Origin of the sequence: Paenibacillus solani, from assembly GCF_001277345.1 — a bacterium.
In the GTDB taxonomy this organism is placed as follows: domain Bacteria; phylum Bacillota; class Bacilli; order Paenibacillales; family Paenibacillaceae; genus Paenibacillus_AQ; species Paenibacillus_AQ solani.
Genome location: NZ_LIUT01000001.1, coordinates 2,954,242 through 3,003,348, shown reverse-complemented (window position 1 = coordinate 3,003,348; position 49,107 = coordinate 2,954,242). Strand labels below are relative to the sequence as shown.

Annotated in this window: 53 protein-coding genes and 1 pseudogene; 42 read left to right on the top strand and 12 right to left on the bottom strand. The window is 49.6% G+C overall.

Translation table 11 applies throughout. The annotated features are described in order from the left end of the window. Nucleotides 1-285 precede the first annotated feature (285 nt). From AM231_RS13585 to AM231_RS13555, 7 genes are all read left to right on the top strand, one after another. Nucleotides 286-909, top strand: a complete 624-nt coding sequence (locus tag AM231_RS13585) for a TraX family protein (protein ID WP_054403649.1) — start codon at nt 286-288, stop codon at nt 907-909. Between the two features lie 50 nt (nt 910-959). Beyond that, on the top strand, nt 960-1,391 hold the full coding sequence (locus AM231_RS13580) for a hypothetical protein (protein WP_054402998.1): 432 nt from the start codon (nt 960-962) through the stop codon (nt 1,389-1,391). A 69-nt stretch (nt 1,392-1,460) separates the two neighbouring features. After that, the gene (locus AM231_RS13575) at nt 1,461-2,036 is read left to right on the top strand and encodes a macro domain-containing protein (RefSeq protein WP_053492576.1); all 576 of its coding nucleotides are present in this window, start codon (nt 1,461-1,463) and stop codon (nt 2,034-2,036) included. 93 nt (nt 2,037-2,129) lie between these two features. Then, nucleotides 2,130-2,846, top strand: coding sequence for a ribose-5-phosphate isomerase RpiA (gene rpiA, locus AM231_RS13570; RefSeq protein ID WP_054402997.1), 717 nt, complete (start codon nt 2,130-2,132; stop codon nt 2,844-2,846). A gap of 49 nt (nt 2,847-2,895) precedes the next feature. Continuing rightward, the gene (locus tag AM231_RS13565; protein WP_054402996.1) at nt 2,896-3,345 is read left to right on the top strand and encodes a MarR family winged helix-turn-helix transcriptional regulator; all 450 of its coding nucleotides are present in this window, start codon (nt 2,896-2,898) and stop codon (nt 3,343-3,345) included. Between the two features lie 29 nt (nt 3,346-3,374). Then, nucleotides 3,375-3,806, top strand: coding sequence for a GNAT family N-acetyltransferase (locus AM231_RS13560; RefSeq protein ID WP_054402995.1), 432 nt, complete (start codon nt 3,375-3,377; stop codon nt 3,804-3,806). Between the two features lie 126 nt (nt 3,807-3,932). Then, nucleotides 3,933-4,568: a GDSL-type esterase/lipase family protein gene (locus tag AM231_RS13555; protein ID WP_054402994.1), complete on the top strand. Its 636-nt coding sequence runs from the start codon at nt 3,933-3,935 to the stop codon at nt 4,566-4,568. Nucleotides 4,569-4,642: 74 nt separating this feature from the next. On the opposite strand, the gene AM231_RS13550 is transcribed toward AM231_RS13555, so the two are convergent. Continuing rightward, the gene (locus AM231_RS13550) at nt 4,643-5,320 is read right to left on the bottom strand and encodes a tetratricopeptide repeat protein (protein ID WP_054402993.1); all 678 of its coding nucleotides are present in this window, start codon (nt 5,318-5,320) and stop codon (nt 4,643-4,645) included. A gap of 142 nt (nt 5,321-5,462) precedes the next feature. Here AM231_RS13550 and AM231_RS13545 point away from each other — a divergent pair, with 142 nt between their 5' ends. Together AM231_RS13545 and AM231_RS28170 are read left to right on the top strand one after the other, a co-directional pair. After that, on the top strand, nt 5,463-5,717 hold the full coding sequence (locus AM231_RS13545; RefSeq protein ID WP_054402992.1) for a helix-turn-helix domain-containing protein: 255 nt from the start codon (nt 5,463-5,465) through the stop codon (nt 5,715-5,717). A 213-nt stretch (nt 5,718-5,930) separates the two neighbouring features. Further along, nucleotides 5,931-6,038, top strand: a complete 108-nt coding sequence (locus tag AM231_RS28170; protein ID WP_082341629.1) for a sporulation protein YjcZ — start codon at nt 5,931-5,933, stop codon at nt 6,036-6,038. A 129-nt stretch (nt 6,039-6,167) separates the two neighbouring features. On the opposite strand, the gene AM231_RS29960 is transcribed toward AM231_RS28170, so the two are convergent. Continuing rightward, nucleotides 6,168-7,244 (bottom strand): copper amine oxidase N-terminal domain-containing protein, encoded by a 1,077-nt coding sequence (locus AM231_RS29960; protein ID WP_242615142.1) that lies wholly within the window; start codon nt 7,242-7,244, stop codon nt 6,168-6,170. 1 nt (nt 7,245) lies between these two features. Next, on the bottom strand, nt 7,246-8,142 hold the full coding sequence (locus AM231_RS29955) for an RCC1 domain-containing protein (RefSeq protein ID WP_242615141.1): 897 nt from the start codon (nt 8,140-8,142) through the stop codon (nt 7,246-7,248). Nucleotides 8,143-8,693: 551 nt separating this feature from the next. Here AM231_RS29955 and rsmD point away from each other — a divergent pair. Both rsmD and coaD read left to right on the top strand, forming a co-directional pair. Next, a complete protein-coding gene (rsmD, locus tag AM231_RS13535; RefSeq protein ID WP_054402991.1) occupies nt 8,694-9,296 on the top strand; it encodes a 16S rRNA (guanine(966)-N(2))-methyltransferase RsmD in 603 nt (200 codons plus the stop codon). Then, on the top strand, nt 9,289-9,804 hold the full coding sequence (gene coaD / locus AM231_RS13530) for a pantetheine-phosphate adenylyltransferase (RefSeq protein ID WP_054402990.1): 516 nt from the start codon (nt 9,289-9,291) through the stop codon (nt 9,802-9,804). Before rsmD ends, coaD begins: the two co-directional genes overlap by 8 nt. On the opposite strand, the gene AM231_RS13525 is transcribed toward coaD, so the two are convergent. After that, nucleotides 9,782-11,011 (bottom strand): nucleoside recognition domain-containing protein, encoded by a 1,230-nt coding sequence (locus AM231_RS13525; RefSeq protein WP_054402989.1) that lies wholly within the window; start codon nt 11,009-11,011, stop codon nt 9,782-9,784. The two genes, coaD and AM231_RS13525, sit on opposite strands and share 23 nt — an antisense overlap. A gap of 113 nt (nt 11,012-11,124) precedes the next feature. Between AM231_RS13525 and AM231_RS13520 the strand changes: the two genes are divergently transcribed. Continuing rightward, nucleotides 11,125-12,165 carry a SepM family pheromone-processing serine protease gene (locus AM231_RS13520; protein WP_054402988.1) on the top strand — a complete coding sequence of 347 codons (1,041 nt, stop codon included), beginning with the start codon at nt 11,125-11,127 and terminating at the stop codon, nt 12,163-12,165. Here the strand turns inward: AM231_RS13520 and AM231_RS13515 are convergent. Beyond that, nucleotides 12,155-13,390 (bottom strand): nucleotidyltransferase, encoded by a 1,236-nt coding sequence (locus AM231_RS13515; protein ID WP_054403648.1) that lies wholly within the window; start codon nt 13,388-13,390, stop codon nt 12,155-12,157. The two genes, AM231_RS13520 and AM231_RS13515, sit on opposite strands and share 11 nt — an antisense overlap. Before the next feature lie 199 nt (nt 13,391-13,589). Between AM231_RS13515 and AM231_RS13510 the strand changes: the two genes are divergently transcribed. The 12 genes from AM231_RS13510 (at nt 13,590) to ftsY (ending at nt 26,120) form a co-directional block, all read left to right on the top strand. After that, nucleotides 13,590-14,099, top strand: coding sequence for a YceD family protein (locus AM231_RS13510; protein WP_054402987.1), 510 nt, complete (start codon nt 13,590-13,592; stop codon nt 14,097-14,099). 52 nt (nt 14,100-14,151) lie between these two features. Next, nucleotides 14,152-14,325, top strand: a complete 174-nt coding sequence (gene rpmF / locus AM231_RS13505) for a 50S ribosomal protein L32 (RefSeq protein WP_006211382.1) — start codon at nt 14,152-14,154, stop codon at nt 14,323-14,325. A gap of 188 nt (nt 14,326-14,513) precedes the next feature. Then, complete coding sequence (gene fapR, locus AM231_RS13500) at nt 14,514-15,080, top strand: transcription factor FapR (protein WP_054403647.1); 567 nt, start codon at nt 14,514-14,516, stop codon at nt 15,078-15,080. 24 nt (nt 15,081-15,104) lie between these two features. After that, nucleotides 15,105-16,091 (top strand): phosphate acyltransferase PlsX, encoded by a 987-nt coding sequence (gene plsX, locus AM231_RS13495; RefSeq protein WP_054402986.1) that lies wholly within the window; start codon nt 15,105-15,107, stop codon nt 16,089-16,091. Between the two features lie 8 nt (nt 16,092-16,099). Further along, nucleotides 16,100-17,089 carry a beta-ketoacyl-ACP synthase III gene (locus AM231_RS13490; RefSeq protein ID WP_053492590.1) on the top strand — a complete coding sequence of 330 codons (990 nt, stop codon included), beginning with the start codon at nt 16,100-16,102 and terminating at the stop codon, nt 17,087-17,089. Between the two features lie 45 nt (nt 17,090-17,134). Further along, nucleotides 17,135-18,067, top strand: coding sequence for an ACP S-malonyltransferase (gene fabD / locus AM231_RS13485; RefSeq protein ID WP_054402985.1), 933 nt, complete (start codon nt 17,135-17,137; stop codon nt 18,065-18,067). Between the two features lie 45 nt (nt 18,068-18,112). Continuing rightward, nucleotides 18,113-18,862, top strand: coding sequence for a 3-oxoacyl-[acyl-carrier-protein] reductase (fabG, locus tag AM231_RS13480; protein ID WP_053492592.1), 750 nt, complete (start codon nt 18,113-18,115; stop codon nt 18,860-18,862). 111 nt (nt 18,863-18,973) lie between these two features. Then, on the top strand, nt 18,974-19,207 hold the full coding sequence (gene acpP / locus AM231_RS13475) for an acyl carrier protein (protein WP_006211375.1): 234 nt from the start codon (nt 18,974-18,976) through the stop codon (nt 19,205-19,207). Between the two features lie 163 nt (nt 19,208-19,370). Next, nucleotides 19,371-20,609 (top strand): beta-ketoacyl-ACP synthase II, encoded by a 1,239-nt coding sequence (gene fabF / locus AM231_RS13470; RefSeq protein WP_053492593.1) that lies wholly within the window; start codon nt 19,371-19,373, stop codon nt 20,607-20,609. Nucleotides 20,610-20,621: 12 nt separating this feature from the next. After that, nucleotides 20,622-21,320 (top strand): ribonuclease III, encoded by a 699-nt coding sequence (gene rnc / locus AM231_RS13465; RefSeq protein ID WP_053492594.1) that lies wholly within the window; start codon nt 20,622-20,624, stop codon nt 21,318-21,320. 204 nt (nt 21,321-21,524) lie between these two features. Then, nucleotides 21,525-25,094, top strand: coding sequence for a chromosome segregation protein SMC (gene smc, locus AM231_RS13460; protein WP_054402984.1), 3,570 nt, complete (start codon nt 21,525-21,527; stop codon nt 25,092-25,094). 27 nt (nt 25,095-25,121) lie between these two features. Continuing rightward, complete coding sequence (gene ftsY / locus AM231_RS13455; RefSeq protein WP_053492596.1) at nt 25,122-26,120, top strand: signal recognition particle-docking protein FtsY; 999 nt, start codon at nt 25,122-25,124, stop codon at nt 26,118-26,120. Between the two features lie 96 nt (nt 26,121-26,216). On the opposite strand, the gene AM231_RS13450 is transcribed toward ftsY, so the two are convergent. From AM231_RS13450 to AM231_RS13430, 5 genes are read right to left on the bottom strand one after another with little or no spacing between them, the layout of a single operon-like run. Further along, on the bottom strand, nt 26,217-26,420 hold the full coding sequence (locus tag AM231_RS13450) for a hypothetical protein (protein WP_054402983.1): 204 nt from the start codon (nt 26,418-26,420) through the stop codon (nt 26,217-26,219). Nucleotides 26,421-26,478: 58 nt separating this feature from the next. Next, nucleotides 26,479-26,739: a hypothetical protein gene (locus tag AM231_RS13445; RefSeq protein WP_242615140.1), complete on the bottom strand. Its 261-nt coding sequence runs from the start codon at nt 26,737-26,739 to the stop codon at nt 26,479-26,481. 8 nt (nt 26,740-26,747) lie between these two features. Next, nucleotides 26,748-27,827 (bottom strand): polysaccharide pyruvyl transferase family protein, encoded by a 1,080-nt coding sequence (locus AM231_RS13440; protein ID WP_082341626.1) that lies wholly within the window; start codon nt 27,825-27,827, stop codon nt 26,748-26,750. A gap of 37 nt (nt 27,828-27,864) precedes the next feature. Beyond that, nucleotides 27,865-29,037 carry a glycosyltransferase family 2 protein gene (locus AM231_RS13435; protein ID WP_054402981.1) on the bottom strand — a complete coding sequence of 391 codons (1,173 nt, stop codon included), beginning with the start codon at nt 29,035-29,037 and terminating at the stop codon, nt 27,865-27,867. Continuing rightward, complete coding sequence (locus AM231_RS13430) at nt 29,034-30,062, bottom strand: glycosyltransferase (protein WP_054402980.1); 1,029 nt, start codon at nt 30,060-30,062, stop codon at nt 29,034-29,036. The genes AM231_RS13435 and AM231_RS13430 overlap by 4 nt, the downstream gene beginning before the upstream one ends. Nucleotides 30,063-30,265: 203 nt before the next feature. On the opposite strand from AM231_RS13430, the gene wecB reads away from it, so the two are divergent. The 18 genes and pseudogenes from wecB to AM231_RS13350 all read left to right on the top strand — a co-directional run bounded on the left by wecB (nt 30,266) and on the right by AM231_RS13350 (nt 46,639). Beyond that, nucleotides 30,266-31,381, top strand: a complete 1,116-nt coding sequence (gene wecB / locus AM231_RS13425) for a non-hydrolyzing UDP-N-acetylglucosamine 2-epimerase (protein WP_082341625.1) — start codon at nt 30,266-30,268, stop codon at nt 31,379-31,381. Nucleotides 31,382-31,792: 411 nt separating this feature from the next. Then, nucleotides 31,793-32,440, top strand: coding sequence for a PAQR family membrane homeostasis protein TrhA (gene trhA, locus AM231_RS13420; protein WP_053492602.1), 648 nt, complete (start codon nt 31,793-31,795; stop codon nt 32,438-32,440). 138 nt (nt 32,441-32,578) lie between these two features. Beyond that, nucleotides 32,579-32,935 (top strand): putative DNA-binding protein, encoded by a 357-nt coding sequence (locus tag AM231_RS13415; RefSeq protein WP_054402979.1) that lies wholly within the window; start codon nt 32,579-32,581, stop codon nt 32,933-32,935. A gap of 21 nt (nt 32,936-32,956) precedes the next feature. Next, nucleotides 32,957-34,339, top strand: coding sequence for a signal recognition particle protein (gene ffh / locus AM231_RS13410; RefSeq protein ID WP_053492604.1), 1,383 nt, complete (start codon nt 32,957-32,959; stop codon nt 34,337-34,339). 48 nt (nt 34,340-34,387) lie between these two features. Next, nucleotides 34,388-34,660 (top strand): 30S ribosomal protein S16, encoded by a 273-nt coding sequence (rpsP, locus tag AM231_RS13405; protein WP_006211361.1) that lies wholly within the window; start codon nt 34,388-34,390, stop codon nt 34,658-34,660. 22 nt (nt 34,661-34,682) lie between these two features. Beyond that, nucleotides 34,683-34,913 carry a KH domain-containing protein gene (locus AM231_RS13400; protein ID WP_053492605.1) on the top strand — a complete coding sequence of 77 codons (231 nt, stop codon included), beginning with the start codon at nt 34,683-34,685 and terminating at the stop codon, nt 34,911-34,913. 110 nt (nt 34,914-35,023) lie between these two features. Then, complete coding sequence (gene rimM, locus AM231_RS13395) at nt 35,024-35,545, top strand: ribosome maturation factor RimM (protein WP_054402978.1); 522 nt, start codon at nt 35,024-35,026, stop codon at nt 35,543-35,545. Nucleotides 35,546-35,548: 3 nt separating this feature from the next. Continuing rightward, nucleotides 35,549-36,376 (top strand): tRNA (guanosine(37)-N1)-methyltransferase TrmD, encoded by an 828-nt coding sequence (gene trmD, locus AM231_RS13390; RefSeq protein ID WP_054402977.1) that lies wholly within the window; start codon nt 35,549-35,551, stop codon nt 36,374-36,376. Nucleotides 36,377-36,578: 202 nt separating this feature from the next. Further along, a pseudogene (locus AM231_RS30605) lies at nt 36,579-36,956 on the top strand (collagen-like repeat preface domain-containing protein); the annotation flags it as partial. Nucleotides 36,957-37,001: 45 nt separating this feature from the next. After that, entirely contained in the window at nt 37,002-40,487 is a 3,486-nt protein-coding gene (locus AM231_RS13385; RefSeq protein WP_242615202.1) for a collagen-like protein, read from the top strand. Between the two features lie 112 nt (nt 40,488-40,599). Continuing rightward, complete coding sequence (locus AM231_RS29080) at nt 40,600-40,743, top strand: hypothetical protein (RefSeq protein WP_165593400.1); 144 nt, start codon at nt 40,600-40,602, stop codon at nt 40,741-40,743. Between the two features lie 239 nt (nt 40,744-40,982). Continuing rightward, entirely contained in the window at nt 40,983-41,327 is a 345-nt protein-coding gene (gene rplS / locus AM231_RS13380) for a 50S ribosomal protein L19 (protein ID WP_036642425.1), read from the top strand. 101 nt (nt 41,328-41,428) lie between these two features. Then, the gene (gene lepB, locus AM231_RS13375) at nt 41,429-42,046 is read left to right on the top strand and encodes a signal peptidase I (RefSeq protein WP_053492609.1); all 618 of its coding nucleotides are present in this window, start codon (nt 41,429-41,431) and stop codon (nt 42,044-42,046) included. A 52-nt stretch (nt 42,047-42,098) separates the two neighbouring features. Beyond that, a complete protein-coding gene (ylqF, locus tag AM231_RS13370; RefSeq protein WP_053492610.1) occupies nt 42,099-42,965 on the top strand; it encodes a ribosome biogenesis GTPase YlqF in 867 nt (288 codons plus the stop codon). A 279-nt stretch (nt 42,966-43,244) separates the two neighbouring features. Beyond that, nucleotides 43,245-43,862, top strand: coding sequence for a ribonuclease HII (locus tag AM231_RS13365; protein ID WP_082341619.1), 618 nt, complete (start codon nt 43,245-43,247; stop codon nt 43,860-43,862). A gap of 81 nt (nt 43,863-43,943) precedes the next feature. After that, nucleotides 43,944-45,947 (top strand): hypothetical protein, encoded by a 2,004-nt coding sequence (locus tag AM231_RS13360; RefSeq protein ID WP_054402975.1) that lies wholly within the window; start codon nt 43,944-43,946, stop codon nt 45,945-45,947. After that, entirely contained in the window at nt 45,944-46,255 is a 312-nt protein-coding gene (locus AM231_RS13355) for an EscU/YscU/HrcU family type III secretion system export apparatus switch protein (protein WP_053492613.1), read from the top strand. Before AM231_RS13360 ends, AM231_RS13355 begins: the two co-directional genes overlap by 4 nt. Beyond that, nucleotides 46,256-46,639: a YraN family protein gene (locus tag AM231_RS13350; RefSeq protein WP_054402974.1), complete on the top strand. Its 384-nt coding sequence runs from the start codon at nt 46,256-46,258 to the stop codon at nt 46,637-46,639. Between the two features lie 135 nt (nt 46,640-46,774). On the opposite strand, the gene AM231_RS13345 is transcribed toward AM231_RS13350, so the two are convergent. After that, on the bottom strand, nt 46,775-47,203 hold the full coding sequence (locus AM231_RS13345) for an N-acetyltransferase (RefSeq protein WP_242615139.1): 429 nt from the start codon (nt 47,201-47,203) through the stop codon (nt 46,775-46,777). A 33-nt stretch (nt 47,204-47,236) separates the two neighbouring features. Next, nucleotides 47,237-48,853, bottom strand: coding sequence for a YifB family Mg chelatase-like AAA ATPase (locus AM231_RS13340; protein WP_054403644.1), 1,617 nt, complete (start codon nt 48,851-48,853; stop codon nt 47,237-47,239). Nucleotides 48,854-49,107 lie beyond the last annotated feature (254 nt).

Below are 49,107 nucleotides of genomic sequence, written 5' to 3'. Positions count from 1 at the left end.
GTCTTGATAACCCGAGGGGATATGGAATACTGATGATTTTGTTTTTAAGTCTGTCTACTTGACAGGGGGCACTTCAAGGAAGGATCGGGTGGTCGATTCGTTGTTATATGGACTACAAGTTTGCTACTTCTATTAATCGTTATTCCATAAGTGCATAGATACGAGAGCGGAGAGCATACTTCCCGCCGTTATCTGTGCTTGCAAGTCCCTAACTTGCGACCCATAATAGAAATGGTGATTGGAATACATAATGAATGAACGCCCAAGTGCGAGGAGGTGGTTATCATACAATGGATCGCCATGCTGACGATGCTGATAGATCATGTGGGGCTTGTATTTTTTCCGCATCAGGAGACTTGGCGAATCATCGGCCGCATTTCCTTTCCAATCTACGCTTATGCGCTGGTCCAGGGACATCACTATACCTCATCGAGAACCAGGTATATCATTCGTCTGGCCATAATTGGGGCGATATCCCAAATTCCTTATCAGCTTGCGCTGCATATTAACGGGTTTAATGTAGTGGTCACCCTGGTCGCGGGAGCATTGGTTTTGTACATACTGGAACGTTCAGACTCCCGGCTGTTATCCTGGATGGTGGTCGTTGCAGCGTGTGCCTTGATGAGTGAATTTCCATTTGATTACGGTGCTTACGGCTTGCTGCTAATCTTGATATTCCGCTACGCTAAAGCAAGTTGGCTCATTGTGCTTCATATCATTCTCAATCTGGTGTTCTGGTTCCTGAATAACTGGGAACTGCAGATATGGAGTGTGATTCCGACAGCTGTGATTGCGTATGGTCCTCAGGTATGGAGTAAATTGGAATCCGTTCGGGTAAGCCGCTGGATCTGGCGTTCATTCTATCCTCTTCATTTAGCGATCATTGCTATACTGCGTGTGCTTATGTAGGGAAAGGAACATCAAGTGAATGCCCTGATTAATTACGAGGAGAGACATATATGTTAAATATCGCTATTGCCGTCAGTGTCATTTTGTTTGTGGCGGCAGGTTACATCGCATTCATGAACTCCAGAATCATCGCGAATCAAAAGCGGGAAGCATACATTCCTCTTCCTGCTTCGGAATATACCGTTTATATGACACCTCAATTCTCCGAAGAGGACAAGAGGTCGCTAATACCCATTGGTGTCATGGAGTTTCGTGACCGGCAGGAGCCGATGAAAGTTTATCTATGCCGTGTCAAGAATGCTTCCGAAGATTTGAAGCTGGAGCAGGCCGGCAATGTGTTCTTGCTCCATTTGAAGAAGGCAAGGGATAACGGCACGTTGATGTTCTATCGTACAGTGGAGGAAGCGCTTCTAGGCCCTGAGGAGCGGAGCTTAACGGACCGGCTCTCAGCTGCAGCGAAGAAAAAACCCGGAGCAGAATAGATAAACAGGGTCAACCCGCCCACTTTCGGGGTAATGAAGAAATAAAAGACCGAAAGGAGATTTTCCGAAATGAAAACTTATACAATCGGAAGGACATCGGTCTCCGTCTTTTTAGGCGATATTACGACATGGACGGGCGACATTATCGTCAATGCTGCAAATTCGGGACTGCTGGGTGGAAAGGGCGTTGATGGCGCGATTCACAGCGCAGGAGGACCGGAGATCATGGAACAATGTATGGAAATTCGCAAGGAGCAAGGGGGATGCCCCCCAGGCAACGCCGTGATTACCGGGGCGGGCCAGCTGCCAGCTAAGCATATCATTCACACCGTAGGTCCCATCTGGGAGGGCGGCGGACGACGTGAAGAGCATACGCTGGCAGAATGCTACCGGAACAGTCTCCTGCTTGCAATGAAGGTGGGGGCAAGAAGCATCGCCTTTCCTAATATAAGCACAGGAATCTATGAGTATCCTAAAGGCCCCGCTTGTGATGTTGCTCTAAAAGCAGTTACGAATCTGCTGGAGGAAGATCTGCCGGACAATCGTCTGGAACGAATTGAATTTATATGTTTTACTCCTGAGAATGAAGAGCTCTATGTTCAGTGGCTTGAGCAATTTACACAGGAGAAGGAAGCTCATATATAATTAGATTCAGGGGCGCCGCTTTGCGCCCTTGTTGTTTGCAGTCAGTTATTTACATATAGCATCTGATTCAGCATAACGAAGGAGCGGGTCCCTATGGTGAGTGAATACAATATGAAGAAAATAGCTGCCGAGCATGCAACCAAGTATGTACAGGCTGGAATGAAGATCGGGCTGGGCACGGGCTCTACCGCTTATTATGCTATTCTCAAAATCGGCGAGATGGTTAGAGACGGTCTCTCGATCCAGGCTGTGGCTACCTCTGAGGCTTCAGAGAAGCTTGCTGTAGAACAAGGAATCCCACTGATTCCTCTGCGGGAAGTTGATCGTTTGGATCTCACGATTGACGGCGCTGATGAGCTGGATGACCAGCTGCGACTGATCAAGGGAGGAGGGGGAGCGCTCCTCCGCGAGAAAATAACGGCCTTCCATAGTGAACGGCTTGTAATAGTGGCAGATGATACGAAAACGGTAACGCAACTTGGAGCGTTTCCACTGCCGGTGGAAATTGTCCCTTTTGCTTATGAATGGACCATTCAGTCCCTGACCCAGCTTGGCTGCACAGTGCAGATCCGGCATAAGCCGGATAAAGGGTTCTATGTGACCGATAACGGGAATTATATTGCTGATTGCAAGTTTCAGCAAATCCCCCAACCTGAGGAATTGAGCTCTCGTATAGGCAGCTTGCCTGGCGTGGTGGAGCATGGTTTATTTATCGGCATGGCGGACCAGGCGATCATTGGCTGCCAGGATGGAACGGTACGGATTTTGCATTCCGGAAACTCAGTGGCAAAGAATCCATTTGACAGTTGATCCGGCGTTCATTAACCTTAATGTCATGATATCTTTCGGAGGGTGAAGTATGTCGGATATTCAAGAACATGAGGATTACCCATTACATTTGCTGGTTGTCCTTGCCAGAGCTTATAACGCTGTAATGACACATTCAAATCGAAGCATTAACAGTCACGGCTTGAATTCTACTGAGTTTGGCGTGTTGGATGTACTGTACCATAAGGGACCGCAGCCGCTTCAGAAAATAGGAGAGAAGGTGCTGATCTCAAGCGGCAATATTACTTACGTGGTGGACAAGCTTCAGAAGAAAAACCTGCTGGTTCGCAGGGCTTCCGCTGAAGACCGCCGTGTTATTTACGCTGAGCTTACAGCCGAGGGGAATGAACTCTTCGAAGCTATATTTCCAGCCCATCAGCAACGGATGGTGGAGGTACTTAACGGCTTGTCGGATGATGAGAAAGCCCAGGCGGCGAAACTGCTGCGTAAGCTGGGGATCAGTGCAGAAAAAATGTTGTAAACTTATACGAGTTCAGATTGGAGATTGTTATGTTAAAAGATATAACCAAGCAGTCGTTGCAACCCGAAGTAAAGGAACTCCTAAGCTATTCGGTTTTTCCAGATCCGGAAGCGGTGGACCGCGCGGCATCATTCTATCAGACGGGTAACGGCCGGTTGTTCGGATACGAAGAGGATGGGCTTTTGCTGGGGATCATAGGCTTCGATGTTGTTCGAAATGAGCTTATTATCAGGCATTTAGCAGTTCTTCCCGAGAACAGAGGGCTGGGTTATGGACGAGGCCTGATTTTGGAGCTGCTGCTTGAGGTTGAGCCTAAACCCGATGCAATCATCGCCGAAATCGACGAAGAAGCCGTAGACTTCTACCGCAGTATCGGCTTTGAGGTATACAGCATGGGTGAACAATATCCAGGAATTGAACGTTTCCGCTGCGTTTACGAGGTTGAGAAAGCCGGAGATTAAATAACCAGTTGAAGTATGTTAACCGTCTGTGAATGGAATTCATGATGCCATTCAAGACAATATCCCGTTTCACCATTCCAGCACGATTCATATAATGTTGTCATAATGAGTGGGGCGGGGGTGAATATGTTGGTGTACCATTATACCGCTGTCGGCGATTCCTTGACTTTCGGGCTCGGAACGATGCCCGGCAGTGGTTTTGTTCCGTTATACCGCCGGATGGCTGAAGAGAAGCTGCAGCAGTTCGTCGCCCATGAGAATTTGGGGGTTAATGGGCTAACATCGGAGGAGTTATCCGATCGGGTGGTTCGTTTGCCTGCGTATCGCTTTCATTTACAACAGGCCCATATCATTACGATGTCGATCGGAGGCAACGACTTAATCCGCGCCGTAAAGCTTGCCGAAGGCCGTCCGAGCCGGGACGTGCTGGATGCTGCATTGTATCGCTGTCAAGAGCATGTGAATCGTATCGTCGGATCCATCCGCAGAATAAAGTCTGCCGGCAGACAACTTTATTATATTCGAGCTATCGGTCTGTATAATCCATATCCGGCTTGGTCAGAGGCAACGGAATATGTCGTTCGTTTCAATAGGCACTTAATAAAATTAAGTGACGATTACTTTCGCGTGGCTGATATCTATGCTCAATTTCTTGGAAGAGAGAAGGAGTTGCTATCAGTGGATGGCTTACATCCCAATGGACGGGGGTACCGTGTAATCGCGGAACAATTACATCGGTTAGGGTACAAGCCGCTAAAATAAGCCCATAGATCATTATAAAAAGGCGTCCCATGGTCCATGACCTTGGAGGACGCCTTTTTATATGCAGCAATTCATTAATTTAAAAATAATTTCCTGAAAAAGCTTTTTACGGCCCATTTACGCTCCTGCCGCTTTTTGTACTTGGGCAGCGAGCGATATATATCCAGAGATTCTTGATACGAGGACTTCGCCTCCTCTTTTTTTCCAAGCGATTGATTCATCTGTCCCAGAAGATAGAAGGCTTCGCTGGAGGAGGATTGAATGGTGTGAAATTGCTCCAAGTATTGGAGTGCCTTTTCCCGATCCGAATCCCGAAACGTATCGGCAAGCCTAAGATAAGGACGGCCATACTTCACTCTTGGATTGATCTCCAGCGCATGGAGAATGTCAGCTTCTCCCTGAGCAATATGGCTCGTGTGCAGGCGTGCATTTCCGAGATCGTCCCAATATTCAGCGGAATCCTCTAAACTGGATTTTAACGGTTCCAGCAGTTCCAAGGCTTCACCATATTTGCGACGCTCTATAAGCAATCTTGCGAGCTCATGGCGGGATGATACATCACTTGGACTGACTGCAATCTGCCTGCGCAGCTTGGAAATATTTCGAGCCCGCCTTATCGGCTTTGCAAGACTTGGAGATACCCCGACGAAACGGCGATCCAGCACATACAAGATAAGCAGAAACACCAGGATTGCCGTGATCGGGTTGCCAAAGATATAAAACAGAAATCCAAAAATAATGAGTTTAAACAAATAGATCCCTCAATTTCCATGTAATGTTTTAGAGTGGATTATACCATAACTTGGATTTATCTGGATAGGTATCTCGGAATCGTATGCAGGTATTGAAAGTAGGCCAATGATAACCGATATAAGCTAGTAAGAGGTGATAATCGTGGCGAAAAAGGGACAGACATTCCAGCATTACAGTTACGAAACGAAAAAAAAGGCAATCGCCATGCGGCTAGAAGGAATGACGAAGAAAGAAGTTGCATCCGCCTTGCAAATATCAGATATCGGCCGGCTGAAAGTATGGATGCGCATTTATCGTGAGTTTGGTGAAGAAGGATTAGTGGATCGCCGCAGGCGAAGAATCATCACAGTTCAAGAACCCGGACGAAGCGACCAGGAATATTCCGAGCAGGCGTAGAATTTTAGCAATGACATGAAGGCATGGTGGACGATGAATCGTTCTTATCAGGCCTCTCTCATAGAACATACAGGGGCGAGGGTTTCTCCTCTCGCAGCTAATTCGTTTAACTTCTGGGCTAATTCATTATTCTTCATGCGAACAGGCGGCAGCCCAGCTCATTTGTGCGGGATCGACATAACATGTGGTATGTTCTAAAAAGGAGGGATTCATGTGAGCGGGGGAGCAGAAGGTTACGGTGGCTATGGATATGGCTCATCTGTCGGTGCTATTTTGGTATTATTCATCCTGTTGGTTATCATAACTCGCGCATTTATCTAATCCATCTTTAAGTGAACAAACCTCATGAATCAAAAAAAGTGATGACCGAACAACATGAGCAGTCAAAAACGAAAAACCGCCAAAAGAGTTTCTTTTGGCGGTTTTGTTATGGAGGAAGCGATTGACTGACTACATCATAATCAATGCAACCTTGCCGTTTACAAATGATACGATATCGAAATTCGCGTATCCCCAGGTTTCAATGGTTTTTCCGCCGCCGGTCGTAATGTCCTTGGCTGCGGGGTTCCCCCAAGACAGCTGCACCTGCTCTTTTGTCATGCCGAGGGAAACCTGGCCCGCTATAATCTGTTTCCACACGGATGCGGACCATTTATATTTTTGGTAAGGGTCGTAGGTTAACAAGGAAGAACGATCCGCAAACAGCTGCATCACTTCCGAAGACCGCATAGGATAGCTTTTCACTGTTTTTCCAGAGCTTGTTCTGAAGATCACGTTGAATTCTCCTTTGTCGTCCGGCAAAATGTCGGTTACCGTCAATTTGGAGAAGCGTTCCAAGTCTTCAAAATCATTCACCCAATATGTGCGGCCGATAAATTTAACCAAGCTGCCTTGCATCGCTTTTTTGATTAAGCCAGCCGTTTCACTAGAGACCACGGTCATGGCTGCATCTTCACCGAAAGAGATATTCGCTTGTTTCCACTTGGCATCCCAGCTGATTTTTGCATCTAGAACATCGGATAACAAGGAAGCGGGAATTAACAATTCGCCTTTTTCGTTCATCGGAGCTGCTTTTAGACGCAGTGTGCTATCATTCATCTTGGCCTGGTTGCTGCCTGCCTTGAACGTAAGCATGGTTTCTCCGAACTTGGCTTCCACGGTTCCATTTGTGACCGAATAGGTGCCACCCAGTGCCTGTATAGCGGGTTTGGCCGGCACCATGATATTCCCGTTTACTTGTTTTGCATATTTTAAATTGTTGCGGAGGCTGGACGATACCGTTAACGATTTGGACAAACCACCTGAAGTTACCGTAATCTGCGTCTTGCCAACGCCCGCAGACTTCAGTGTTCCATTCTTCTGTACGTTCATTACAAAAGGCTTCTCAATATCGATCACAGCATCTTTAACCGGGACTTTAATCTTGGCCCCGTTCGTGTATGTCTCCTGGATACTGACTTCAAGAGTATCTCCTACATAAGGCTTGGCATCAGATATTGAAACCGATAAGGCTTTAACGACAGGCACATCAAACCGATTTGTTCTGTCCGTTCATGTGATGTATCCAGCTTCCGTCAGCGCGCTGAGCATAGAATCCTTCCGACAGATCCTTTGCGTTCCCGTAAATGGAGGTTCTTACGATCCCGCTCAGTCCAGCGACCTGCTCTTTGAGCTTCCAGCGGTCTTTATATACTCCAGTTGTCCAAACGGTTCCGTCTTGAAGGGTCACAATCAGGAGATCCGTTGGCTCATTGGAAACATAAACGATATGAGCTGCATTCTGGGCAACGGTAACAGGGGTGATGCGCCCGTTATCATCAAAGTTGGATGTCTCGTATACAACCACGTCACCGTTGTCACGCAGCAGGGCAACACGCCCGCTGTGAACCGTCATGGATTTGACCCCTACCGGGTTTTCCACAATACCGAGCTTCTTGAATTGATCCTTTTTATAGTTATCCTCTAATAGCAGCTCTCCATTTGAGGATAAGGCGGCAAATTCTTGATCCGCATCGGCGATCAGCAATATGCCGCTGAGGTTATTTGCTTTTTGTGCTTCGAACCATACGGTACCATCTGACTTCAGCCAGTAGGAACCCGCGATCTGCTTCACGCCGCTTGTTCCCGGAACGACCTCGGGGCCTTTACCGATATCCCATTTCACCAGACGCCCATCCTGCGTCATACCGATGCCTCGGTATTCATAACCGCTGATGGCTGCAACTTTACCCGGCGTCCGTATGGCATGTCGTCCGTCAATCAGGGACCACATGGAGCCATCACTCATCAGGTAGGTGTTTCTCCCCGCAATATCGCTAATCTGGAGCTTGGACTCTTCAGCAGAAGCGACCCCGTGCATTGTGCCTGCAAAACCTAGTCCTGCCAGCATGCTAAATAATACGAGAACATACCACGTTCTTCTCACTTACATGACCTCTCTTCACTTTTCAAATAGGAATATTTTTCAAACAGCTATATGGATTCGATAAAATTCGTGTTATTCCTGCAAAAAAAACGCCTCCGATATTCGGTGACGTCTTGAGTGGATAAGTTATTTGCTTTTTACACAGATTATTGAATTATCTGAACGGTCAGATAGGAATTCACATCGGATAAAAGCCACTTATCTCGTTAGCGGCCCAACATAAAAAAACAACAAAATCCCTGCAACAAAAGCTTGAGGCTGCAGGGATTTTGTTCGGGTGCTCCTTTCAGAGCACCCTCATGGGAGAGGAGAAACCGGACGAAGAGCTTATGGGGAAACGTAAGTCTTCTCCGCGGTTGTCTACGACATTCATTGATGTCGATATTTCAAGGATGCCCGGCTGTGGCAGAAATATACATCGCTTCGAAAAAAAGATGCACGCACGGCATGATTCATTTTTCATATACGGGATGATTGTGTTACGATAATCACTGTCAATGGCACGGTCAGTGAATTGAATTAACAGATAAATGAAACGGGTGAATGAAGCAGTGAGAGTAGTATCCGGAAGTGCAAAAGGTCGGCCGCTTAAAAGCGTGCCCGGTACAAGCACCCGTCCAACGACGGATAAAGTGAAAGAATCCATATTCAGTATGATCGGTCCTTATTTTGAGGGGGGAGCCGCGCTTGATCTGTTCGCAGGCACAGGTGGACTTGGCATCGAGGCATTAAGCCGGGGGATGGATCGTGCTGTTTTTGTTGATGTCGAACCGAAAAGCATCAGTACGATCAAGGAGAATTTGAAAGCCACCAGGCTGGAAGATCGGGCAGAGGTGTACCGTAACGATGCAGCCAGAGCGCTTAAAGCGCTGGAGAAACGGGCCAATCAATTCGACTTGGTCTTCCTGGACCCGCCGTACAGGTTTAAGAACGGGGATGAGCTGATGCTCGATATGGTAGAGCGAGGTTTGCTGCAAGATACAGCCGTAGTAGTATTAGAGTACGAATCAAGTTACAATTATCCTGAGAATTTTGGCGGTTTTCGTTGCCTTCGTACTGCGAAGTATGGCGAAGCGGCCATCTCGATATACCGTTATGAAATTGCGCAAGATCAAGCTGCTGAGCTTGACGAGGAGGAGTCACAAAATGACTAACGAGAGTACAAGTACATACCGTGTTGCTGTTTATCCAGGAAGCTTTGACCCAGTCACTATGGGGCATATGGATATCATTACACGTGCTTCGAAGCAGTTTGATCTGCTGATCGTAGCCGTGCTGAATAATTTGAGCAAAAATCCGCTATTCTCGGTGGAAGAACGTAAAGATCTCCTGAGACAAGCAACCTCACATTTGCCGAATGTGGAGATCGACAGTTTCCGCGACCTTCTGGCGAATTATATCCGCCAGAAGAATGCCCAGGTCATCGTGCGCGGGATCCGTACCGTGACTGACTTTGAATATGAACTTCAACTGGCATCCACGAATCATAAACTGAACCCGGATGCCGAGACGATTTTTATGATGACACATCCGAAGTATTCCTTCCTGAGCTCAAGCCTTGTTAAAGAAATTGCACACTTTAACGGAGATACAACAGACCTGGTAAGCCGGGAGGTTGATGAGGCGCTGCGCCGCAAATTCAGTGGTCATGGCGACCAATGAAACGGGAACATACCCAGAAAGCGGCGATTAACAACAAACAGATCAAGGCTTGAAATTGTATAATGGATGGTAATCCGGACCAGAAACTGTAGGTCGTATCTGCGCCTCCATGAGTTAAAGGCTCTGTTCGAAAGGCTGGTACATGCCCCTCAGATAACGCACTGACCGGTTTCCACAATAAGATTGTGATTACAAAAGCGAAAAAGGAATGCAGAGCTCGCTTTATCATAAAGAAATGCCAAGAGAGACCCGTTTCCCGCATCATCGACAGGCTTTGCAGCTGCGCACTGACACCGCTCCATGCCAGGGCAGCGGACAGAACGGCCAGCTGCAGGGTCACTGATGAGAATGCCGAGGAGCTTATGGACTGGGCTGCAAGGTGGATTTCCAAGATTCCCGATACAAGATAGGGTGGGAACTGTGAAAGCGGGTAGCTAGTTAATACTCTTGTAAGGATGGCAAAAAACAATATATAACCGCCTGTCATCATTAAGGTCTGTACTGAGCGGGTAACGGATTCGCCCAATAATTTGCCGAAGCTCCGTCCGTCCCGTCGATGGGCATCTCGGGCGGCGGTGGCTGCTCGCATCAGAATGGAGCGCTGTGCTTGTTTGCTGCGGACTTTATTATAGGCCGTGGTTGATACCTGTTTGTCCGTAGAAGGAGCCGGTTTACCAAAGAGACGGATGAACCAAGCGGCCAGAAGTCCAGAACCCCAGTGAACGATCAGCAGCAAATATCCGATTTGCGGCTGATGCAGCAGCCCCGTACCAATGACAACGAGAATGGTCATCGGATTGCAAAAGTGAGATAAGGCGGCAAGCCTGCCGGCATCCATGGCTTGAAGCTCGCCTTGTTTATACATACCGGAAGCAGCCTGGGCTCCGGCAGGAAAACCTGCTGTCATTCCGGTTATAAGAACCCAGCCGCCGGTACCGGGGAGCTTGAATATTTTTTTCATCAAGGGATCCAACAGTACGCCGACCCCGTGTGCCCAGCCATAGGCAATGAGTATTTCCACCAATACGAGGAAAGGCAGCAAAGCTGGAAATACGATATTCCACCATAATTTGAGTGCTTCGAGGGTGGCCTTGAAGGCGGGTTCGGGAGCACTGACGACAGCCAGGACAAGCAGGAAAGCAAAGGCCCCGACAAGAAGGGTGCTCCATATCCCGCTTGATGGTTTGATGGCCTTGTCATGATTCATAAGGATTCTCCTTTCTGCGTAAAGATGGCTAGTACAACTTTATGCTGAGGAGACAACCATCAGACCAAACTTGATGGAAGGCTGGAGATTGAAGGCGGAAGGAAGGGAGATACATGAAGAAGTCCGTAAAACCGAATGGCTTAAAAATAGCGCTGTATTTGTTGATGGTTGGGGTTATGCTGTACGTTGTCGTTTATATGCCGACCCCTTATCTGATATATCAGCCAGGAAGTGCTGAAGAGGTTCGCCCTATGATCCAGGTTGAGAATAGCGATCCGGTGGAAGAGGGCACATTTATGATGACAACAGTGTCCGCAAGCTACGCGAATATGGCTTTACTGATGCTGTCTGCCTTTAACCCAAATGCCGAGGTCGTGAAGAAGGCAGAGAAGATGGGTGACCAAAGCAAGGATGAATATGCAGCCACCCAGGTGTATTACATGAATTCATCCCAGTCTTCTGCGATGGAAGCTGCTTATCGGGAAGGTGATATTGAATACAGCATCAAGCCAGCCTATGTATTCGTGATGTCGATTTCCGAGAATTCGACCAATGCGAAGCATTTTCGGCCCGGTGATAAATTGATCAAAATTGATGGGCAGCCTACAGAGGATAACGACAAAATCGCCAGTCTCTTAAGCGGGAAAAGCATCGGTGAAGTCGTGTCCGTCGAGCTTGAACGCAAAGGAAAAACTGTGGAAGAGCAGGTCAAGCTGGTAAGCATTAAAGATGAGAAGACGGGGACCGAGCGACCGGGTCTTGGCGTTTTGATCGCAACCATGCAGGAAGTGCAGCCGGCAGACCCCGGCCATACGATTCATTTCGCGGATACAAATATTGGGGGACCATCGGCCGGGCTCATATTCACACTCGAAATTTATAATCAGCTCACCGAAGGTGATTTAACCAAGGGTTATCGAGTGGCTGGAACGGGTACGATCGATAAGACTGGGGCCGTAGGTCCCATTGGAGGCGTGAAACATAAGATTGTAGCTGCAGATCGGAAGAAAGCCGATTTCTTCTTTGTGCCTCGAAAAAACTACGATGAGGCCAAGAAACGGGCAGATCGGATTAAAACGAGTATGGAACTGATCCCGGTGGATGATCTGCAGGATGCCGTGGATTATTTGGAGAAGCTGCCGCCTAAGAGGTAACTGGCGGCAGCAGATAGTCGCTGTAGTAGCACTTTATGTCCGGCTGGGGATGTCCGTTTGCATAAACGGCTGCTGCCCTAACATCTCTCTCCAGCTGAGGATGATCCAGCGCTGTTGGCTTATGAATAACGGGAAGCGTGGCATGCTGCTTCATTCGTTTCAAGAGCATGCGACCACAGTCACTGAAGCCTAGGATTCGGATATATCCCGGCCCTTTTGCCAGTTCTTCACGATTCATGGATGTCTTGTCATGATTCAGCATGATGTGTAAGAGCATGCGTTGAAGCTTGGTACGGGTATAGCGTTTGGTCTTGAGCGATTCGAGGAGCGCATCGACTGTTGGTTTTTGTAATTTTGCAAGTGTGCGCATAATTCGGTATTCCAAACCCTCGGTCACTTCGAGAAAGCCTTCAAGCTGTGCGGGTGTATGTGTGAGCAAAGATTGAAACAAGGGCTGCCGAAATTGTTCCCACTCCATGGGGGCCTGTCCGTTCTCTATTTCTCGTGCCATGATGCTGTACGTGAACTCGGGTATGTAGGGTCTGGCAGCATCCAAACCTTGTGAAAGTATAATGTTTCTAATGGCGGTGGCACTGGCAATGCACGACGCTCCCGGCAGCGGGTCATGATACTGCGCGCTTTCTCTTGGTATTGTGTAGGGCGTGATACGGCTGCCCAGGCGATGAAGGGCAATTAGATAATGCAAGCCCAGAGCATTGTTAGGCTTCATCAGCATGGATTGCAGATGAGTGATATCGGAATCCGAGTCACCGAATACGGCAGCCGCCGCCGCTCCGTAAGCGGATGGGAAGTTCATGCCTTCCTGAAGATGCTTCTCAATTTCAGATTGAAGGGCCCCGGATTCATTCGCAAGCGATCGGGACAGCGGCAGCATCCGTTCGAGCGTTCCGCTCTCTGATCCGAATGATAAACAATCCACGACTCCCGTTGCTTCCAAAATGGCTACGGCACCGTGCGCAAACCATTCGGCCGGCTGTACAGCATAGGTGACAGGGAGCTCTATGCACAGGTCCACTCCCATGGCAAGGGCCATTTCGGTCCGGGCACGCTTGCCCGCAATGGCAGGCTCACCGCGCTGGAGAAATGGACCGCTCATCACTGCGACAACGGCATCGGCACCCGTCACTTCTTTGGATTTCTCATAATGCAGCACATGACCGTTATGTAAGGGATTATATTCAACGACTATGCCAACCGTCTTCATGAATTCTTCAACTCCTTGATAAGAATATAACATAATAAGATGGTGTTCCTGCAAAAATAAACACATTGCCTAACGTGGTGGATATGGCGTAGTATGGAGTGACATATCGGGAAATAATAATGGTCTGCTTCGGGTTCTCCTGTTGACAAAACTCTTTTGGAATCGGTATAATAATCTTTGTTTGTTTGGAGTGATGGATATGCTAATTCAATTTCGAAAATTGACAACCGGCGATCAACCGTTACTGTTCCATCAAACCGTGGATGTTAGCAATGTCGTTAAGGGCCGAAAGGATATTGTTGCTGTTCAGCCACTTGAAGTAGATCTGACAGTAACTCCATCGGTTACTGGTACGGTGGATGTTCGTGGACGACTGCAAGGCGGGCTGGAGATGACTTGCTCCCGCTGCCTGAAGCCGATCAGCGAACAAGTGAACATCCCTTTTCATGAAGTGTTCCAGCCGGTGGAGGATCTTGAAGGAATTCAGGATAAAGATGACGATACTACATACGTGCAAGGTGAGAGTGTGGATCTCACTCCCTATGTAGAAGAGGCATTTTTGCTCGACCTTCCGCTAGCTCCGGTATGTAAAGCTGACTGCAAGGGACTTTGCCCGAATTGCGGCAAGGACCTGAATGAAAGCACATGCGATTGTGATACGGAAGTGATCGATCCAAGGCTTGCCGGACTGAAAGACTTCTTTAAATGATGATGGATATGGCACCCGTGTTAGCGGGTTGAACTGATAAGGAGGTGGGAACATGGCAGTACCTCAACGTAGAACGTCCAAAACACGTCGTGACAAGCGTCGTACTCATTTTAAGCTGGCTGTGCCAGGCATGGTGAAATGCGAGCAATGTGGTGAATTGAAACTTGCTCACCGCGTATGTAAAGTATGCGGAACGTATAAAGCAAGAGAGATCATCAAACAATAGTTTTTTCAATAAGTAGTACTTCATCTTTGGTGAGGTGCTATTTTTTTTGTCTGAAGCCCCCTTTCTTTTTCACGTGACATGATTTATACTTTATTTTAGTACCAGGTTCTAATATTTGCGGCTAATTTACATATATAGTAGGTTTGAAGAATGGCGGCTTTCATAGCGGCAGAAGGAGTTGTTTCGTCATCGATCGTTTATCCAAGAAAGACCGTCACCAGCGGCTGATTCAGCTGATCGACGAGAATCCCTTTGTTACGGACCGCGAGTTGACTCGCCAACTTAAAGTCAGCATTCAGACGATTCGCCTTGACCGAATGGAACTTGGTATCCCGGAGCTTCGCGAACGAATGAAACAAATGGCCGAGCATTCCTATGATCAGGTTCGTTCCCTGTCCCTTGAAGAAGTGATCGGGGATGTCGTGGACTTGCAATTGGACAAGAGCGGTATATCGATATTCGAAATCCGAGAAGAGCATGTATTCAGCAAAACACGGATTGCCCGGGGGCATTATGTGTTTGCGCAAGCCAATTCACTTGCCGTTGCCGTAATCAATGATGAAATTGCGTTAACGTCCTCAGCCGATATACGGTTCTTGAGACAAGTGCATCTGGGCGAGAAGTGCATCGCCAAAGCCTACGTCAGGTCCATTCCAGGTCAGAAGGGAAAGGCCAAGGTGGAAGTGTTTACTTATGTCGCTGATGAAATGGTGTTTCAGGGGAATTTCGTAATCTACCGATCGACAGGAGAATGACATAAGTATAGGAGGAAGTTTGGCATGAGAATTGTGGTTGATGCAATGGGCGGCGACAACGCCCCCCAGAGTAATGTGGAGGGCGCACTGATTGCTGCGCGGGAATGGAGCGATACCGAGATCATTCTCGTGGGTGATGAAGTGCGGATTGGAGCGCTGCTCAAGGATAAGCCGTCCAATTTGAAGGTTGTTCATGCCAGTGAAGTCATTGAGGCTGAGGATGAGCCGGTGAAGGCTGTTCGCCGGAAAAAAGACGCCTCCATGGTCATTGCGGGTCGTATGATTCGTGAAGGTGAGGCGGACGCCATGATCTCGTCTGGAAACACGGGAGCTCTTATGACGACCGGTCTGCTCGTCGTGGGCAGAATGAACGGAATCGAGCGCCCTGCGCTGGCACCCATGATTCCTACTCTTGACGGTAAAGGGATGCTTGCCCTGGACCTCGGCGCTAATATGGACTCGAAGCCTGAGCATTTGCAGCAGTATGCCTTAATGGGCAGTCTGTATCGCGAGAAGGTGCATGGAATCGCTAAACCGCGGGTTGGCCTGTTGAACGTCGGAACTGAGCCTGGCAAGGGCAATGAATTGACGAAGCATGCTTATCCGCTGCTGGAAGAACTGCCTATTCATTTTGTTGGTAACGTCGAGTCCCGCGATGTCATGAATGGGGTATGTGACGTGCTCGTGTGTGACGGGTTCTCTGGCAATATTTTGTTGAAATCGATTGAAGGAACAGCTGGTGCACTCTTTTCGCTGTTGAAAGAGCAGTTCAGCAAGTCGCTTAAGACCAAGATGGCTGCCGCCTTGATGATGCCGGAGCTTCGGAGCTTGAAATCGACGCTCGATTATAAAGAGCATGGCGGAGCACCCTTGCTTGGCCTAAGCGGCTTGGTTGTCAAAAGCCACGGTTCTTCAGATGCAAATGCAGTCAAGAATGGCATTCGTCAAGCGCGAACAGCGCTTCAGAATCGGCTGGTAGAGAGCATTTCGAATGAAATCAGCGGGAAGTGAGTGAGGAAATGAACAATTTACGTCCGGTCGGTATTATCGGCACAGGCAAATACGTACCTGAAAAGATATTGTCGAATAGCGATTTAGAGAAAATGGTAGATACAAGTGATGAGTGGATTGTCTCGATGACTGGGATTCGTGAGCGTCATATCGCTGCCCCGAATGAAGCGACGTCAGATATGGCTTATCATGCGGCAGTGAATGCATTGAAATCCGCCGGTATGGCAGCTGAGGATCTGGAATTGATTATTGTGGCGACGATTACGCCGGATATGTTCTTCCCGTCCACGGCATGCTTGCTTCAGGATCGCCTTGGAGCCAAGAAAGCTGCTGCCTTTGACCTGTCGGCAGCCTGCTCAGGTTTTGTATATGGCCTGGCAACAGCCACAAATTTCGTGAAAACTGGCATGTACAATAACGCTCTGGTAATTGGAGTGGATTGCTTGTCCCGCATCACGGATTACACGGATCGCAATACCTGCGTTCTGTTTGGCGACGGAGCTGGAGCTGCCATTGTCGGCGAGGTGCCGCAAGGTCGTGGATTCCAAGCTTTTGATCTGGGCGCGGAAGGCGCAGGCGGAGCACATCTGTATATTGAGGCAGGAGGTTCAAGATTGCCGGCTTCCGCTGAAACGATCAACACAAATAAACATTATATTTACATGAATGGCCGCGAGGTGTTTAAATTTGCTGTGCGCGTGATGGGCTCTGCGACAGAAGCTGTATTAAACAAAGCGGGTCTCGACAAAAAAGATGTTGACTTATTCATCCCTCATCAAGCGAACATCCGAATTATTAAATCGGCTATGGAGCGGTTGGAACTTCCGGAAGAGAAGGTCGTGATCAATGTCGACAAATATGCGAACACGTCGGCTGCTTCCGTACCGTTGGCTCTTGTAGAAGCGCAGGAGTCCGGTCGTTTAAAAGAAGGAGATAAAGTGTTGATGGTAGGTTTTGGCGGCGGATTAACATGGGGTTCCTCCGTGCTGATCTGGTAACCAAACGTTTAGACCTAGTGAAATAAGAGAAGGGAGTCAACGATTGTGGGTAAGACAGCATTTATATTTCCAGGTCAAGGCGCTCAGTCCGTCGGAATGGGAAAGGATGCCTACGATGCGGTTCCTTCCGCAAGGGATCTTTTTCAAACAGCGGATGATCAGCTTGGATTTGCACTCAGCTCCATTATTTTTAATGGTCCTGATGAAGAATTGAAACAAACGGCAAACACTCAGCCGGCTCTGTTAGCGACCAGCGTGGCTTACTTGGAAGCTATTCGCGACAAGGGGATCGAACCCGATTACGTTGCGGGACACTCCCTGGGCGAATACAGCGCGCTTGTATGCGCAGGCGTACTTTCGTTTGAAGAAGCTGTATCGATCGTCAGAGCTCGCGGAGAATACATGGAGGCAGCTGTTCCAGGAGGACAAGGTGCAATGGCTGCCGTGCTTGGTGCAGACCGCGAGGCTTTATCCGAGCTGTGCAAGAATATCACCGCAGAGGGACATGTTGTAGAACTTGCGAACATGAACTGTCCGGGGCAAATCGTCATCTCGGGATCCGCTTCAGGTGTTGCAGCTGCTGCTGAAAGAGTCAAGGAGGCTGGCGGCAAGCGGGCCATCCCGCTCGAAGTCAGCGGACCTTTCCATTCATCCATGATGAAGGAGGCGGCTGAGCGGCTGGCTGGCAAACTGGACCAGGCCTCATTCAACGCCCCTTCCGTACCGGTGGTAGCCAATGTGACAGCTCGTCCGGTGGAGGATGCCGCTGCCATACGCGGTTTGCTGGTGGAGCAAGTATATTCTCCTGTACTATGGCATGACAGCGTGGAATGGATGATCGCTCAAGGCGTGGATACCTTCGTCGAAATTGGTCCTGGCAGTGTCCTCAGCGGTCTGATTAAGAAGATTGACAAATCCGTCAAAGTCATTAATGTAAATAGTCTGGACAGTATCAGCAATTTGGAGACGGTCGTATAAATAACGATGATGAAAGTCAGATGACTCTGGAAAGGAGGAACAGGTATGAGTGAAGCTCTAAAAGGACAGACTGCGCTTGTTACGGGTGCTTCCCGGGGCATTGGCCGGAGCATTGCTCTTGGGCTAGCCGACTTGGGCGCTAACGTGGCTGTCAATTATGCAGGAAGCGAAGCGGCTGCTGCAGAAGTTGTGGAAGCGATCCAGGCTAAGGGCGTATCGGCCATCGCCATTAAGTCTAATGTTGGACGGGCCGAAGAAGCCGATGCTATGGTCAAGCAGGTGCTCGAGACTTTTGGTCGAATTGATATTCTGGTGAATAATGCGGGGATTACTAGAGACAACCTAATCATGCGCATGAAGGAAGAGGAGTTCGATCAGGTGATCGAAACGAATCTGAAAGGGGTATTCAATTGCCTCAAAGCGGTAACGCGTCCCATGATGAAGCAACGTTATGGACGTATTATCAATATATCCTCCGTCGTTGGGGCGCTTGGCAATCCGGGACAAGCCAACTATGTCGCGGCCAAAGCCGGTGTTATCGGCCTGACGAAATCTGCTGCACGTGAACTGGCTTCCCGCGGGATTACCGTAAATGCAGTGGCGCCCGGTTTTATCGATACTGATATGACCCGGGAACTTTCTGAGGATATGAGAGAAGGCCTGCTTGGCGGAATACCGCTGGCCCGTTTGGGTCAGCCGGAAGAAATTGCCGGTGTGGTTGCTTTTCTAGCATCTTCCAGCGCATCTTATATGACTGGACAGGTGCTGCATGTGGATGGCGGTATGTATATGTAGAGGCCGCTAAATGCTCAGGTATGGACTACTGGGCACTTCAATCGTTTTCAAATGCCTTCTATGGCAATTTGAAGTCATATCTCGTATAATTACCAAGAGGAGGTGAGCCGGATGTCCGATGTATTGGAACGCGTGAAACGCATCGTTATCGACCGCCTGGGTGTTGACGAAGCTGATGTAACATTAGAAGCATCTTTCAAAGACGACCTTGGAGCTGATTCTCTCGATGTAGTTGAATTGGTGATGGAGTTGGAAGATGAGTTTGATATGGAGATCTCTGATGAAGATGCAGAGAAAATTACGACCGTAGGTGAAGTTGTAAATTACATACAATCTCATACCTAAGTCTTTACAGTTAAGTCCCGTTCTTTAGCAAGGCGGGACTTCTCCACATTCAATAATAGCTTCAATGCGAACAAGTGATAGATTATTACTGCCTTCGTTTATCTAGAACCTGTTGCTTGGGGTGTTCAGATGGACAGGCAGTCCATATAGAGGTGAACCTGGTTTGAAACAAAGAGTCGTTATAACGGGAATGGGAGTCATGACTTCCATCGGTCAGGATCTTGATACATTCTGGAATAGTTTGATGGAAGGCAAATCTGGCGTATCCCGCATCGAAGCGTTTGACGTGAGTGATTACACGACCCAGATTGCTGCATCCATGAAGGATTTCAACCCGGAAGATTACATGGACCGCAAGGAAGCCCGCAAGATGGACCGTTTTGTGCAGCTTGCGGTTGCTGCCGGCTCCAAAGCCCTCGAGGACAGCGGACTTGAGATTGGTGTAAACGCCGATGCAGAGCGGGTTGGCGTTTCGATAGGTTCGGGTATCGGTGGTTTGGGAACATGGGAAGATCAGCATAATATTCTTCTGGAGAAGGGTCCGAAGCGTGTCAGCCCATTCTTTATTCCGATGATGATCGCGAACATGGCCTCAGGCCAAATGTCGATCAATCTGGGAGCCAAGGGCCCTAACACCACACAGGTTACTGCTTGTGCTACGGGTACGCATTCAATCGGTGATTCATACCGCTTGATTCAGCGCGGCGATGCAGATGTCATGATCTGCGGCGGAGCGGAAGCCACCATTCGTCCGACTGGGATGGCAGGTTTCTGCGCCATGCGTGCGATGTCTACCCGCAATGATGAACCGGAGAAGGCCAGCCGACCATTCGATACAGGCCGCGACGGTTTTGTCATGGGCGAGGGCGCAGGTGTACTCGTGATCGAATCCCTGGAGCATGCATTGAAACGCGGTGCTAAAATTTACGCCGAAGTGCTTGGCTATGGCCTGAGTGCCGATGCCCATCATATTACCGAGCCGGATCCGGATGGAGCAGCTCGCTGCATGAAGATGGCGATTCGTGATGCGGGCATATCGCCTGAAGAGGTGGATTACATTAATGCCCACGGTACTTCAACTCCGGTTGGTGACCGTTCCGAAACGAAGGCTGTGAAGATGGCTCTTGGCGACCATGCCTATAAAGTGGCCGTGAGTTCAACGAAATCGATGACAGGCCATTTGCTGGGAGCTGCTGGCGGCGTCGAAGCGGTTATTTGTGGACTGAGCTTGAAGAACCAAATCATTGCACCAACGATTAACCTGGAGGATCAGGATCCGGAATGCGATCTTGATTACGTACCTAACCACCCGCGCAAAGCCGATTTGGATATCGTAATGTCCAATTCGTTCGGATTTGGCGGACATAATGCTACGATTATCCTGAAAAAATACGCCGAATAAGGGGACAGTGTGTTGAGTGGAGATCTGAAGCAGTTACAGCATAAACTTCAAATCCAGTTTCGCAATGCAATGCTGTTGAAGCAGGCCTTTACCCACGCGTCTTATGTAAACGAACATCGCTTCAGTCAGAGTCAGGACAACGAGCGTCTTGAATTTTTGGGAGATGCGGTTCTGGAGCTGACCGTCAGCGAATTCTTGTACAACCTTTTTCCAGACCGACCTGAAGGTGAATTAACCAAGCTGCGGGCCGCTATCGTGTGCGAGCCCTCTCTGGTGCAATTCGCAGTTGGTCTGGATTTTGGACGTTACGTTCTGCTAGGAAAAGGAGAGGAAATGACGGGCGGACGCACTCGCCCGGCTCTTCTGGCTGACGTATTTGAATCATTTGTGGGGGCGCTTTATCTGGATCAGGGGTTGGAAGCGGTTCGTTGTTTTTTGAGCGACCACGTCTTCCCGACGGTGACCGTCAACGGTCGTCCGCAGATGAGCGACTATAAGACCGAGCTTCAGGAACTGACCCAGCATCACGGCATGGGCGCACTGGAATATCGTATCGTAGAAGAGCGAGGACCGGCACATGAGCGGGAGTTTGTCTCGGAAGTATACATGGGAAGCGAATGTCTTGGACGCGGAAGCGGCAGATCCAAGAAAGAAGCCGAGCAGCAAGCAGCGGCAGTAGCCTTAAAGCAGCTGAAACGTGCGGATGCCTAAAGCTTCGCTGATGTGATGACAAACAAAGAGCAAAGAGCAGTCAAGCGGATAACCGGACCCGGATTAGGATGACTGTTTTTTGCTCTTTTCGTTGTCTGTCTTTGGTATAAGGATGAGTGCTTCTCTTGGATGTACTGCGTCCAAAGAAGGCGGTGAAGCCGATTCTACTTATGGTACAATAGCAGGAGAGGTGATAGGTCGAATATGTTTTTGAAACGGATTGAGTTAGCGGGATTTAAATCATTCGCCGACAAGACGGAAATGGAATTTGTTCGGGGCATTACCGCCGTTGTAGGTCCGAATGGCAGCGGCAAGAGCAATATTTCCGACGGCATCCGCTGGGTGCTTGGCGAGCAGAGTGCCAAATCCCTTCGCGGCGGCAAAATGGAAGACATTATCTTTGCCGGGAGCGATGCGCGTAAAGCGGTCAACTATGGCGAGGTTTCTCTTACACTGGATAATGTTGACCATGTATTACCGCTGGATTTTAATGAGGTCACCGTAACCAGACGAGTGCACCGCAGCGGGGATAGCGAGTATTTCATCAATAGGCAATCATGCCGTTTAAAAGATATCACCGAGCTGTTCATGGACACTGGAATAGGTAAAGAAGCTTACTCCATCATTGGACAAGGCCGTATTGAGGAAATTCTGAGCACAAGATCTGAAGATCGCCGGGGGATTTTTGAGGAAGCATCCGGTATCGTTAAATATAAATCTCGTAAAAAAGAGTCTGTACGCAAGCTGGATGAAACGGAGCAAAATCTGCTGCGCATCCACGATCTGGTGACGGAGCTCGAGGATCAGATTGGACCGCTGAAAGAGCAGTCCGAGAAAGCGATCCGTTATAAAGAGCTTCGGGAGGATCTCAAGCATAAGGAAATATCGCTGTATGTGTATCAAATTGAACAGATACATACCTCATGGAGCGAGGCCAATACCAAGCTGGAACAGTTGAAGGAAGAACAGCTTGCACTGTCCACTGTAGTATCCGCTCACGATGCCAAGCTGGAGAGCGACAGATCGGCACTTCGCCAGCTGGAACAGGAAGTTGAGGATCTTCAGAATCAACTGCTCCAATTCAGTGAACTGTTTGAGAAAAGCGAGGGCTATGGCGAGGTACTCAAGGAACGCCGCCGTAATCTGGAGCGTACGCGTGAACAATTGGAGGACAGCTTGCATTCTGGCGATCAACGCTTGAGCGAGCGGGTAGGCGAGCTTACAAGAATGAAGAGCAAGCTGCAGGAGCTGCAGCTTGAATTGACCTCGGTCCGGGATCAGCTGTCAGCGGAAGAAGCGAAGCTGGTGGGCGTAACCGGTGGAATCAGTCAGCAGCAGGAAGAGAGCTTGAAGGGGAATTTGCTGGAGCTCATGAACCAAATGGCTCAGGCCCGGAATGAAATCCGATACGCCGACCAGCAGCAAGAAGCGCTGGATCGACGAATGAATCGGGCCCAGGAGGAGTCCGGTAAATGGGAAACCCTGAAAGAAGATCTGCTCCGCCGCAAAGAGAGCATCGATCGAAGTATTGAACGCTTCGGCAAAGAAATTGCGGACCTTCGCAGCGGTTACATCAGCGAGAGCGAGCGGTATCAATCCCTGCAGAAACTGCAGGAGGAGACGCAGGGAGCCCTTCGGAAATGGGAACAGAAGCGGGAAGCGCAAATTTCCCGGCGGGATACCATGAAAGAGCTTCAGGACGACTTTGATGGATTTATGCTGGGCGTCAAGGAAGTACTGAAGGCTTCCCGTAAATCCATGCTTCATGGTGTTCATGGCGCAGTTGCAGAGCTTATTCGCGTACCGGAAAAGCTGGAGCTTGCCATGGAGACGGCGCTGGGCGCCTCGGTTCAGCATATCGTCATGGAGAACGAATCCGTATCCAGGCAGGCGATTGCCTTCTTGAAGCAGCGCCAGTTGGGACGCGCGACCTTTCTCCCCTTGGATGTCATCCGTCCACGGACGGTATCTGCCTCGGACAAGAATTTGGCCGAAGGGGAAGCAGGGTTCGTAGGATTTGGTTCCGAATTGGTTCAATATGACACAAGATACAGCAATATTGTCGGCAGCCTTCTTGGTAATGTCGTCATTGCCGAGACCTTGGAGCAAGCAAACAAGATTGCTGCAAGGTTCTCCTATCGCTTCCGTGTCGTTACGCTTGAAGGAGACGTGGTTAACGCAGGCGGATCCATGACAGGCGGCAGTCAGCACAAAAAAACGAACAGCCTGCTTGGACGCAAGCGTCAGCTGGAGCAGCTGGATCAGGAAATTTCGGAAACCGAGATGCAGTTGGAGAAGCTTCGGCAGGGCATTGAAGGTGTACGGAGTCAAATGATTCAATCTCAGGACAAGCTGGACGAGCTACGTAAAGCGGGAGACGATAAACGGATTGAGGAACAGCAGGCAGCCGGTGACCGCAAGCAGCTTGAACACGAGCTGCGTCACGTCCTGGAGCAAGCCGAGCTGGCAGGCGAAGAGAAGAGCAGTCAAGAGAAGGAAGCCAAAGAGATTCAGCAAAGCCGGGAACGTGCACAGAAGCTGTTGTCCGAGCTGGAGGAGGAAGAGAAATCGACCCATCTGGCCATTCAAGCTGCTGAATTTGCCCGTAAAGCAAACGAGTCAGCTAAGGAAGAACTTCAGAGTCAGCTGACCGTTCTAAAGGTTCGCGAAGGTAAGCTGGATCAGGAAACCTTCTCACTCGAAGAACAGCTCAAGCGACTGCAGTCGGATGTCAACAATCACGAGAAGGAGCAGAAGCAGAATCGTACGATGCTGTCCTCTGTTCAGGCAGATCTGAATCAGAATGAAAGCGAAAGTGTAAAGCAAATTGAGGATTTAAACCAGTACAAGCTGAAGAAGGAAGAGGCGACGCAGCAGCTTGAATTCAAGCGGGCTGCACGCACCGCGCTAAGTCGGAAGCTGGAGCTCGAAGAGAGCGAGACCAAGGAACAGCGGACGCAGCTGCGAGCGGTGGATGAACAGCTTCGTCAGACCGAGATTGGAGTAAACCGGCTTGATGTGGAGCTGGAGAATATCTTGAAGAAATTAAGCGAGGATTATGAGCTGAGTTACGAGCTTGCGAAACAGCGGTATCCGATTCCGGAAGATATCACTGCCGCTCAAAACGAAGTGCGTGATTTGAAGCGGTCTATATCTGCCCTCGGAGACGTGAATCTGGGTGCTATTGAAGAGTACCAGCGAGTCAATGAGAGATATCTGTTCCTGAGCGAACAGAAGGCTGACTTGGTGGAAGCCAAAACAACGCTGTATCAGGTTATCAAGGAAATGGACGATGAAATGTCCAAGCGCTTCAAGCTGACATTCGATGCCATCCGGCGCGAATTCGGCACGGTGTTTACGAAGTTGTTCGGAGGTGGACGAGCCGACCTGATCCTGATCGACCCGGATCGATTGCTTGAGACGGGGATCGATATCGTGGCCCAGCCTCCTGGCAAGAAGCTGCAAAATCTGCAGCTGCTCTCCGGTGGCGAACGTGCATTAACCGCTATGGCGCTGCTCTTTGCCATTCTACAGGTGAAGCCGGTTCCGTTCTGCGTGCTGGATGAAGTCGAAGCGGCCCTTGATGAGGCGAATGTGGTTCGCTTTGCTCAGTATCTGCGGGAGTTCTCTGAACAAACGCAGTTTATTGTGGTCACCCACCGCAAAGGAACAATGGAAGAGGCTGACGTGCTGTACGGCGTCACGATGGAGGAAGGCGGCGTATCGAAACTGGTATCCGTCAAGCTTGAGAGCGAGGAAGCGGAGATTGCCTAATTTAACATAACGACATGGAGGGTACGTATGAGCTTTTTTAAGAAGTTAAAAGAGAGCATTTCCAGCAAAACGGAAAACGTAACAAAGCAATTCCGTGATGGATTGGAAAAAACCCGTAAGGGGTTTATCGAGAAAGTATCGGATCTGGTCATTCGCCGTAAAAAGATTGATGAAGAGTTCTACGAGGAACTGGAAGAAATCTTGATTGGCGCGGATGTCGGCGTCAATACGGTGATGGATCTGATGGACGATCTGCGTGCCGAAGTAAAGAAACGTCGCATTGAGGATGCCGCTGATCTGCAACCGGTATTGTCGGAAAAATTGATGGGCCTTCTCCGGGATGACAACAGCAATGAGCTGCATGAGAGCCCGGATGGAATTACAGTTATCCTGTTTGTCGGCGTGAATGGGGTCGGTAAAACAACAACCATCGGTAAACTTGCTCATCGTTACAAGCAGGAAGGCAAGAAGGTGCTGCTTGCAGCGGGAGATACATTCCGTGCTGGGGCAATCGAACAACTTGAAGTATGGGGCGAGAGAGTCGGTGTAGAAGTTATTAAACAGCAGCCCGGCTCGGATCCGGCAGCCGTCATGTTTGATGCGGTGCAAGCAGCCAAACAGCGGCAAGCTGATGTGCTGCTCTGCGATACGGCGGGACGTCTTCAGAACAAATCTAATCTGATGGAAGAGCTGAATAAGATATTCCGCGTCATTCAACGGGAAATCCCAAGTGCACCCCATGAGGTGTTAATGGTGCTTGATGCCACCACGGGACAGAATGCGCTCAGCCAAGCAAAGCTCTTCGGTGAGAAAAGCGGCGTTACCGGTCTCGTGTTAACCAAGCTGGATGGCACGGCTAAGGGCGGTATCGTCATCGCGATTCGGCAGGAGCTAAATCTCCCGGTGAAGCTGGTAGGCCTGGGCGAGAAGATGGAGGATCTTCAAACCTTCGATTCGGCACAATTTGTTCATGCTCTGTTCGCAGGCTTGATCAAGGAAGAAGAGAGCGAAGAGCAACAAGGTTAGGCTGAGCTTAGTTTATTCGAATAGGTACACAAAAGGACCGAAAGCTTCTCTTTCGGTCCTTTTTTTGTATGGTCGGTGTATTTTATACCATAACGTTCAGGAAGAAACAACACGAACAAATTCAATTGAACGAAGCGGGATGATCGCAGTATTGGTTGGCGGGCCGTAGATGATAGGGGGGACTTCCAGGGTAATGGTTCCATCGCCTACTTCCGTGAGCGTGCCGACGATCACATCTCCCGAAATGGTTACTTCGGTTTCCGATCCAATGAATCCTTGCAGCCAATCTACATAGCGCATCTTGATATCCCTCCTTGCTGTAATGGGAATTCACGCTGACAAACAGGCGTCCATAATATTACTGAACGGACGTAATATTATGGAACGGAATCAGTACAAGATCCCCGGAATCTTCGCGGAGCTGTACTCCGTCTTCAGCAGTAGCCAGGACGACGCCTTCCAGCGTGACAAACGTCGTGCTAACCCGAACGCGTTGACCAGTACGTACTTCAAAATATTGAGTCAGCTCCGGGTTTATGGTTAATCCTGTGAGAAGTTGATTCTCCAGCGATTCTACCTGCTCGGTTAATAGCTCGGTTTGCTGGCTTAATGACTCCACCTGTCTGGTCAACTCTTTGATGCGTCTTCCAAACCTTCTGCAGAACAGGAAGCAGCACATAGACATTCTCCTTTCTGAATTTTATGGCCGTGCTTTTCAATATGGCGTTTTAATTCCAGAAGCGACGCATTGCTTTCTTGTTCCGTAGCCCGAATTAACGGAATAATCTGCTGCACATGTCCAGGACCACTTTCAAGAAAGCTTTCGGTTTTATCAATTAATGCATCAAGCGGCTGGCGGTAATCCATAAAGTATTGACCAAGATGAAAGGTACTCAGCAGGCTCTTCACCTTACTCATCGTACTCAGTGCCAGCACAGGCTTGCCAGCACGTAGGGCAACCAGGGAAGGATGAAGTTTGTAGGAAATCAAATAGTCCACGGATTGAATGAAGCTGTAAGTGAGCTCGATGTCCATGAGAAACGGCAGCGTTTCGATGGAAGCGCTTGGGGCAGATTCCTTCACCTTCTTCATTAATTGCAGACATGTGTCATAATCCGAGTACGCATTCCCAGGATGATGAATGACCGGGATCAAGACGGTGTGGTAGCCTTTTGCAATAAGATGGCCCAGAAGTTTAGTCATATTGTCCATCGGGAAGGATTCATAAGAAAATACAACAACGCCTATTGTCGGACGTTTGGAGAATCGTTTCACAGGGATATCGGGCTGACGATAGCCAAATACCATATCAGGAGCGGTTTCAACGTTATGATGAAAGCCTGCCCGCTTGGCGATTGCTGAAGAACGCTTATCCCGGAATACTGCGCGCCTAGCCTTGGAGATCATATCCCGATATGCGGATACCTGCTCTTTGGGCCAAGTGTCTTCGGGATAGGCGTCCACAATCCCAACGCCATAGACCCAAGTAGGCTGTCCAATGAGCTCAGGAGGAAAGTAATAAGGATTGAACGAGTAAGGGGTAATTAAATCTCCACCGCCGATAATGAAAGCATCGGTTTGACGGGGATCCAATCTTGAATTCCAGGGGTAGACGTGATGATCATGGAATACTTGGCGAAGGGTATGAAGAAATAAATCATCGCCAAAATTTCCCATGCCATAGTACCCGGAAGCGGCAATATGCATGATGTATCACCTCCTTTTGTTCAGGTGCAGTCTAACTCTAGTTGAAATGCCGGTACCAGACATCGAAGAGGTTGCGGTTGCGTTGGCTGATACTGCTTCCATGAATGACACGATGATATAAGACAGTATCGACCGAAACCGGCGAGCTGTGTTTGAGAAGCCGGGTCGTGACGTCGATATCTTCGAAAACCCGTCCCAGATGATCCTCTCGGTTCCGCCAACCGCCAATGGTGATAAGGGATGATTTACGATACATACGGGGAATAATCGGCTGGCCCCGATCTTTTGATAGTTTCACCGATGATGAGTATTCAAAAAAAAGCTTCCCCGAATCCATGTCTCTTCTCCATAACGGGCCATACTGCCGAGTACGCTCCCACCACCCATACCAGCCTGTTGCCAGCGCACGATCAGGATTTGTGTCAAGAGCCTTGGTGAGGAGAGCGGAAGCATCTGGTGCCAGCCAGTCATCCCCATCCAACTCCAGAATATATCGGCCTCTCGCCTCCGATAGCAGGCGATTCATCATGATTGCCTTGCCTCGGTTGCGCGGCTGCGAGAGGATGCGAATTCTGCTGTCACCATAAGCGCAGACCTCCTCCAGACTCTCGTCATCAGAGGCATCATCCCCTATTAGCAGCTCCCAGTTATCCATGGATTGTGCCAGTACGGAACGGATGCTCCAGCCTACCGTATCCTTCATATTATGAATGCTCATTAGAATGGACAAAGCAGGTTGTGGAGGGAGTTCTATATTACAGGGCAGCATACTGTTGGAGCCGTCGGTAGTCTCTCGTGACCGACTCACAGACAGTATGGGACGAATATAATTTAGTTCATGCTGATTCGAATGATCAGGCGTCGAATTTATGTGGAGGATAAGGTTGGGATCGGCAGGCAGCAGATCATAAGGAAGAAATCGGGCAGCCGGCAGCCTATCATTCCAGAGAGCGAGAATGGGAAGGAGCCAGGATGTTCTCCAATATAGAGGAACGCCGTTCATACATACGCAGACAATATGGTCCGGAATAGGCTCCGGCATCGTCATGGAAATCCGTGCCCCTATATGCGTAAAGAGTCTGTTGCAGTTCCACAGAACCCACTCCCGCTCTATATGACTCACCTCAAGAAGAACCTGTTCTCGATAGGCAGCCGCATCAGTAACCCTGTATCCGAATGGCTGCGTACGGAGTATGGCATAAGATGTCAACGGAGTTTCAAGCCCTTGTCCAGGATGATCTGTCGGATGACTTGATCAGCTTTCAAGCCGCGTTCGATCCAGCGGTTCTCTTTGGCGTAAGCAATGCGCTTATGCTTATGCTCTGCTGTATCCGGATAATGAAGCATGGAGGCCAGCTTGCCCAAAAAATCTTCATGAGTGGTGGCTGTGGTCACATGGGGCTCCATTGCAATGCATTCCGGCAGGGCTGTTGACAGGACACGGACGCCAGATGCCAGATACTCGTAAGCTTTGACTGGATTCGTTGCCAGCGTAATCGGATGATATTGGAAGGGAATCAATGCAACATCAATATGAGCGAGGTAATGCTTCAGCTCCTGATGCGGCTTTTCACCGAGTATATGCACATTGGGGAGCTTCGAATAATCACCTGAACTACCATAAGGAGCTCCAATGGATACGAATTGAACATTAGGGAAACGGGCGGCCGCCTTAGCGAATAGTTTGTGATCAACCCAATAGGCCCAGGCGCCGATGTATGCCACAATAGGACCTGGAGGCAGGTCAGCGGGTCTTTCACTTAATGGAATATGAAAAAATGAAGAGTCTGCGCCGTTTGGGATCAGTGTCAGAGGCTTATCCGGATATGCTAGGGACAAACGGGTGCGAATCACCTCTGCGGTACACACGACATGATCTGCCTTGTCGATCATCTTGGGTTCATATTTAGCCCAATGCGGAAATTCGTCACAGCAGTCGTAGATCGTAATGTCCGGCTTGAAGAGAGTGGCGATGCGCGTCCGGAGTTTAGACCAGGTCGTCCACACCACAATAGGATGTTCTTTGCGGAGCGCGGGCAGCTTTTTGTGAAGAAATGTTTTGGTATCTGTGAACAGATACACATTCGGTTCAATTTCTTTGAATTCTTTATCTAGCGGTGCCAGGTTTTCGAAGAAAACCTGATGACCAAGCGCCCCCAATTGGATCATAAGCTGCTGCGGCCTCTGTTTCATATACGACCAGTTCATCGTCCTCGGATAAATGATAATAGCCAAGAGGTTTCCTCCTTTCTTAGTTTCTCGAAACAATATATGCATTGCTAGCTTTATAGATTGGACGAATGGCTGATACTGCTAAAAATTGGTTGCCTTCTACGTGCGTGAGCATGCCGGGAACGAATCTATTAATTTTTCATATAATGACTTGTAGCATGAATTTTCAGATTATCTTTTCATATAAAAAAGGAGAGTGAAGATTCGTGAATAAACAGGTTCTTGTCATATTCGGCACACGTCCGGAGGCGATCAAAATGGCGCCTTTGGTTAAGGAACTGGAACAGGCTCCGGGACTGGAACCCATCGTATGCGTTACTGCCCAGCACCGGGATATGCTGGATCAGGTGCTGCGTTTTTTTAACATAAAGGCGCATATTGATCTGAACATCATGAAGGAAGGGCAGTCTCTGTATAGTTTGAGCGCTGACCTGTTAAGAGAGTTTGAGCAGGTATTCCGAGAGGCATCATATGATCTGGTGTTGGTTCATGGAGATACAACAACTGCATGTATGGGTGCTTTGGCTGCATATTACGCAAAAGTTCCGATAGGCCATGTAGAGGCAGGCTTGCGAACGTATGATAAATACGCACCGTTTCCTGAGGAGATGAATCGCGAGTGGATCGGGCGAATGGCCGATCTGCATTTTGCACCGACGTCAAGGTCGGCTGAGAATCTCACCTCCGAGAATCGTCCGGATCATGTCTATGTAACGGGAAATACCGGCATCGATGCGATGAAATGGACGCTTCAGGCTCCTTTTGAGCATCCGATACAGAATAAACTGCAAAAAGATAGCCGCCTCCTACTGATGACTATGCACCGGCGAGAGAACTGGGGAGAACCGATGAAAGAAGTGTTTGAAGCGGTGAGGCGGGTGATCCGGAAGTACCCTGACATTGAAGTGATATACCCGGTCCATCCAAACCCCGCTCTGCAGGAGGTAATCGCGCAAGAGCTTGAGGGGTACGAGCGAATCCACTTGACCGAACCGCTGGGTGTCGTTGATCTCCACCATATCATGCAGCGCTCCTATCTGGTCTTGACCGACTCCGGGGGCATTCAGGAGGAAGCTCCTTCCCTTAGGAAGCCGGTCCTGGTACTCCGGGATAAGACCGAGCGACCTGAAGGAATTACGGCCGGCACCTTGATGTGTGTTGGCACGGAGCAAAATACGGTACAGGCAGGCATAGAATTACTGCTTACTGATAAGGAAGCTTATGAACGCATGGCGAGTGTTCCTAACCCGTTTGGCGATGGCACGGCGTCGCATCAGATCGTTCATACCATTCAGCAATTCTTCCAAGCGCAGAACCGATGATATGTCAGTCGCTGGATTTTGCATGCCCGAAGAGCTTATAATAGAAGTATAAGTTGGGTTCAAAAGTCAGGTTTTCAGCACCGAGAAGGTTATGCTTCCGATGTGCGTTTTTTCAAAACGCTTCAGTTGGATAAAGCTAGGGACTGAGGAGCGGAGCGTAGGCAAAACCTACGTGAGCACCGGAAGGCCCGGCTGAATTCAAGATTCGATGTCGAGCTGCTTCTCTGACTCGCTTCGTGTTAGATATAGAATTTATTAGTTATCAGCGGAGGCTGATGAAATTCTATATCGCAAGAAAACCTACCTATCATCGCGGTCGCTCATCCTTGAAGTGGCATCGATTAGGTTTTCTTATCAAAAGCGGACCTTTTGAACAACCCCTATAAGATTTTAAGCGAAAGGATACCTGTTATGGCCAATACTTACACATATCCACGCAGAGAAGAGATAGCGAATGCAATAACACATGGCATAGGAGCGGCACTAAGTGTTGCAGCACTGGTGCTCCTGATTGTTTTTTCAAGTTTGAAGGGCACTGCCTGGCATGTGGTTAGCTTTACGATCTACGGATCGACGATGCTCCTGCTGTATTTGAGCTCAACACTCGTACACGGCTTGAGAGACGGGAAAGCTAAGGATTTCTTTGAGTTTATGGACCACTCCTCCATTTACTTGTTTATCGCAGGGACGTATACGCCTTTCCTGCTGGTTGCCATCCGGGGAACGCTGGGCTGGAGTCTCTTCGGGATCGTATGGGGCGTTGCGCTGTTCGGTGTCGTATTTAAAGCATTCTTCGTCAAGAAGTTTCTGTTCCTCTCCACGATATTTTACATTGCGATGGGCTGGCTGATCGTCATTGCCTGGAATCCGTTAACGGCGGTTGTAGCGCCGCAAGGCATGAATTTGCTTGCCATTGGGGGCGTGCTGTACACGCTGGGCACCATATTCTATGTATGGCGGGGTTTTCCTTACCATCATGCCATCTGGCATTTGTTTGTGCTGGCGGGTTCGATTCTCCACTTTTTTGCGATACTGATTTACCTTCTTCCTATCGGTTGAACGGGCAGGAAGAAGGCTTCCTGAACATGAAGAAGGATGACAAGGGAAATGGCTTGACATCCTTCTTTGTTTTTTGTATGATAAGGTTCGTTAAGCGAACTGTAAAGTGTTTTTCCTTGACGAGGGGGGTGCCCTTAAATGAGTCAGGAGAATCGGCTCGAGAAGACGAACCGGATCAATCTTCTGTTCGATTTCTATGAGCAGCTGCTGACAGAGAAACAGCAGACTTTTATGAAATATTATTTCCATGACGATTTTTCCCTTGGAGAAATCGCAGGTGAATTTGAGATTAGTCGTCAGGCCGTCTATGAACATATCAAGCGTGCAGAGCAGGTGCTCGAGTCCTATGAAGAGAAGTTGGGGCTCCTGAGCAAGCATGAGACGCGCATCCGGGAGCTGGATAAGTTTCGGGAAATGGTGGAGAGTAGCGACCTGGGTGAACATGATAAGAATGTAATGACCGATATGGTTGAGCGATTAAAAGTATGGGATTAAGTATGAACGGAGGTGGCGGATATGGCGTTTGAAGGATTGACCAGCAGACTACAGAATGTGTTCAGCAAGCTTCGTGGTAAAGGCAAGGTGTCCGAAGAAGATGTAACAGCCGCCCTGCGTGAAGTCAGGCTCGCGCTTCTGGAAGCCGACGTTAACTTCAAAGTGGTTAAGGATTTTGTATCCAAAGTAAAAGAGAAGGCCATCGGCAAGGAAGTAATGGACAGCTTCACGCCTGGCATGGTGATCATTGACATCGTTAATAAAGAGCTGACGGAGTTGATGGGGGGAAGCCAAGCCAAACTGGCGAAGAGCAATAAGCCGCCAACGGTCATTATGATGGCCGGTTTGCAAGGTGCTGGTAAGACAACCACTTCGGGTAAGCTGGCCAAGCTGCTTCAGAAGCAGAACAGCCGACCGCTGCTCGTAGCAGGCGACATTTATCGTCCTGCTGCTATCAAGCAGCTCGAAGTACTCGGCAATCAGATCAATGTGCCGGTGTTCTCCTTAGGGGACAAGACAAGCCCGGTTGAAATCGCGAAGCAAGGCCTCCAGCATGCCAAAGATAACGGCCACGATTATGTCATTATCGATACCGCCGGTCGTCTTCATGTTGATGAAGAGCTGATGGAAGAATTGAAGCAGATTCACAGCGTGGTGAATCCTGATGAAGTTCTGCTTGTTGTTGACGCGATGACGGGTCAGGATGCGGTGAATGTAGCGGAAAGCTTCAATCAGCAGTTGACGCTCACAGGCGTCGTGCTTACGAAGCTGGATGGCGATACCCGCGGTGGTGCCGCTCTGTCAGTTAAAGCGGTAACCGGCTGCCCTATCAAATTCGCTGCTCTTGGTGAGAAGATTGATGCGCTTGAGCCGTTCCATCCGGAACGGATGGCTTCGCGGATTCTTGGAATGGGCGACATGCTGTCTCTTATCGAGAAAGCACAATCGAACATTGATGCAGACAAAGCGAAGGAAATGGAACGTAAAATGCGGAATGCCGAATTTACGTTCGAGGATTTCCTGGAGCAGATGGATCAGGTCAAGAAGCTCGGTCCTCTGGATCAGCTGATGGATATGATTCCAGGTATGGGCAAGATGAAGCAAGCCAAGGATCTCAAGGTTGACGAGAAGCAGATGGGACGCATTGAGGCTATTGTCCACTCCATGACAACAGAGGAGAAGCAGCAGCCTGACATTATCAATCACAACCGTCGCAAACGGATTGCGGCAGGCAGCGGTACTTCGCTGGCTGAAGTAAACCGGCTCATCAAGCAGTTTGACGAGATGCGCCGCGTAATGAAACAGTTCTCTGATATGATGGGACCTAAAGGCGGCAAGAACAAAGCGCTAAAACAGCTAAAAGGCCTGACTGGCGGAAAAGGCATGAAGTTCCCGTTCCGTTAAGTTCGGATTCTATTGAATGGACATTCTTTGAAGGAGGTGAATTTTCAAATGGCAGTACGTATTCGTCTGAAACGCATGGGTGCTCACAAGGCTCCTTTCTACCGCGTGGTGGTTTCTGATTCCCGTTCCCCGCGTGATGGCCGTTTTATCGAGGAAATCGGTTATTATAACCCGGTTGCTCAACCGGCTGAAGTTAAAATCGATGAAGAAAAAGCACTGAACTGGCTTCAAAATGGTGCGCAAGCATCTGACACTGTTCGCAACTTGCTTAGCAAAGCGGGCGTAATGAAGAAGTTTCATGAGCTGAAGCATCAGAAATAAGAGCTGATCGCGAGGGTTATCTATGGAAGAATTAGTTCGCGTTATTGCTAAGGCTTTAGTGGATCATCCAGAAGATGTGACTGTAAAGACCGTTGAGAAGGAGCACTTGATTGTCTATGAGCTGTACGTGCATCCTGACGATGTCGGGAAGGTCATAGGCAAGCAAGGGCGTATCGCCAAATCATTGCGTACAGTCGTAACATCGGCGGCGGTTAAAATGGATACTCGGGTAACCGTTGATATCATTTCTTAAAATATACGAAAGGGGGTTAGGATGCATGTCCTAGCCCTTTTTCGTACATGCTGAAGAAATCAGCGGTCATACCAGCGTGAACGTTTATTAAGTGATGCAGGAGGAACACCATGTCTGAAAAGTTGTTTACCGTAGGCAAAATTGTGAACACACACGGCATCCGCGGAGAGGTTAAGGTGGTGCCGCATACGGATTTTGCCGACCAGCGTTTCGCTGCCAAAAGCAAGCTTTACCTTGTTACGGAAAAGGGAGGCAAAATGGATGTTACAGTCGAAGCTTCCCGCTTCCATAAAAATATGTATGTCCTTAAATTTAAGGAGCTTCACGGTATAAATGAAGTAGAGAAATACAAGGGCTCACTTCTGAAGATTACAGCTGATCTGCAAGAGGAGCTTCCGGAGAACGAATACTATTTCCATGAAATTATTGGCTGCAAGGTTATGACCGATGAAGATCCCGCTGAGGAGCTGGGCACAATCTCCGAAATCTTGACGCCAGGAGCTAATGATGTGTGGGTAGTAAAAACCCCTCAGGGCAAAGAAGTTCTCCTTCCGGCCATACCGGATGTTGTGCTTGATGTTGATAAGGAAGCGAAGCTTGTCCGCGTGCATCTTATGGAAGGGTTGTTATAGTTCATGCGGATTGATGTATTAACACTATTCCCCGAGATGTTCGATGGGGTGTTCCACACAAGTATTCTAGGTAAAGCGGCCGAGAAACAAATTGTGAGCCTGAACGCTGTGAATTTCCGTCAGTATGCCGGAAACAAGCATGGGCAGGTGGATGACACTCCGTATGGCGGCGGAGGGGGGATGGTATTAAAACCGGACCCGATTTTTGCCGCGGTAGAGGATATCCTTGCTTCTGATCCGAATGAGTTTTCGAATCTTGAGGAGGGAACTCATCCTGCTGGTGAGATTTCGGCGGAAACATCAAGTGCAGTCAAGCCACCACGGGTCATCCTGATGTGTCCGCAAGGAGAGACTTTTACGCAGAAGAAGGCGGAAGAGTTGTCTCAGGAGGAGCATCTGGTGTTTATATGCGGGCATTATGAAGGTTATGATGAACGGATTCGCGAGTTTCTTGTTACGGACGAGTTATCTATCGGAGATTATGTACTGACAGGCGGCGAATTACCCGCCATGGTGGTCATTGATTCTGTCGTACGGTTATTACCTGGAGTGCTCGGCAATGAAACTTCAGCAGTGACGGATTCATTCAGCACAGGTTTGCTGGAATACCCGCACTACACACGCCCGGCTGAGTTTCGAGGCTTAAAGGTGCCGGATATTTTGCTGAGCGGTCACCATGCGAATATAGAGGTGTGGCGTCGTGAACAAGCACTCAAACGAACATGGGAGCGCCGCCCCGAGTTGTTGGAGGAGTTGGAGCTTTCGAAACGGGATAAGGCGTATCTAGAGAAATTACGTACCCAAAGCGGCAAGGCAAAATTAAATGAATAGAATGTAAGACCAAAAGAGAGGGCTTCTCATAAATAGCCTTCTCTTTTTTTTGTTGCTTGTCATTCGGAGGATCTCCGAACTTATTGTTCGCCTAGTGAATAGTCTGAATATATGGGTGTTTGCTGAGTCGTAGAGAAGCCAGGACGAGGAGTGAAGCACATTGGATTCCCCACGGAGAGGAAATCGCGGCAAATTGAAGTGCATGCCTTCACGAAAAATAGCGCTCAGGCGAATAAGGTTAAAAGAGCTTAGGATGAGTCGCACGGTTTGGTCGATTCGTCAATTAAGAGTGCTTGTCCGCATATTCATTGAGCAACCGGTTAATGAAAACTTCATTCGGTTAAAAAGACAAGTTCGAAGAGTTCAAATATTATTGTCTTCGAATATGTCACTTTCAAAAACCGACAAGCGATTTATTCGAATGGCGGCGGAGCAAGTATTGATTATACCTAATACGAACAATAGCAGAGAAATTATAGTTCAAATAAACTTTTTTGCAGTATTTATCCTCTCATATGGTGAGCGTATCGGAATAGGAAGATTGATTCGATCATACGTTCTTGAAATTAGCAGTATGCTCAATAGATGGGGGAATGCTCAAGAAAGAATGGACTTGATCCCATTAATGAATGTGGTCGATAATCTCCCGTTATATATTGCGGACGCGGTGACGAGCCCAGGGATGGACTCCACGAATAGATTAGGAGTTGTTTTTGAAGACATCAACCAGCAATTATCCCGTTTAGGGACTTCTGCGACGCAACTGGGTGCTTTGCAGACAGCGTCTCAGGATGTTTTGGCATCGCTGTCGCAAGACGTCTCTCCGCTGCAAGTGAATGATCGATTGATGAACTATACCAATATGCTTGGAGAAACGGTAACGACTTTGGATATACCGGCAACCGATCGCAATGCGTTGTTGTTTTCTTTATTGTCTGTTTCAAGAATGAGTGCCGAGAGTATCCAGAGTATGATGATGCAGGATTTCGTGGAAAATGTACAAGATCTAACGGGGCCCACTGGCGAAACAGGAGCCACCGGCCCCCAAGGAGTTCCGGGTGACCCTGGAGCAACGGGAGCAGCGGGAGCAAGAGGGGCGACGGGAGCAGCGGGAGCAAGAGGAGCAACGGGAGCAGCGGGAGCAAGAGGGGCGACGGGAGCAGCAGGAGCAAGAGGATCAACGGGGACCGGTGCCACTGGAGCCACCGGAGAAAGAGGAGCAACAGGAACCACAGGAGGAACCGGGTCAATAGGTGCAACTGGCCCAACAGGAGCTACCGGAACAGTAGGTGCTACCGGCGAGAGGGGAGCAACAGGTGAACGGGGAGCCACCGGAGTTGCAGGATCAACGGGAGTAACAGGATCAACGGGAGTAACAGGATCAACGGGAGTAACTGGAGCAATGGGGACAACAGGGGCAACTGGAGTAACAGGAGCAACAGGTGTAACAGGAGTAACTGGTGCAACAGGAGCAACGGGTGTAACAGGAGTAACTGGGGCAACCGGAGCAACGGGTGTAACAGGAGCAACGGGAGCGACAGGAGTAACCGGTGTGACAGGTGAAACAGGAGCAACAGGGGAAACGGGAGCAATAGGTGTAACAGGAGCAACCGGAGCCACAGGCGCTATAGGAGAAACCGGGGCAACGGGTGCCACAGGAGCAACCGGAGTGACAGGAGCAACAGGAGCAACGGGAGCAACAGGAGCTACAGGTGTAACAGGAGTAACTGGGGCAACCGGAGCCACCGGAGCAACCGGAGAGACAGGAGCCACCGGAGAAAGAGGAGCAACAGGGGCAACGGGAGTAACTGGTGTAACAGGAGTAACAGGAGCCACGGGAGCAACAGGTCTAACAGGAGTCACAGGTGCAACAGGAGTAACGGGAGCAACGGGAGCCACAGGAGCAACAGGAGTCACAGGAGCAACTGGTGCAATAGGAGTTACGGGAGCAACCGGAGCAACAGGAGTCACAGGTGCAACAGGAGCAACGGGAGTCACAGGAGCAACAGGAGCAACAGGAGTAACAGGAGTCACAGGAGCAATAGGTGTAACAGGTGAAACAGGAGCGACAGGAGCAACAGGAGCAACAGGAGCAACTGGTGTAACTGGATCAACAGGAGCAACGGGAGCCACAGGATCAACGGGAGCAACAGGAGTAACAGGAGCTATAGGAGCTACAGGGGTAACAGGAGCTACAGGGGTAACAGGAGCAACAGGAGTCACAGGAGCAACCGGAGCCACAGGCGCTACAGGAGAAACCGGGGCAACGGGTGCCACTGGAGTAACTGGTGTGACAGGTGAAACAGGAGCAACAGGAGCTATAGGAGCTACAGGATCGACAGGAGCAACGGGTGCTACCGGTGCAACGGGAGCCACAGGAGTAACGGGAGCAACCGGAGCAACAGGAGCTATAGGAGCAACAGGTGTAACAGGAGTAACTGGGGCAACCGGAGCCACAGGCGCTACAGGAGAAACCGGTGAAACCGGAGCTACAGGGGTAACAGGAGTCACAGGAGTCACAGGAGTCACAGGAGCAACCGGGGCAACAGGAGCTACAGGAGCAACAGGAGTAACTGGTGAAACAGGAGTGACAGGAGCAACGGGAGTCACAGGAGCAACAGGTGTAACAGGTGTAACAGGTGTAACAGGAGTCACAGGAGCAACCGGAGCAACCGGAGCCACAGGCGCTACAGGAGAAACCGGGGCCACCGGAGCCACAGGCGCTACAGGAGAAACCGGGGCCACCGGAGCCACAGGCGCTACAGGAGCAACCGGGGCAACGGGTGCCACAGGAGAAACCGGAGCAACAGGAGCAACAGGAGTCACAGGAGCAACGGGAGTCACAGGAGCTATAGGAGCTACAGGTGTAACAGGAGTAACTGGGGCAACCGGAGCCACCGGGGCAACCGGAGCCACCGGGGTAACAGGAGCTACAGGGGTAACAGGAGCAACGGGAGCAACCGGAGCAACCGGAGCAACAGGAGCCACAGGAGCAACAGGAGCAACGGGAGTCACAGGAGCAACAGGTGAAACAGGAGCAACCGGAGCAACCGGAGCTACAGGCGCTACAGGAGCAACCGGGGCAACGGGAGAAACTGGTTCGACAGGAGCAACCGGAGCAACAGGAGCAACGGGAGTCACAGGTGTAACAGGAGCAACTGGTGAAACAGGAGTTACGGGAGCCACAGGGGTAACAGGTGCAACCGGAGTAACCGGAGCAACTGGTGTAACAGGAGCAACGGGATCGACTGGAGCAACTGGAGAAACTGGTGCGACTGGAGAAATGGGAGTTACCGGTGCAACGGGAGTCACAGGAGCAACAGGAGCCACAGGAGCAACAGGAGCAACAGGAGCAACAGGAGTCACAGGAGGAACAGGAGCCACCGGAGCCACAGGCGCTACAGGAGAAACCGGGGCAACGGGTGCCACAGGAGCAACCGGAGTGACAGGAGCCACCGGAGCAACAGGAGCAATCGGAGTAACTGGTGCAACCGGAGCAACGGGAGCAACGGGAGCAACGGGTGTAACCGGAGTGACAGGAGCAACAGGTGTAACAGGAGCCACCGGAGCAACGGGAGCAACGGGAGTCACAGGAGCAACAGGAGTCACAGGTGCAACCGGAGTAACGGGAGTAACCGGGTCAATAGGTGCAACTGGCCCAACAGGAGCTACCGGCGAGAGGGGAGCCACCGGTCCTACAGGATCCATTACCCTCGTGGGCGGTAGTGTGATCTATGCCAGCAACGGAGTAGTACAAAATGTGGCTACCAACTCGCCAGTTACTTTTTCTTCAAGCACGCTTCAAGGTGTAACATTTAATGGCACCACGACGCTGACCATCGTGACTGCAGGTTTTTATTACTTTGATTGGCAGGTATCCATTGAAAATGGTCAGGTGGCTCCCAATACGTTTGGAATCGTTGTAAATGGTAATACTGCCAGTGGGGCGAGCATGAATTCGAATTCAACCAACGCGGAAGTGTCGGGATCAGCAGTCATAAATCTGAGTGCGGGTAATACCGTTGGCTTGTATAATTTATCTCCCGTAACAAAAGCAATCACGGCTCCTCAAACGGCCGCAAGGATTTCTATTTTCAGAATCGGCTCTTAGATCCGTTCGTATGCTTCGATGTCATTTTTTTAGCAAGGTTGATGCAGCTCCAGTATTACTGGGTAATAATAATCAGTTGAGAATTACTCAAGGCTAGGAGGCAACTTGAATCATGACAGAGCATAGACAAACAAGCGAAGCGAGTATTGAAGAAACAAAACATACAGAGGTACATTTTGAGACAGTTGACGACATTCTTGAATATTATAGTGAACGCCATAAAGGTTTACAGGAATCGAATAAAAGGATGAATTAAGCGTGTGGAAACCGCGGTCGGAATTTAGCTGACTGCGGTTTTTTTATGAAAATTGAGGGATCTGTGAAAGATCAATTTACCAACACGGGGTGTCAAGATAAACTACTTGATTCAATTCGCAAAGTGTGTTAATATTTCTTTTGTTGTGAATACGGTGGTCCGCTGCGGATAATGAAGGAAATACATATAATTTCCGGAAGATGCAAGAACGCCTGTGTGAGAGGAGGGAGTCATAGATGATGAATATCGTTCAAGCGATTACTGAAGAACAACTGCGTAAGGATATTCCGAGCTTTCGTCCTGGTGATACTTTGAAAGTACACGTTAAGGTTATCGAGGGTACTCGTGAGCGTATCCAGTTGTTTGAAGGTGTAGTTATTAAACGTCGCGGTGGCGGAATCAGTGAGACTTTTACCGTTCGTAAAATTTCTTACGGTGTTGGTGTGGAAAGAACTTTCCCAATCAACTCGCCTAAAATCGATAAAATCGAAGTGGCTCGCCGTGGTAAAGTGCGTCGTGCGAAGCTTTATTATCTTCGTGAACTGCGCGGTAAAGCAGCGAGAATTAAAGAAATTCGTCGTTAATTACAAGGCGGTGAGGGGGGCTTGTGCGTATATACAAGCCCCTTTTGTATATCCAAAAATCGTGATAGTGTGAAAGCGATCTATAGAGAGGACGGTGGGTTATGGAGAAAGAACAACACCAGGAGGCAATTGAAACTAATGTGGGAAAACCGGCCAAGAAGGCTAAAAATGAGCTTGTAGAATGGCTGAAAGCTCTTCTCATTGCTCTGGTTCTCGTTATTCTCATTCGCTGGCTTCTCTTTAAACCGTTTATTGTGCAAGGTCCATCTATGGAGCCTAACTTTGTATCCAATCAGAAACTGATCGTTAACGAAATTCTGTTCGATATCCGCAAACCGGAGCGTGGGGAAGTTATCGTGTTCCATGTTCCTGATGAGGGCAGAGACTTCATTAAACGCGTGATTGCGGTAGCTGGTGATACGGTCAAAGTTGAAGGCGATCAGGTTTTTGTCAACGGGGAGCTTGTGAATGAGCCCTACATACAAGAAGCGATTGATCAAGCCCATGCTGAAGACAGATTGTACAACAGCACAACCAATTTTCCGAACTCGTTCGTTCAGGACGGTGTTGTGCCAGAAGGACATGTATTTGTAATGGGGGATAACCGTTCCAACAGTACGGACAGTCGTATGATAGGATATGTTCCTTTTGGGGATATTATTGGTCGTGCAGACTTGATCTTCTGGCCGATTAAAGACATAGGGCTCATCAACCATTAGCCTGGCGCTATAAAACGATGAAAAGTTTGCAGGTACAGTGGGGTGACGACGTTTGACAATACAATGGTTTCCTGGACATATGACCAAAGCGCGCCGCCAAATTCAGGAGAAGCTGAAGCTGATTGATGCCGTCATTGAGCTCATCGATGCAAGACTTCCGCTCTCAAGCCGAAATCCGATGATTGACGAGATTTTGCAGAACAAGCCGCGCCTTATCATCATGAATAAAGCCGATCTGGCCGATCCTGAGGTTACAAGGCAATGGCAGGCCTACTTCAAAGAACAGGGCCTTACCGCGTTCCCTGTAGATGCATACACAGGGACAGGCGTCAAAGATATACCGAATCAGATAAAATTGCTGTTGAAAGAGAAGATCGATAAACAAATCTCTAAGGGGATGAACCCTCGCGCCATGCGTGTGCTCATCGTGGGTATACCGAATGTAGGTAAGTCCACGCTGATTAACAGGCTTGCTGGCCGCAACATCGCCGCTACGGGAGACCGTCCGGGTGTAACCAAAGGGCAGCAGTGGATAAAGGTAACCGGTGGTGAAATGGAGCTGCTTGATACTCCGGGTATTTTATGGCCGAAGTTTGAGGATCAGAATGTAGGGTACCGTTTGGCCGTTACCGGCGCCATCAAAGAGGAGATTTTGAACGTAGAGGATATTGCTTTTTTTGCGATCAAATACTTCACAAACTATTATTGGGAAACGATGAGCGAGCGCTTTGACCTTAAAGAGCGCCCAACGGATCTGGACAACCCTGATGAGATTGTCGCGGTTATGGAAGCAATAGGAAGAAAACGCGGCTGTATCGTCAGCGGCGGAAGAGTCGATTTGGAAAAAGCCTCAAGTATTTTCCTGCGTGAGCTTCGCGCCGGAAAGCTGGGGCGTTATTCGATGGAATCTCCTTATTAAATAAGGGCTTATCGCCTTTATATTTAATACAAGACAACCAACCTCCGAAGACAAGGAGGTTGGTTGTTTTGCAGGTGGATAATAATTGCTTTAAGTCTAAATTTAAAGATGGCTCCTGATTTTTGTCGGGGGTCATCTTTTTTATATACGAAATGCACGAGTGACGCCCCCTGTCATGTATGATAATCTAGAAGAGTGACTAGATTCATAGAATGTAATGAAACACCGTATGTGTGGGATGGATGCAAGCGGTAATTTGGAACCAAAGGGGTTATACCTATGACAGATTTATTAATGTACGAGCGTGAGTACTGGAGCCGTTATATACATATTGCAGGTATTGATGAAGTCGGACGCGGATGTTTGTTCGGCGATGTGGTCGCCGCGGCGGTCATTATGCCGGAAGGGGTAGTCATTGAAGGGATTAACGATTCCAAGAAACTTAGCGCAAAGAAGCGGGATGCACTTTACGATCTCATCATGGAACAGGCACTGGCCGTTGGCGTTGGATTGGTAGATGCAGAAACCATCGACAGGATCAACATTAAACAAGCAGCCAGGCTTGCCATGAAGATGGCCATCGAACAAATGGCTGTCGAACCTCAGTTTTTGCTCGTGGATGCCGAGAAGGTCGATTGTAATATTCCCCAGCGCGCTATCATAAAGGGCGATGCCAATAGTCAATCTATTGCTGCTGCCTCTATTGTAGCCAAGGTCACTCGTGACAGATTATGTGAGAATGAATGGGAAGCGCGATATCCTGAGTACGGGATCGCCGTGCATAAAGGCTACGCAACCAAGTTTCATCGGGAACAATTACAGCGATATGGGCCCACAGCCATGCATCGCAGAAGTTTTTTGAAAAACATGGAGATCGAGCAATTGTCATTATTCTAGATTCCAATGCAGCCCGCCCTTGCCAAAAGGCGGGCTGCTGCCGATATATAAAGGTAAATGGAAGGTGTGGGAGGAACTATCGTGAACATCGGGTCGTTGATTCGCGGTCTTCTGGGAGATCAAAAGCCTGGAGACGCGAAGACATTGGAATTAAAGCCGGGTCAGGTCGTCCGCGGTGTAGTAATGAACGTGTCGGAAGACGGCCAGGAAGCGACGGTGCAGATCCAGGGCATACAAGTAAAAGCTCAACTGGAGACGCCGCTTCGAGCTGGGGAAACAGCCCTGCTTCAAGTTCAGCCGCCGGGAGAAGGGGGCCAGGCGGTGCTTAAACCGCTGAGTCATTTGCCAGGACAGCCTTTGTCTCCTTCTTCCATGGCCGAGGTGCTCGATTTTGCCGGGCTCCCGGATACGAAAGAGAATCGGGAAATGATCCGGGGCATGCAAAGCGCAGGGGTTCCATTAACGAAAGAAAATATAGCTATGTTTCGTGAGGCTTTGGCTGTGAAGCCGCCACAGATTCCAGCTGCGGAGTGGGCAGAGTCTGCTGCGATTGCTTTTCACCGCGGGTTGCCGGTTTCGCCTGAAAGTGTAAGAGGTCTGCATCAGGCGGTATTCGGGCCGCAGCTGCATCAATTGCTGCAATCCTTGGAGCAGCAGTTGGCCTCTGTGACAGGTCATGTCGCCGGGAGTCCGGCGGATGCTGGAAAAAGTGCAGCTTCTGGAGCATCAGCGACAGGTACTGGCGGAGAGGCACCGGGGATGGCACCGCAGCCAACAGCGGCTGGACACAGTGCCGCTGCCAATGCTGCGCAGGCCAGCACAGGTCAGCAGCAAGGCATGCTGACGAAGCTGCAGGGCCTGCTGCAGCAGCTGCGCAGCGAGCTGGCGCAGCCATGGGCCAGCGGCGGCACGGCTGCGCCTGCCGCCGGCCAAGCCGCCGCCGCACCCACGGGAGCGGCGGCGGCTCCTGGCGAAGGCCCTTTGGGCCCTTCGCCAAAGCCGCCCACCCCGGATGCGGAGCCGTGGGTGGGGCGGCTGTTGAAGCTGCTCGGTGCAGAGCACGAGCAGCAGGCTTTGCGCGGGGCCGGTACGGGCCCCGCGGGCGAAGCGGCGCGCCCAGGCGCCGCTTCTTCTGGCGGGCAACCGGCAGCCGTGCTGCCGGGTAGCGGCCAAGCTGCGGCTGCAGCTCCCCAAGCCGCGACGGGAGCGAATGCGACTGTACCCGCATCCGCTTCGCCTTCTGCAGGGCAGCAGACCGCTGCTGCGGGTCAAGCTGGCGGGCAGGCTGCTTCACCTCCTGCCGCCGTCACTTCTGGCAGCAATGGGGCCGCAGCGGCTGTGCCCGGTTCTACTGGCACGCCAGGAAATGCAGTCCAGGCGAACCCGCAAGCTGCACCTAATGCCCAGGGGGGCATAGTGAACCAGCCTGGCATCACACAGCAGCATATGCCATCTGTGCAGCAGAGCAACATGCCTGCAGGGCAACAGGCTACCATGGCTTCAGCGCCATCAAGTGACTCGACGGTTGCTCTGCAAGATACATTAAAAGGGGTATTACTGCAGGTGTTGTCTAGTCAAGACGCTCCGCCCGCAGTTAAGGAAGCGGCTCAGCAAATCGTGCAGCATCTGACAGGCCAGCAGCTATTGTTGAATACGGATCGAACAGCGCCGTTTGCACAAGTTACCATATTCATTCCATTGCAGGGTGCCGATGGGGAACAAACGGCATCGGTACATATTCAATCACGAAGAGGGCGCAAAGGGGAGCTGGATGCGACGAACTGCAGGCTGCTCTTTGATTTGGACATGAGCTTCTTGGGAACTACCCTAATCGATGTACAGGTTGTTGACCGTATTGTTAGCCTTAACTTTCGGAATGACCAGAGCTTTGCTGCCGAGCTGTTTGAGGGCAGAAAGCATGAGCTGGCTCAAGCCGTATCTTCGATTGGGTATCAATTACTTAGCGTAAAAACAGAGCCGCTGCCGGCCGCCTCTCATGTGATATCAGATACGTCTATGTCTGTGCAGGGAACGGCTGCAGAGTATACCCCTCAGGTTTATAAAGGGGTGGATATGCGGATATGAGCGACCGGGAGAAAGATCAAGAGACGCTAACGGCCATGAAAAAGGCGGTCGCTCTCAAATATACGCCTGGTGAGAGTGAAGCCCCGATCGTAGTGGCTAAAGGACAAGGCAAGCTGGCAGAATCGATATTAGATAGAGCCAAAGAGCATGGCGTACCTGTGCAAGAGGATGCGGCTTTAGTGGAGATTCTCTCCAAGCTGGATTTGGACCAACAGATACCAGCGGAGCTCTATCAGCTGGTAGCGGAAGTGCTGACATATGTTTATCAGGCAGATCGCCAAGCGAGGGATGGAGGAAGGATGACGTAAATGACCTCTTCATTCGGAAAGAAGGACAATCGCAAACAAAAAGGAGCCGCTGCAGAAGAACTGGCTGCCGCAGCCCTGATTGAGAAGGGCTTTCGAATTCTGGACAGGAATTGGCGCTGCCGCTTTGGTGAATTGGACATCGTAGCTGAAAGTGGAGATATCATAGTGGTGATTGAGGTAAGGAGCCGAAGCGGAACGACGAATTTCGGAACCCCCTCCGAATCGGTGAATGCCCGCAAAATGATCCAGGTTCGAAATACGGCCCAGCAGTACATACATCAGAAACATTATTACGAACGGCCGATTCGATTTGACGTTATCTCGGTCATGTTAGACGTGGATTTGACAGCTATCTCGATGGAACATATTGAGAATGCATTTTAAACGGAATACGATCCCAAGAAATTCAACAAAAATTACAATAATAAAGAAGGTGATGCAGCTCAATCCATCACCTTCTTTGCGTATTGCAATTTATTTTTTCATAATGAGCACACGTTCGGACCGTGTGTCTCTAGTTCATACCGGCTTTGATTCCTTATTCCAGATCATGATTAGCTCCCTCTGTCCCGTACTACGATCCAAGGTTTCTTCCTGTACTTTGAAACCATTCTTTAGGTAGAAGCGGAAAGCGCTCTGGTTCTCCTCATATACCTGAAGCTTCAATTCATTTCGAAGCTCCATGGTATGGTGGAGCAGCGCTCCTCCATATCCTTGATGTTGACGGGGTGTGCGAACAAATAATGCTGCAAGATGATCCTCTACAAGTGAGATAAAGCCATGCACTTGACCGTTCTCCTCAAGCAGATAGGTTTCAGCCATCGGAAGGTAAACGTTCCGCATCTCTTCTATTTTAGATTTCCAGTATGGGGCTGGAATAAAATGATGGGCTTCTATGGATGTAGTAAGCCATATGTCGATAATGTCATTCATATCTAGGTCACTCATCGGTCTGATGATCATGGTTGTTCACTCATTTCATTAATGGGTTGTTTCTTCGGTCATAATTTGCTGGCGATCCAGCTGGCGATATTGAATGGCTTCAGCAACATGCTGGCTTTGTATCCCATCGGAAGCCTCCAAATCGGCAATGGTTCTGGCCAGCTTTAAGATGCGGTCATAGGCGCGCATGCTTAGACCCAGCGTGTCAATGGTTGTCTGAAGAAGTTCCGCCGATTCTTTATTCAGCACGGCATGAGTCCTTAGGAAACTGCCGAATAGTTCACTGTTCCAGTAGAAGGGAAGGCTCTTGTATCGCTTCATTTGCAGCGCTTGGGCAGCAAGAACCTGTTCCCGCATCTCCAGGGAGGACAGCGGCGCTTTATTACCTGGCCATTCCTTGGGCCGGGGCACATCGACCTGCAGGTCGATCCGATCCAGCAGCGGCCCTGATATTTTGGCGCGGTATTGAGCGATCCGGGAAACACTGCAGGTACATCTTTGGTGAGGATGATCGCTGCCATAATAACCGCACGGACAGGGATTCATTGAACAGGCCAACATGAAGTGCGCCGGGAAGGTAAATACGGCCCGTGCCCGGCTGATGGTCACCTCACGATCCTCCAAGGGCTGCCGCAGAACTTCCAGCACATGCCTTGAGAACTCGGGGAGTTCATCCAGGAAGAGGATCCCTTTGTGGGCCAGACTGACCTCGCCTGGCTTGGGAATGGTGCCCCCACCGATAAGTCCGCCTGCCGATATAGTATGATGCGGAGAGCGGAAGGGACGTCTTCTCATCAGTCCTTCCGAGGGTTTTAACTTTCCGGCTGCGCTGAAGATTTTGGTCGTAGTCAGCGCTTCTTGATCAGCCAAGGGCGGCAGTATGGTGGGAAGTCGCTTCATGAGCATCGTTTTGCCGGTCCCGGGAGGACCGATTAGCAAGATGTTGTGCATCCCTGCCGCGGCGATTGTAAGGGCTCGTTTAATATGCTGTTGTCCTATTACGTCTTTGTAGTCTTCAAGCTGCATGTCCTGAGGGTAGCTATGCCGCGTGGTGTCTGCATGCATGGATCGATCATACTTAAGCTTGGACAGCGAGACGGTTCGCATGGTAGTTCCTTTTTTCCCAATTCCAAGCGCCTCCAGATTCTCGTCTGCTCCATCCGGGACCAATTCCTTCAAGTGCTGAATTCCGTAGACTTCCATTCCCGTAATTAGAGCAGCTTCTGATGCATTTTCACGGGGGAGCAGAACTCCGGTATATCCTTCTTTTTTGGCTTGTTCTACCATAGGGAGAACCCCGGTAATGGGTCTAAGCGTTCCATCGAGTGCCAACTCGCCAATAATTAATAATTGTCTGGCATCTGCGAAAGACCATTGCTCGCTTGTCAGCAGAATACCAATGGCGATCGCCAGATCAAAGGAAGAGCCCTCTTTACGCAGATCGGCTGGAGCGAGATTGACGGTTACCCTCTGTAAAGGATAACTAAACCCGCAGTTTTTGATCGCTGCCCGGACCCGCTCTACAGATTCGCGAATGGACGAGTCCGGAAGGCCAATAATGGTCGTCTGCGGTAAACCGTTCGCAAGGTCGATCTCTACCTGTATGACCACACCGTCAATGCCGTGCAAGCAAGCACTATGAAGTTTTCCGTACATCATAAAAGCACCTCTTTTTCGATATCATTGGATTGAATACATTGCAGAATATCCGTGATTCGAAAAGGGTGCTTCCTCATTTTCGTTAGGGGGATTCTTGTCCGTATTGTAAAAGTTTACCTCTTCGCTGTCAATTCATGTTGCGAGATTGATACAAAAAGAAAGGACCCCCTGCTCTGAAGTTACCCCCGTCAAGTAGACAGTTATAATATAAGAGCACTAAGCAACCTTGGTTCGGTACTCCACCGGACTAA

Coding starts and splice junctions, on each gene's coding strand:
- AM231_RS13520 (WP_054402988.1), top strand. CDS start 11,125: ATGAAGAAGTCCGTAAAACCGAATGGCTTAAAAATAGCGCTGTATTTG.
- rpmF (WP_006211382.1), top strand. CDS start 14,152: ATGGCAGTACCTCAACGTAGAACGTCCAAAACACGTCGTGACAAGCGT.
- rpsP (WP_006211361.1), top strand. CDS start 34,388: ATGGCAGTACGTATTCGTCTGAAACGCATGGGTGCTCACAAGGCTCCT.
- AM231_RS13580 (WP_054402998.1), top strand. CDS start 960: ATGTTAAATATCGCTATTGCCGTCAGTGTCATTTTGTTTGTGGCGGCA.
- AM231_RS13515 (WP_054403648.1), bottom strand. CDS start 13,390: ATGAAGACGGTTGGCATAGTCGTTGAATATAATCCCTTACATAACGGT.
- coaD (WP_054402990.1), top strand. CDS start 9,289: ATGACTAACGAGAGTACAAGTACATACCGTGTTGCTGTTTATCCAGGA.
- AM231_RS13355 (WP_053492613.1), top strand. CDS start 45,944: ATGAGCGACCGGGAGAAAGATCAAGAGACGCTAACGGCCATGAAAAAG.
- trmD (WP_054402977.1), top strand. CDS start 35,549: ATGCGGATTGATGTATTAACACTATTCCCCGAGATGTTCGATGGGGTG.
- rimM (WP_054402978.1), top strand. CDS start 35,024: ATGTCTGAAAAGTTGTTTACCGTAGGCAAAATTGTGAACACACACGGC.
- AM231_RS29080 (WP_165593400.1), top strand. CDS start 40,600: ATGACAGAGCATAGACAAACAAGCGAAGCGAGTATTGAAGAAACAAAA.
- ffh (WP_053492604.1), top strand. CDS start 32,957: ATGGCGTTTGAAGGATTGACCAGCAGACTACAGAATGTGTTCAGCAAG.
- AM231_RS13415 (WP_054402979.1), top strand. CDS start 32,579: ATGAGTCAGGAGAATCGGCTCGAGAAGACGAACCGGATCAATCTTCTG.
- AM231_RS13400 (WP_053492605.1), top strand. CDS start 34,683: ATGGAAGAATTAGTTCGCGTTATTGCTAAGGCTTTAGTGGATCATCCA.
- AM231_RS13345 (WP_242615139.1), bottom strand. CDS start 47,203: ATGAGTGACCTAGATATGAATGACATTATCGACATATGGCTTACTACA.
- AM231_RS13555 (WP_054402994.1), top strand. CDS start 3,933: ATGTTGGTGTACCATTATACCGCTGTCGGCGATTCCTTGACTTTCGGG.
- ftsY (WP_053492596.1), top strand. CDS start 25,122: ATGAGCTTTTTTAAGAAGTTAAAAGAGAGCATTTCCAGCAAAACGGAA.
- rplS (WP_036642425.1), top strand. CDS start 40,983: ATGAATATCGTTCAAGCGATTACTGAAGAACAACTGCGTAAGGATATT.
- trhA (WP_053492602.1), top strand. CDS start 31,793: ATGGCCAATACTTACACATATCCACGCAGAGAAGAGATAGCGAATGCA.
- AM231_RS13365 (WP_082341619.1), top strand. CDS start 43,245: ATGACAGATTTATTAATGTACGAGCGTGAGTACTGGAGCCGTTATATA.
- acpP (WP_006211375.1), top strand. CDS start 18,974: ATGTCCGATGTATTGGAACGCGTGAAACGCATCGTTATCGACCGCCTG.
- AM231_RS13385 (WP_242615202.1), top strand. CDS start 37,002: ATGAATGTGGTCGATAATCTCCCGTTATATATTGCGGACGCGGTGACG.
- AM231_RS13510 (WP_054402987.1), top strand. CDS start 13,590: ATGCTAATTCAATTTCGAAAATTGACAACCGGCGATCAACCGTTACTG.
- AM231_RS13340 (WP_054403644.1), bottom strand. CDS start 48,853: ATGTACGGAAAACTTCATAGTGCTTGCTTGCACGGCATTGACGGTGTG.
- smc (WP_054402984.1), top strand. CDS start 21,525: ATGTTTTTGAAACGGATTGAGTTAGCGGGATTTAAATCATTCGCCGAC.
- AM231_RS13440 (WP_082341626.1), bottom strand. CDS start 27,827: ATGCATATTGCCGCTTCCGGGTACTATGGCATGGGAAATTTTGGCGAT.
- AM231_RS13525 (WP_054402989.1), bottom strand. CDS start 11,011: ATGAATCATGACAAGGCCATCAAACCATCAAGCGGGATATGGAGCACC.
- plsX (WP_054402986.1), top strand. CDS start 15,105: ATGAGAATTGTGGTTGATGCAATGGGCGGCGACAACGCCCCCCAGAGT.
- AM231_RS13490 (WP_053492590.1), top strand. CDS start 16,100: ATGAACAATTTACGTCCGGTCGGTATTATCGGCACAGGCAAATACGTA.
- AM231_RS13575 (WP_053492576.1), top strand. CDS start 1,461: ATGAAAACTTATACAATCGGAAGGACATCGGTCTCCGTCTTTTTAGGC.
- lepB (WP_053492609.1), top strand. CDS start 41,429: ATGGAGAAAGAACAACACCAGGAGGCAATTGAAACTAATGTGGGAAAA.
- AM231_RS13350 (WP_054402974.1), top strand. CDS start 46,256: ATGACCTCTTCATTCGGAAAGAAGGACAATCGCAAACAAAAAGGAGCC.
- AM231_RS13560 (WP_054402995.1), top strand. CDS start 3,375: ATGTTAAAAGATATAACCAAGCAGTCGTTGCAACCCGAAGTAAAGGAA.
- fabG (WP_053492592.1), top strand. CDS start 18,113: ATGAGTGAAGCTCTAAAAGGACAGACTGCGCTTGTTACGGGTGCTTCC.
- rpiA (WP_054402997.1), top strand. CDS start 2,130: ATGGTGAGTGAATACAATATGAAGAAAATAGCTGCCGAGCATGCAACC.
- AM231_RS13450 (WP_054402983.1), bottom strand. CDS start 26,420: ATGCGCTATGTAGATTGGCTGCAAGGATTCATTGGATCGGAAACCGAA.
- AM231_RS13565 (WP_054402996.1), top strand. CDS start 2,896: ATGTCGGATATTCAAGAACATGAGGATTACCCATTACATTTGCTGGTT.